Annotated in this window: 56 protein-coding genes and 7 pseudogenes (1 of these 63 only partly in view); 19 read left to right on the plus strand and 44 right to left on the minus strand. The window is 65.4% G+C overall.

What is annotated here, in order from left to right:
• The coding region (locus OWR21_RS11860; RefSeq protein ID WP_332395350.1) for an AI-2E family transporter at positions 1-992 on the plus strand (992 nt) is incomplete at its 5' end.
• A gap of 30 nt (positions 993-1,022) precedes the next feature.
• On the opposite strand, the gene OWR21_RS11865 is transcribed toward OWR21_RS11860, so the two are convergent.
• Positions 1,023-1,217: a hypothetical protein gene (locus tag OWR21_RS11865; protein WP_332395351.1), complete on the minus strand. Its 195-nt coding sequence runs from the start codon at positions 1,215-1,217 to the stop codon at positions 1,023-1,025.
• 110 nt (positions 1,218-1,327) lie between these two features.
• Here OWR21_RS11865 and OWR21_RS11870 point away from each other — a divergent pair, with 110 nt between their 5' ends.
• The 3 genes from OWR21_RS11870 to OWR21_RS11880 are packed head-to-tail and all read left to right on the plus strand — an operon-like array spanning position 1,328 to position 3,339.
• Positions 1,328-1,645 carry a hypothetical protein gene (locus OWR21_RS11870; protein WP_332395352.1) on the plus strand — a complete coding sequence of 106 codons (318 nt, stop codon included), beginning with the start codon at positions 1,328-1,330 and terminating at the stop codon, positions 1,643-1,645.
• Between the two features lie 7 nt (positions 1,646-1,652).
• Entirely contained in the window at positions 1,653-2,825 is a 1,173-nt protein-coding gene (locus OWR21_RS11875) for a glycosyltransferase family 4 protein (protein WP_316901439.1), read from the plus strand.
• A complete protein-coding gene (locus OWR21_RS11880) occupies positions 2,803-3,339 on the plus strand; it encodes a phosphatase PAP2 family protein (protein ID WP_316890431.1) in 537 nt (178 codons plus the stop codon). The genes OWR21_RS11875 and OWR21_RS11880 overlap by 23 nt, the downstream gene beginning before the upstream one ends.
• A 9-nt stretch (positions 3,340-3,348) precedes the next feature.
• On the opposite strand, the gene OWR21_RS11885 is transcribed toward OWR21_RS11880, so the two are convergent.
• The 4 genes from OWR21_RS11885 to OWR21_RS11900 are packed head-to-tail and all read right to left on the minus strand — an operon-like array spanning position 3,349 to position 6,879.
• Entirely contained in the window at positions 3,349-4,143 is a 795-nt protein-coding gene (locus OWR21_RS11885; protein WP_316890432.1) for a DUF2334 domain-containing protein, read from the minus strand.
• A gap of 20 nt (positions 4,144-4,163) precedes the next feature.
• The gene (locus OWR21_RS11890) at positions 4,164-4,301 is read right to left on the minus strand and encodes a hypothetical protein (RefSeq protein ID WP_332395353.1); all 138 of its coding nucleotides are present in this window, start codon (positions 4,299-4,301) and stop codon (positions 4,164-4,166) included.
• A 29-nt stretch (positions 4,302-4,330) separates the two neighbouring features.
• Entirely contained in the window at positions 4,331-5,377 is a 1,047-nt protein-coding gene (locus OWR21_RS11895; RefSeq protein WP_332395354.1) for a glycosyltransferase, read from the minus strand.
• Positions 5,378-5,382: 5 nt separating this feature from the next.
• Complete coding sequence (locus OWR21_RS11900) at positions 5,383-6,879, minus strand: RNA polymerase factor sigma-54 (protein ID WP_332395355.1); 1,497 nt, start codon at positions 6,877-6,879, stop codon at positions 5,383-5,385.
• Between the two features lie 504 nt (positions 6,880-7,383).
• Here OWR21_RS11900 and OWR21_RS11905 point away from each other — a divergent pair.
• The gene (locus OWR21_RS11905) at positions 7,384-7,602 is read left to right on the plus strand and encodes a hypothetical protein (RefSeq protein WP_332395356.1); all 219 of its coding nucleotides are present in this window, start codon (positions 7,384-7,386) and stop codon (positions 7,600-7,602) included.
• A 24-nt stretch (positions 7,603-7,626) separates the two neighbouring features.
• Positions 7,627-7,773 carry a hypothetical protein gene (locus tag OWR21_RS11910; protein ID WP_186829280.1) on the plus strand — a complete coding sequence of 49 codons (147 nt, stop codon included), beginning with the start codon at positions 7,627-7,629 and terminating at the stop codon, positions 7,771-7,773.
• Positions 7,774-7,821: 48 nt separating this feature from the next.
• On the opposite strand, the gene OWR21_RS11915 is transcribed toward OWR21_RS11910, so the two are convergent.
• Positions 7,822-8,925 (minus strand): sigma-54 interaction domain-containing protein, encoded by a 1,104-nt coding sequence (locus OWR21_RS11915; protein ID WP_332395357.1) that lies wholly within the window; start codon positions 8,923-8,925, stop codon positions 7,822-7,824.
• A 538-nt stretch (positions 8,926-9,463) separates the two neighbouring features.
• On the opposite strand from OWR21_RS11915, the pseudogene OWR21_RS11920 reads away from it, so the two are divergent.
• From OWR21_RS11920 to OWR21_RS11935, 4 genes and pseudogenes are all read left to right on the plus strand, one after another.
• A pseudogene (locus OWR21_RS11920) lies at positions 9,464-10,868 on the plus strand (sigma-54-dependent transcriptional regulator).
• Positions 10,869-10,958: 90 nt separating this feature from the next.
• The gene (locus tag OWR21_RS11925) at positions 10,959-11,126 is read left to right on the plus strand and encodes a DUF1328 domain-containing protein (protein ID WP_004632450.1); all 168 of its coding nucleotides are present in this window, start codon (positions 10,959-10,961) and stop codon (positions 11,124-11,126) included.
• Between the two features lie 69 nt (positions 11,127-11,195).
• Complete coding sequence (locus OWR21_RS11930; protein WP_332395358.1) at positions 11,196-11,501, plus strand: hypothetical protein; 306 nt, start codon at positions 11,196-11,198, stop codon at positions 11,499-11,501.
• A 98-nt stretch (positions 11,502-11,599) separates the two neighbouring features.
• Positions 11,600-12,631 (plus strand): YihY/virulence factor BrkB family protein, encoded by a 1,032-nt coding sequence (locus tag OWR21_RS11935; protein ID WP_442968630.1) that lies wholly within the window; start codon positions 11,600-11,602, stop codon positions 12,629-12,631.
• A gap of 10 nt (positions 12,632-12,641) precedes the next feature.
• Here the strand turns inward: OWR21_RS11935 and OWR21_RS11940 are convergent, their stop codons facing one another.
• Positions 12,642-12,968, minus strand: a complete 327-nt coding sequence (locus tag OWR21_RS11940) for a hypothetical protein (RefSeq protein WP_316890442.1) — start codon at positions 12,966-12,968, stop codon at positions 12,642-12,644.
• Positions 12,969-13,090: 122 nt separating this feature from the next.
• Positions 13,091-13,318, minus strand: coding sequence for a hypothetical protein (locus tag OWR21_RS11945; RefSeq protein WP_004632457.1), 228 nt, complete (start codon positions 13,316-13,318; stop codon positions 13,091-13,093).
• A gap of 369 nt (positions 13,319-13,687) precedes the next feature.
• Here OWR21_RS11945 and OWR21_RS11950 point away from each other — a divergent pair, with 369 nt between their 5' ends.
• Positions 13,688-15,283, plus strand: coding sequence for a peptide chain release factor 3 (locus OWR21_RS11950; RefSeq protein ID WP_316875747.1), 1,596 nt, complete (start codon positions 13,688-13,690; stop codon positions 15,281-15,283).
• 42 nt (positions 15,284-15,325) lie between these two features.
• Here the strand turns inward: OWR21_RS11950 and OWR21_RS11955 are convergent, their stop codons facing one another.
• From OWR21_RS11955 to mdcA, 11 genes and pseudogenes are all read right to left on the minus strand, one after another.
• Complete coding sequence (locus OWR21_RS11955) at positions 15,326-15,820, minus strand: hypothetical protein (protein ID WP_332395360.1); 495 nt, start codon at positions 15,818-15,820, stop codon at positions 15,326-15,328.
• Positions 15,821-15,899: 79 nt separating this feature from the next.
• Positions 15,900-16,835: a malonate decarboxylase subunit epsilon gene (gene mdcH / locus OWR21_RS11960; protein WP_332395361.1), complete on the minus strand. Its 936-nt coding sequence runs from the start codon at positions 16,833-16,835 to the stop codon at positions 15,900-15,902.
• Positions 16,832-17,467 carry a malonate decarboxylase holo-ACP synthase gene (locus OWR21_RS11965; RefSeq protein ID WP_332395362.1) on the minus strand — a complete coding sequence of 212 codons (636 nt, stop codon included), beginning with the start codon at positions 17,465-17,467 and terminating at the stop codon, positions 16,832-16,834. The genes mdcH and OWR21_RS11965 overlap by 4 nt, the downstream gene beginning before the upstream one ends.
• Complete coding sequence (gene madM, locus OWR21_RS11970; protein WP_009240185.1) at positions 17,464-18,228, minus strand: malonate transporter subunit MadM; 765 nt, start codon at positions 18,226-18,228, stop codon at positions 17,464-17,466. Before madM ends, OWR21_RS11965 begins: the two co-directional genes overlap by 4 nt.
• 11 nt (positions 18,229-18,239) lie before the next feature.
• A complete protein-coding gene (gene madL / locus OWR21_RS11975) occupies positions 18,240-18,647 on the minus strand; it encodes a malonate transporter subunit MadL (protein WP_009240184.1) in 408 nt (135 codons plus the stop codon).
• On the minus strand, positions 18,644-18,964 hold the full coding sequence (locus OWR21_RS11980) for a hypothetical protein (RefSeq protein ID WP_332395363.1): 321 nt from the start codon (positions 18,962-18,964) through the stop codon (positions 18,644-18,646). The genes madL and OWR21_RS11980 overlap by 4 nt, the downstream gene beginning before the upstream one ends.
• Before the next feature lie 30 nt (positions 18,965-18,994).
• Positions 18,995-19,823, minus strand: a pseudogene (gene mdcE, locus OWR21_RS11985) (biotin-independent malonate decarboxylase subunit gamma).
• Positions 19,820-20,665, minus strand: coding sequence for a biotin-independent malonate decarboxylase subunit beta (locus tag OWR21_RS11990; protein WP_316875756.1), 846 nt, complete (start codon positions 20,663-20,665; stop codon positions 19,820-19,822). Before OWR21_RS11990 ends, mdcE begins: the two are co-directional and overlap by 4 nt.
• Positions 20,666-20,674: 9 nt before the next feature.
• Complete coding sequence (locus OWR21_RS11995) at positions 20,675-20,977, minus strand: malonate decarboxylase subunit delta (RefSeq protein ID WP_332395364.1); 303 nt, start codon at positions 20,975-20,977, stop codon at positions 20,675-20,677.
• The gene (locus OWR21_RS12000; protein ID WP_332395365.1) at positions 20,964-21,893 is read right to left on the minus strand and encodes a triphosphoribosyl-dephospho-CoA synthase; all 930 of its coding nucleotides are present in this window, start codon (positions 21,891-21,893) and stop codon (positions 20,964-20,966) included. The genes OWR21_RS11995 and OWR21_RS12000 overlap by 14 nt, the downstream gene beginning before the upstream one ends.
• Entirely contained in the window at positions 21,893-23,581 is a 1,689-nt protein-coding gene (gene mdcA / locus OWR21_RS12005) for a malonate decarboxylase subunit alpha (RefSeq protein ID WP_332395366.1), read from the minus strand. Before mdcA ends, OWR21_RS12000 begins: the two co-directional genes overlap by 1 nt.
• A 164-nt stretch (positions 23,582-23,745) precedes the next feature.
• Here mdcA and OWR21_RS12010 point away from each other — a divergent pair, with 164 nt between their 5' ends.
• Positions 23,746-24,651 (plus strand): LysR substrate-binding domain-containing protein, encoded by a 906-nt coding sequence (locus OWR21_RS12010; RefSeq protein WP_102065627.1) that lies wholly within the window; start codon positions 23,746-23,748, stop codon positions 24,649-24,651.
• Between the two features lie 126 nt (positions 24,652-24,777).
• Here OWR21_RS12010 and OWR21_RS12015 read toward each other — a convergent pair whose 3' ends face one another.
• The 6 genes from OWR21_RS12015 to OWR21_RS12040 all read right to left on the minus strand — a co-directional run bounded on the left by OWR21_RS12015 (position 24,778) and on the right by OWR21_RS12040 (position 29,472).
• Positions 24,778-24,954: a hypothetical protein gene (locus OWR21_RS12015; protein ID WP_332395367.1), complete on the minus strand. Its 177-nt coding sequence runs from the start codon at positions 24,952-24,954 to the stop codon at positions 24,778-24,780.
• 357 nt (positions 24,955-25,311) lie between these two features.
• Positions 25,312-25,893, minus strand: coding sequence for a J domain-containing protein (locus OWR21_RS12020; RefSeq protein ID WP_332395368.1), 582 nt, complete (start codon positions 25,891-25,893; stop codon positions 25,312-25,314).
• 126 nt (positions 25,894-26,019) lie between these two features.
• Positions 26,020-27,495 (minus strand): YncE family protein, encoded by a 1,476-nt coding sequence (locus tag OWR21_RS12025; RefSeq protein WP_332395369.1) that lies wholly within the window; start codon positions 27,493-27,495, stop codon positions 26,020-26,022.
• The gene (locus OWR21_RS12030; RefSeq protein WP_332395370.1) at positions 27,495-27,950 is read right to left on the minus strand and encodes a DUF305 domain-containing protein; all 456 of its coding nucleotides are present in this window, start codon (positions 27,948-27,950) and stop codon (positions 27,495-27,497) included. Before OWR21_RS12030 ends, OWR21_RS12025 begins: the two co-directional genes overlap by 1 nt.
• 180 nt (positions 27,951-28,130) lie before the next feature.
• Positions 28,131-28,508, minus strand: coding sequence for a cytochrome c oxidase subunit II (locus OWR21_RS12035; protein WP_316890469.1), 378 nt, complete (start codon positions 28,506-28,508; stop codon positions 28,131-28,133).
• Between the two features lies 1 nt (position 28,509).
• Positions 28,510-29,472 (minus strand): metallophosphoesterase family protein, encoded by a 963-nt coding sequence (locus OWR21_RS12040; protein ID WP_332395371.1) that lies wholly within the window; start codon positions 29,470-29,472, stop codon positions 28,510-28,512.
• Positions 29,473-29,669: 197 nt separating this feature from the next.
• Here OWR21_RS12040 and OWR21_RS12045 point away from each other — a divergent pair, with 197 nt between their 5' ends.
• Both OWR21_RS12045 and OWR21_RS12050 read left to right on the plus strand, forming a co-directional pair.
• On the plus strand, positions 29,670-30,305 hold the full coding sequence (locus OWR21_RS12045) for an RNA polymerase sigma factor (protein WP_316890472.1): 636 nt from the start codon (positions 29,670-29,672) through the stop codon (positions 30,303-30,305).
• Complete coding sequence (locus OWR21_RS12050) at positions 30,295-31,116, plus strand: anti-sigma factor family protein (protein ID WP_316890474.1); 822 nt, start codon at positions 30,295-30,297, stop codon at positions 31,114-31,116. Before OWR21_RS12045 ends, OWR21_RS12050 begins: the two co-directional genes overlap by 11 nt.
• A 9-nt stretch (positions 31,117-31,125) precedes the next feature.
• Here the strand turns inward: OWR21_RS12050 and OWR21_RS12055 are convergent, their stop codons facing one another.
• The 4 genes and pseudogenes from OWR21_RS12055 to OWR21_RS12070 all read right to left on the minus strand — a co-directional run bounded on the left by OWR21_RS12055 (position 31,126) and on the right by OWR21_RS12070 (position 38,566).
• Positions 31,126-33,798, minus strand: a complete 2,673-nt coding sequence (locus tag OWR21_RS12055; protein ID WP_332395372.1) for a bifunctional diguanylate cyclase/phosphodiesterase — start codon at positions 33,796-33,798, stop codon at positions 31,126-31,128.
• A 256-nt stretch (positions 33,799-34,054) separates the two neighbouring features.
• Positions 34,055-36,178 (minus strand): annotated as a pseudogene (locus tag OWR21_RS12060) (3-hydroxyacyl-CoA dehydrogenase NAD-binding domain-containing protein).
• A 13-nt stretch (positions 36,179-36,191) separates the two neighbouring features.
• Positions 36,192-37,397 (minus strand): acetyl-CoA C-acetyltransferase, encoded by a 1,206-nt coding sequence (locus OWR21_RS12065; protein ID WP_316890478.1) that lies wholly within the window; start codon positions 37,395-37,397, stop codon positions 36,192-36,194.
• Positions 37,398-37,424: 27 nt separating this feature from the next.
• A pseudogene (locus OWR21_RS12070) lies at positions 37,425-38,566 on the minus strand (acyl-CoA dehydrogenase family protein).
• An 88-nt stretch (positions 38,567-38,654) separates the two neighbouring features.
• On the opposite strand from OWR21_RS12070, the pseudogene OWR21_RS12075 reads away from it, so the two are divergent.
• Positions 38,655-39,673, plus strand: a pseudogene (locus tag OWR21_RS12075) (GlxA family transcriptional regulator).
• A 4-nt stretch (positions 39,674-39,677) separates the two neighbouring features.
• Here the strand turns inward: OWR21_RS12075 and OWR21_RS12080 are convergent.
• From OWR21_RS12080 to OWR21_RS12125, 10 genes and pseudogenes are all read right to left on the minus strand, one after another.
• Positions 39,678-39,812 (minus strand): hypothetical protein, encoded by a 135-nt coding sequence (locus tag OWR21_RS12080; protein ID WP_004632518.1) that lies wholly within the window; start codon positions 39,810-39,812, stop codon positions 39,678-39,680.
• A gap of 47 nt (positions 39,813-39,859) precedes the next feature.
• Positions 39,860-40,252 (minus strand): tautomerase family protein, encoded by a 393-nt coding sequence (locus OWR21_RS12085; RefSeq protein WP_147218758.1) that lies wholly within the window; start codon positions 40,250-40,252, stop codon positions 39,860-39,862.
• A 54-nt stretch (positions 40,253-40,306) separates the two neighbouring features.
• A complete protein-coding gene (locus OWR21_RS12090) occupies positions 40,307-40,723 on the minus strand; it encodes a MarR family winged helix-turn-helix transcriptional regulator (protein ID WP_027679670.1) in 417 nt (138 codons plus the stop codon).
• A gap of 524 nt (positions 40,724-41,247) precedes the next feature.
• Complete coding sequence (locus OWR21_RS12095) at positions 41,248-43,506, minus strand: TonB-dependent siderophore receptor (RefSeq protein WP_332395373.1); 2,259 nt, start codon at positions 43,504-43,506, stop codon at positions 41,248-41,250.
• A gap of 118 nt (positions 43,507-43,624) precedes the next feature.
• Positions 43,625-45,247: a PepSY-associated TM helix domain-containing protein gene (locus tag OWR21_RS12100; protein WP_332395374.1), complete on the minus strand. Its 1,623-nt coding sequence runs from the start codon at positions 45,245-45,247 to the stop codon at positions 43,625-43,627.
• A 7-nt stretch (positions 45,248-45,254) separates the two neighbouring features.
• Positions 45,255-45,521, minus strand: a complete 267-nt coding sequence (locus OWR21_RS12105) for a hypothetical protein (RefSeq protein WP_332395375.1) — start codon at positions 45,519-45,521, stop codon at positions 45,255-45,257.
• Positions 45,518-45,805, minus strand: coding sequence for a hypothetical protein (locus OWR21_RS12110; RefSeq protein ID WP_147218533.1), 288 nt, complete (start codon positions 45,803-45,805; stop codon positions 45,518-45,520). The genes OWR21_RS12105 and OWR21_RS12110 overlap by 4 nt, the downstream gene beginning before the upstream one ends.
• Before the next feature lie 162 nt (positions 45,806-45,967).
• Positions 45,968-46,324 carry a hypothetical protein gene (locus tag OWR21_RS12115; protein WP_332395376.1) on the minus strand — a complete coding sequence of 119 codons (357 nt, stop codon included), beginning with the start codon at positions 46,322-46,324 and terminating at the stop codon, positions 45,968-45,970.
• Positions 46,325-46,583: 259 nt separating this feature from the next.
• A complete protein-coding gene (locus tag OWR21_RS12120) occupies positions 46,584-47,039 on the minus strand; it encodes a hypothetical protein (RefSeq protein ID WP_332395377.1) in 456 nt (151 codons plus the stop codon).
• A gap of 49 nt (positions 47,040-47,088) precedes the next feature.
• Positions 47,089-47,591 (minus strand): annotated as a pseudogene (locus OWR21_RS12125) (hypothetical protein).
• A 246-nt stretch (positions 47,592-47,837) separates the two neighbouring features.
• Between OWR21_RS12125 and OWR21_RS12130 the strand changes: the two are divergent.
• Both OWR21_RS12130 and OWR21_RS12135 read left to right on the plus strand, forming a co-directional pair.
• Entirely contained in the window at positions 47,838-48,263 is a 426-nt protein-coding gene (locus OWR21_RS12130; protein ID WP_332395378.1) for a MarR family winged helix-turn-helix transcriptional regulator, read from the plus strand.
• Between the two features lie 66 nt (positions 48,264-48,329).
• Complete coding sequence (locus tag OWR21_RS12135; protein WP_332395379.1) at positions 48,330-49,025, plus strand: SDR family oxidoreductase; 696 nt, start codon at positions 48,330-48,332, stop codon at positions 49,023-49,025.
• On the opposite strand, the gene OWR21_RS12140 is transcribed toward OWR21_RS12135, so the two are convergent.
• Positions 49,010-49,849 carry an AraC family transcriptional regulator gene (locus tag OWR21_RS12140; RefSeq protein ID WP_332395380.1) on the minus strand — a complete coding sequence of 280 codons (840 nt, stop codon included), beginning with the start codon at positions 49,847-49,849 and terminating at the stop codon, positions 49,010-49,012. The two genes, OWR21_RS12135 and OWR21_RS12140, sit on opposite strands and share 16 nt — an antisense overlap.
• A gap of 96 nt (positions 49,850-49,945) precedes the next feature.
• Between OWR21_RS12140 and OWR21_RS12145 the strand changes: the two genes are divergently transcribed.
• Positions 49,946-50,839: a DMT family transporter gene (locus OWR21_RS12145; RefSeq protein WP_332395381.1), complete on the plus strand. Its 894-nt coding sequence runs from the start codon at positions 49,946-49,948 to the stop codon at positions 50,837-50,839.
• Here OWR21_RS12145 and OWR21_RS12150 read toward each other — a convergent pair.
• A complete protein-coding gene (locus tag OWR21_RS12150; RefSeq protein WP_332395416.1) occupies positions 50,836-50,997 on the minus strand; it encodes a hypothetical protein in 162 nt (53 codons plus the stop codon). The two genes, OWR21_RS12145 and OWR21_RS12150, sit on opposite strands and share 4 nt — an antisense overlap.
• Here OWR21_RS12150 and OWR21_RS12155 point away from each other — a divergent pair.
• A complete protein-coding gene (locus OWR21_RS12155) occupies positions 50,950-51,990 on the plus strand; it encodes a LacI family DNA-binding transcriptional regulator (RefSeq protein ID WP_332395382.1) in 1,041 nt (346 codons plus the stop codon). The two genes, OWR21_RS12150 and OWR21_RS12155, sit on opposite strands and share 48 nt — an antisense overlap.
• Positions 51,991-52,004: 14 nt before the next feature.
• Here the strand turns inward: OWR21_RS12155 and OWR21_RS12160 are convergent, their stop codons facing one another.
• The 3 genes and pseudogenes from OWR21_RS12160 to OWR21_RS12170 form a co-directional block, all read right to left on the minus strand.
• The gene (locus OWR21_RS12160) at positions 52,005-52,931 is read right to left on the minus strand and encodes an NAD-dependent epimerase/dehydratase family protein (protein WP_332395383.1); all 927 of its coding nucleotides are present in this window, start codon (positions 52,929-52,931) and stop codon (positions 52,005-52,007) included.
• A 138-nt stretch (positions 52,932-53,069) separates the two neighbouring features.
• Complete coding sequence (locus tag OWR21_RS12165; RefSeq protein ID WP_147218522.1) at positions 53,070-54,272, minus strand: sugar ABC transporter permease; 1,203 nt, start codon at positions 54,270-54,272, stop codon at positions 53,070-53,072.
• 6 nt (positions 54,273-54,278) lie between these two features.
• A pseudogene (locus tag OWR21_RS12170) lies at positions 54,279-54,348 on the minus strand (xylose ABC transporter ATP-binding protein); it runs 1,477 nt beyond the window's last position.

Consider the following 54,348-nt stretch of genomic DNA (forward strand, 5'->3'; position numbering starts at 1 on the left):
GTGCGGTACTGGCGTTCGGGATGCAAGACGGCGTCTCGGCCATGGCGAACCGGTTGCCGGTCGCCGCGGAGCGCATGGCACAGGCCATCGACGGAATGCGCGGGCACATGGGCGGCGCGTTCGACAAGATGCGCGATGTGACCGTCGCGCTTGAGCACGCCGCCGAAGGCGTGCAGGGCAAGCCGGCGCCAGCGCCTGCCAAGCGTTCGCCTGCGGCCGCGGCGCCTGCCGAGGCAGCTTCCGCGCAGCCGGTGCTGCCGGTGCGCGAGTTTCTATGGACCGGCTCCGCCAATCTCTTCGCGCTTGCCGGGCAGCTCGTGGTGGTCTCGTTTCTCGTCTACTTCCTGCTTGCATCGGGTCAGGCGCTCAAGCGCAAATGGGTGCGCGCAGTGGGCAACACGCTGAGCGAGAAGAAGCGCGCGGTGCGCATGATGGCGGTCATCGGCACGCAGATCCAGTATTCCCTGCTGGTGCTGTTCGCGACCAACATCGTGCTGGGCATCCTCACCACGGTGGCCTTTGTGCTGCTCGGCATGGAGGACGCGGCGGTCTGGGGTCTGGCGACCGCCGTGCTGCATTTCGTGCCGTATCTGGGTTCGGTGGTCATTGCCGTGGCCAGTGGTATCGGGGCATACCTGCAGATGGGCGCGTGGTCGGATGCGCTTGTCGTGGCAGGGGTGACGCTGCTGCTTGCCACGCTGGTCGGCACGCTGCTCGTGACATGGCTGCAAAGCCGGGCGTCCAAGCTCGACCCGTGTGTGGTCTACATCGGCCTGCTGCTGTGGGGCTGGCTGTGGGGCCTGTGGGGCTTGCTGCTGGGCACGTCCATCACGGCGATGATCAAGGTGGTATGTGATCACGTCGAGCGCCTCCGCCCGCTCGGCACGCTGCTCGGCACCGCCGATGCGCCGGCCGGCGTGTCGCAGCGTCTGCTGGACCGACTGCGCGGCCGTCCCACGCGGCGGCGCGAACGTGCGCACCACCCCCGCTGACGACGCCTGGGTCACCTTGCGCAGCAAGCGTTACAAGCGCGTGTAACCCTTACGCAACGACAGCGCCACGGCGGGAGCAGAGGCATTGCTACCCCGCCTCGTTTGCGCCGCGTTGCGGTGCAGTGGTGGTGCAGGTCTTGTCGGCTGGATGGCGGAGACGGGTGCGGTGGGCACGTCGGTTGCGGTGCGCAAGGCAACCAGATCACGTTCGCAGGAGAGCGCCATGAACCGACTCCGCCCCGCCTTATGCGGCCCCCATCAGCGCGGCGAACGTCCCGCGGGCACGACCCGCCGCGTGCGCCCGGCGCGGGCCAAACTTCCAAAGCATCGACAAGATGCATGGCGACGCCGAGCACGACGAGCCCGCGTCGAGCGCGGCCGAGCGGCTGCCGCACGAGCGCGACCAGCATCTTGAAGAGCAGCATTCCGAACCGCGCAGCAGTGCCAAACAGGCCGCGCGCGACATCGAAAGCGGGCAGCTCGACACCGATCTGCACGACACCCCTGGGGTAGAGCGCGTCGTGCGCGACCGCCATCCGGCCAATCGCGATGATGGCGATCGCCAGGTCGCTCACCGCAGCGCAGACGACCTCGCGCACAAGCGGGGGCAGACGAGCGCCCCCTCGCACCGCCGCGACGAAAACAAAGGTTGATCGATCCATGCGCATTGCTTATGTGACCGAAACCTGGCCGCCGGAACTGAACGGCGTGTCGCTCACGGCTGCACGCACCGTGGCGTTCCTGCAGACGCGCGGGCACGACGTGATGCTGGTGCGCCCGCGCCAAAGCGCCATCGACGCCGGCAAGCCCGCATTGGCGGACGACACGTTGCGCGTGCCCGGCGTGCCGATTCCGTTGTATCCGGATTTGCGCATGGGCTTGCCCGCACGCCGACGGCTGCTTCGCGCGTGGGGCGTCTATCGGCCCGACCTCGTGCATGTCGCGACGGAGGGACCACTCGGCTGGTCTGCTATTCGGGCCGCGCGCCAACTCGGCCTGCCGGTCACGTCGGATTTCAGAACCCGCTTTGACGAATACGGCCGCCACTACGCGTGGGAGGGCGCCGTGACGTTGGTGCGCGCGTATCTGCGCGCGTTTCACAATCGCACCGACCGCACCTTCGTTCCCACGCGCGAACTGCAGCGGCAGTTGAGCGAACTCGATTTCGAACGCCTGACCGTCAGCACGCGCGGCGTCGATGCACACCGATTCACGCCGCAGGCCCGCAGCGAAGCGTTGCGCGCGCAATGGGGCGTCGCGGCAGATACACCGGTGGTCCTGACGGTCGGACGTCTGGCATTGGAAAAGAACCTGGGTGTCGCGCTCGATGCGTTCGCTGCCGTGCGGGAGCGCGTGCCAGATACGCGTCTCGTCATGGTGGGCGATGGCCCGCAGCGCAACGCACTGCGCAGGCGCTGCCCCGATGCCATCTTTGCCGGCACCCAGCATGGCGAAGCACTGGCGGCGCACTACGCATCTGCGGACCTGTTTCTCTTTCCCAGCTTGACGGAGACCTTCGGCAACGTGGTGGTCGAGGCCATGGCCAGCGGCTTGCCCGTGGTGGCGTTCGATACCGCCGCTGCCGGCATGCACGTGCGCAGCCGCGAGAACGGCTGGCTTGCGCCCGTCGGGGACGCTGCATCGTTCACGCAGGCGGCCGTCGCGCTCGCCACTGACGCCGGCCTGCGGCAGCGGCTGGGCCAGGCAGCGCGGCTGACGGCGCAGAGCCTGGATTGGCCGCGCGTGCTAGAACGCTTTGAAGCTGCGCTCATCGCCGTGCACGATGCCGCCACCAACGGGGAGGCGTACCATGGCGACGCACGTCTGGCCTGACTGGAAGCGCTGGCGCGAGCGTGATCGGCAGCTCGCCGTGGCGCTCAACCATGTAGCGGGCAATGCGTCCGCCATGCGCTTCTATCGCGGTGTGAGCCGCCTGGGCGACGGCATGCTGTGGTACGCATTGATGGCGGCGCTGCCCGTGGTCGGCGGTGACACCGGTTGGGAATGCGCCAAGCAGATGGGCCTTACGGGGCTGCTCTCGCTCATCATCTACATCGTGCTCAAGCGTGGTGTGTGCCGGCCGCGACCGTACCTTTCCTGCGAAGAGATCCACCTGTGCGGGCGCGTGCTCGACCAGTTCAGCTTTCCGTCGGGCCACACGCTGCATGCGGTGTCGTTCAGCATCGTGATGGCGGCGTACTACCCGCGCATGGCGCTGGCGCTGGTGCCATTCACGCTCATGGTCGCCCTCTCTCGCGTCGTGCTCGGCCTGCATTACCCGAGCGACGTGCTCGCAGGCGCCGGGCTTGGGATGCTGATCGGCGGATTGTCGGTGTGGCTGTTTTAACGCCCGCGCTCAGTACGACGTTTGCGCCTGCCCGGTGACGGTCGTCTCCGGGCCGCCCATCCAGGCCTGCGCCAACACCTGCGCAAAGCCATTCTTGGTGACGGGCGTGCGCGTCTCCAGGCATGTGGCGAGCAGTTCCTGCCAATGGCGGATGACATCGGGATGCGCCGCGTCAGCCGGATGCAGGCCCAGGCGCAGCAGCGGTGCCTCGGCGTGCCGCTGCGCCAGCCAGCGCAGGTAATACCGCGACACCAGCCGGCGCGCCGGCGAGCGAACGCTATACGTCAGGCAAGGTGCCTTGAGCGGGCGGCGCGGGTGCAGCAGATAAAAGCGCTGCAGCGTGGTCGTGTAGCGCAGCGGCAGCCCGTCGAGCGCTTCCCAGGTGGCCGGGTTCATCAGCCAGGCCGGAGCGACGAAGCCATGCAGCGGCCAGCCGTTTGCGGCAAACCACGCGGCACCGGCTTCGATGCGCGCACGCGCCGCCGCCAGCGGAATCGCAGAGAACTCGCCTTCACCGGCGGTATAGCGCGTGCGGATCAGCTGCTGGATCAGGCCGCCAGGGGGCTGGTCGTCCAGATGCGCATAGCCGTGCAGCACAAGTTCATCGCCTTCGGCCAGGCATTCGCTCATCACGCGGCAAAAGCGTTCGCTGTTGCGTGCGGTCGGGCCGCGATAGAAGTTCGGAATGACGAGCAGCGACTTGGGTACGCGCGCCACTTCATCCAATGCGGAGAGCAATACCTTGCACGCAGGCCAGGTGGCCGGCGTGACATCGTGCATGGCAAGGATGAGATAGCGCGACATGATGGACAGATCGGTCTGGACTACCGGCCGCGCGACGCACGCACGCGTTCGCGAGCCGGCGGGAGTGTTGTTTCCGCGGCGATGCCGGTTTGACGGCCGAGCAGAGCGAGATAGCGTTGCAGCAGTTGCGGCAGCACCGCCCGCCAGTCGTATTGCATGGCGTGGCGGCGCGCGGCGTGCGCGAGTGTCACCGGTCCCGTTGGCGCAGCGCCTGGAGCGCCTGCGCAAAATCGTCAGCGACGCAACGTGGCACGGCATACCCGACGTGCTCATCCACCAGCTCGCTCAAGCCGCCGGCTGCGCACGTGACGACGGGCACGCCACTGGCCATCGCTTCCAACGCGACGAGGCCGAACGTTTCCTGATCGCCTGCATGCACAAACACGTCTGCGCTTGCCATGGCGGCAGCCAGGTGCTGCGCGTCGCCTTCATAAGCGAGCGCGCGAACGTTCTTGCCACGCGGAGGCGTCGGGCCCGAGCCGATGGTGACGAGCACGCTGCCGTCGTCGAGCTTGTCCACCGCGTCGCACAGCACGTGCAGGTTTTTCTCCGGCGCATAGCGCCCGACGTAGAGCAGCACGCGGGCATCGCGCGGCAGGTCCAGCTGCTCGCGCCAGCGCAGCGAGCGCCGCGCTGGGTGGAACAGGCGCGTGTCGACGCCCAGCGGCTGCAGTTCAATGCGCTGCACGCCCAGGTCGGCCACCTTCTGCGCGATGTAGCGGCTCGGCACGAAGACCGTATCGAAGTGTGGATACAGCTTGCGAGCGTACGCCGCAGCTGCCAGCTCGGCAGGCGGCCCGCCCAGCCGGCGGAAAAACGCTGGCAGATCGGAGTGATAGAACGCCGCCACCGGCACGTTCAGCCGCGCGCCCGCCTGCACCGCCGCCCATGACAGCCGATAAGGGTCGCCCGCTTCGATCAGGTCCGGCGACAGCGCACACAGTGCACGGACCGCAGGCCCGGTCCGCAGCGGAACGCGGTAGCCGTGTGAGAGCGGCAGCGGCGCGCCCGGCACCACGGCGATCTCGTTGCTCGCGTCGTCGGCCGTGCCCGGCACGACCAGCGTGTGGCGCCAGTGCGTGGAGCGCAGAAAGTCGTGCTTGGCGCGCAGGTAGCGTTTGACGCCACCGCTTTCCGCCGCCCAGAACATCGTCACGTCCGCCAGATGCAACGAGGCGGCCGTGGCATCGCCGTCGTGGCGATGCGGGTAGTGATCGGTGGGCAGCTTACGCACGGCGGTCAGACCTGGCGCCGCATTTCGGCGGGTGCAATGCGCATCAGCCCGCGGTACTTGGCGACGGTGCGTCGCGCAACGATCACGCCCTGCTCGGCCAGCATCTTGGCGAGCGAGACATCCGAGAGCGGTGCGTCCGCATCTTCGGCTTCGATCATCTCCTTGAGCAGCGCCCGCACGGAAGCCGCCGAGCATGCACCACCCGTGTCGGTCGCCAGCTGGCGCGAGAAGAAATACTTGAACTCGAAGATGCCCCGCGGGGTGGCCATGTACTTGTTGCCTGTGGCGCGGGAGATGGTCGATTCATGCAGGCCCAGTTCTTCGGCCACGTCGCGCAGCACCAGCGGCTTCATGGCCACCTCGCCGTATTCGAGGAAGTGCTTCTGGTGCGCGACGATCGCCTCGGCCACGCGCTGGATGGTGGCAAAGCGCTGCTGTGCGTTGCGGATCAGCCACCGCGCCTCTTGCAGCTGATGCGCCAGCGGCGTGCGATGGTGGCCGCGCGTCTGCGCAAACAGTTCCGCGTAGACCTTGTTGATGCGCGCGCATGGCGCCACCGCCGGGTTCGTCAGCGCAATCCACTTGCCCTTGATCTTGGTGACGATCACGTCCGGCACGATGTAGCCGGCATGCGCCTGCGAGAAGCGCAGCCCCGGGCGCGGGTCCAGCATGCGGATCAGCGCGCAGGCATCGCGCAGCTCGTCTTCCGTACAGCCCAGCGCACGACGCATCTGCGTGAATTCGCGCTTGGCCAGACGCGGCAGGTGACTGCGTACGATGTCCTGTGCGATTTCCTGGATGCGTTCTTCGGCTTCGGTGTCAGCGGGGCGCGCTTCGATCTGCAGGCGCAGGCATTCGGCAAGGTCGCGCGCAGCCACGCCCGGCGGATCCAGGCTCTGTACGAGCGCCAGCGCAATCTGCATTTCTTCGGTCGGCGGCGGTTCCACCGGCGCCAGCGGGATCAGTTCGGAAAGCAGCTGGCGCAGGTAGCCGTCGTCGTCCAGCGCTTCGATCACTGTCTGTGCGACCAGGCAGTCGCGCTCAGACAGGCGATAGCTGCGCAGCTCCTGATGCAGATGCTCGCGCAGGCTCGGCGTGGAGTGCACCCATTCGCCGATGTCGCTGTCTTCACCGTCGCCGCGGTGGGCGCCGCCGTGGCTGTAGTAGGTGCTGAAGTCGGTGGGAAAGTCTTCCGATGCGGCCAGCGTCGCGTCGGTCTCGATGGCGCTGGTGGTGGTTTCCAGCGGGGCATCGTCGACAGGCGTGTGGTCGGCCGCGGCGCCGTCCAGATCGGCAGAAGTGGCCATGTCGCCGGTACGCGCGACATCAGGCTGCGCACCTGCTTCTTGCTCGACTTCTTCCAGGAACGGATTGCTTGCGAGCGCTTGCATTTCCTGCGCAAATTCGGTTGCAGACAACTGCAGCAGCTTGACGGACTGCTGCAGCCGCGGCGTTAGCGCGAGATGCTGCTTCGCACGCATTTCCAGAGCGGCCTTGACCATTCGCCTTGCCTCCTTTGGTGAGTGGGCGTCGACATTTCCGTCGACCGGTCACCGCATCGATGCAAAGGGTATGCCATGTCAGCAAAGCCAGTCGCCGCAAGGCTTTACGGGCGGCTGGCACGCCGTTTCTACATGGTCATGTCGTTTTTATATGCCCATTGTTGCCGGCACATGACAGCGCTGCCGGCGGTTGCGGACGGCGTCGGCATACGTGGATGGGTGGCACCGCAGGTACATGCGTTGCTGCGGGAGGAGGCGGGAGACGCGCCGCAGTGCGCTTCCATCGCCTTCTTATCGAGCATCACATTCCAGGAGAAACCACATGCGAACACGTTTCCTGAGCGCTGCGCTTGTCAGCGCGATCTTTAGCCTCGGTATGGGTGCCGCCGTGGCCCAGACGACGACCGCGCCGGTCGACAACCAGGAGTCGAGCAACCCGACCAAGGCGCCGGGCAAGGCACCGATCCGCCGTCGTCGACGGCCGATCGCACGGCCAATACACCGATGGCCGGCAGCGAGGCGACGCCCGCCGCGGGTGGCGGCGGCGACACCAGCAAGCCGATGCACAAGAAGCATCGCCATCACAAGAAGTCGGGGTCCACCGTGCCGGGTGGTACCAACAGCGCCGGCGACATGTCGCATTCGGGCGTGCAGCACGGCGGCAACGACGCCGCGACGACGACCGGGAATTCCTACCCCGGCAGCTCGAAGCAAGGTCAGTAACGTCGAAAACGAAAAGGGCCCGCCATGTCGATGACTCTCGCCACCGCCGTCCGCACGGGCCCGCGCGCCCGCGCGGAGACTGAACCCGCACCGCGCCGTCCGGCGCCCGAACCGCAGGAACGCCGCCGCCACGAGCATCCGGGCGAGCGTGCGCACGCGCATCCGCGCTAAAACGTCAGCGCGGATGCTGCGGGATTCACAGAGTAGGACGCGCCGCTGTCAGGCTGCCATGGCGGCGGCCGCGGTGCTTTGGTAAAGGTCGAGGCGGTTGTACAGCGTTTTCAGGCTCACGCCGAGCGTCTTCGCGGCTTGGCGCTTGTCGCCATGAAAATGCTCCAGCGTGGCCAGGATCATTGCGCGCTGTGCGTCGGCCAGCGTCACGCCCACGGTCAGGCTCAGCACGCCTTCCTTGACGGTCGGACGGGCGGGGCCGCGGGCCGGTGCCAGGGGCGCAGCCAGTTCGACCGTTTTCTCGCCGAGGATGTACCCGCGTTGCACGGCGTTGCGCAACTCGCGCACATTGCCGGGCCACGGCTGGCTGCGCAGCGCCGCCAGGGACTGGCGCGAAAACACCTTGTCGGTCTGGTGGGCCGCGTTGAACTGCGCAAGGAAGTGCAGGGCCAGCTCTTCGATGTCGTCGCCACGATCGCGCAGCGGCGGAACCTGCAGCGGCACCACAGCCAGGCGATACATCAGATCTTCGCGGAAGGCGCCTTCCTTCACCGCTTCCAGCAGGTTGCGGTTCGTGGCCGCGATGATGCGCGCGCGCGTCTGGATGGGCTCGGTACCGCCCACGCGCATGAACACGCCGGTCTCCAGCACACGCAGCAGCTTGACCTGCATCTCGACCGGCATTTCCGTGATTTCATCGAGAAAGATCGTGCCGCCGCAGGCGTGTTCGAAGTAGCCGATATGGCGCTGGGCGGCCCCGGTAAAGCTGCCCTTTTCGTGGCCGAACAGTTCGGATTCGATCAGGTTGGGCGAAATGGCGCCGCAGTTCACGGCGATGAAGGCCTGGTCTGCGCGCGGGCTCATGTCATGCACGGTGCGCGCAATCAGCTCCTTGCCGGTACCCGATTCGCCCATGATCAACACGGTGGCCAGCGTGCCTGACACCTTGCCGATCTGGTCGTACAGCGCCCGCATCACGGGCGAGCGGCCGTAGAGGTGGCCGAAATCCGGCTCGGCAATCGATTGGGCGGGGGATGTTTCTGCGTCCGACGGCACGTGGTCGGTGTCGTCAAAGTCGGCCAGGGCAGGGGGATAGCTCAGGCGCCCAACGGTCACTGCACGTTCGTCGGCGAAGGCTTCGCTCAAGGACATGGCTCCCTCGTGGTTGGTTGCGACGGGGACGTCCTGGCGAGTGGCTGCATCGTCAGCGATGCAGTCTTCCGAAGGCAGGGTACGTCGTCATCCCGTCACATTGTGTTGAAAAGTTGAGCCATTATCAGGGCCGCCCAAGCGCGTTGTATGTCGGTCGTGCGCTGACGTTTCTTCCATCCTGTCGGCCAAACGCTGACAAGAATCGGGCCTGAGATGCAGATGCAGCGCGGGTTTCACATTGCCAAGCGGCGTAACGTGTCCATTTCGTCCCGCAGGTGGCGAAGCGCTGACCTTCTCAACTATGCTGACTGCTGCGTAGTACGGGCAGGTTCGCCCGGTGTGATGTATCCGATCCATTTCTTGCATGCGCGCGTGTAAAAATTACCGGCGCCCTTCTCGTCGAGATGGGTTTGGCGCGCCCTGGCGGAGGTTGTATTGGATGGAATACTTTTTGCACCTGCCGCCGGTTCTGCCGCCAAGCGCACCGTTGCGCCATGCATGATTGCCGGCACATGCCGGCTCATCCAACCAAATCGAGATGCCACATATCCTGATTGTCGAAGACGATGCCAACGCACGCGCTGCTCTAGGTGAGCTGGTGGGTGCCGAAGGCTTCACCACCGCGCTGGCCGGGTCGCTGCGCGATGCGCGCATTCAGATGTCGCGTCACAGCCCCGATGCCGTGCTCATCGATCTTGTCCTGCCCGACGGCAACGGCATGGATCTGATGGAAGACATCGCGCCGCACTCCGGCACCGAGATCATCGTCATGACCGGCCACGCCAGCGTGGAAACCGCCGTCGAGGCGCTGCGCATGGGCGCGGCCGACTACCTGGTCAAGCCTGTCAATTTCCAGCGGTTGAAGTCCGTGCTGGCACGCATTCCGCGCCCGGGCGATCTGAAAGCCGAGATCGGCAATCTGCGGGGCGAGCTGCGGCGCTTGGGCCTCTTCGGCCAGATGCTCGGCAACTCCGCGGTGATGCAGACGTTGTATGACCAGGTCAGCCGCGTGGCGCCCACCGAGGCGACCGTGCTGCTGATCGGCGAATCGGGCACAGGCAAGGAACTGGCCGCACAGACCATCCACGACCTCAGCCTGCGTCGCAAGCAACCTTTCCTGCCGGTCAACTGCGGCGCCATTTCGCCCAACCTGATCGAGTCGGAAATGTTCGGCCACGAGCGCGGCAGCTTCACGGGCGCCGATCGCCAGCACAAGGGCTACTTCGAACGCGCCAACGGCGGCACGCTGTTCCTCGATGAAATTACCGAGATGCCGATCGAGCTGCAGGTGAAACTGCTGCGCGTGCTGGAAACCGGCGTGTTCATGCGCGTGGGCACCAACCGCGAGATCGACTCCGACGTGCGCGTGATTGCCGCCACCAACCGCGACCCCGAAGAGGCCGTGGCAGACGGCAAGCTGCGCGCCGACCTGTATCACCGCCTGAACGTGTTTCCGCTGCAATTGCCGCTGCGCGAGCGCGGCAAGGATGTCGAGCTGCTGGCCCAGCATTTCCTCGATCAGCTCAACGCGCAAAGCAATACCAAGAAGGCATTCCTGCCTTCGGCCATGGAGAGCGCTGCGCGGCTATCACTGGCCGGGCAATGTGCGCGAATTGCGCAACTACGTGCAGCGCGCGTACATCCTGTCGGACGACGCCGGCATCGATACGGCGAACGTACCGCTGCAAGTGTCGAGCACGCAGGTTTCGTCCGGTTCCACGTTGACGATTTCGGTCGGAACGTCACTGGCGAGCGCCGACAAGAAGCTCATTCTTGCCACGCTCGAGCAATGCGGGGGTGTGAAGAAGCGTGCGGCCGAGCTGCTCGGTATCAGCCTGAAGACGCTTTACAACCGGCTTGAGGAATACGGCAACAGCGGCGGCGAGGACGGCGGCGAGGGCAACAGCGCCGGTTCCGGCCGCGCGCATGCCACCGAGGCATAACCCGACTTCCTCGTGCGGTACGCGGCTTGCTGATCCCGGGGGGTATCCGCCCCATGGCGGCAAGCTCACTCAACTGCACAGGAGGTCACCATGCTGCGTTATGCAGTCGTCTTTTTCATCATCGCCCTGATTGCGGCCGTGCTCGGGTTTGGCGGCATCGCTGCCGGCGCAGCGAGCATCGCCAAGATCCTGTTCATGATTTTCGTGGTGCTGTTTGTGGTCAGCCTCATCTGGGGCCTGGTCGCGGGCAGAGGATGACGCCGGGATGAAGGGCACAGCTTTCAACCCGGCCCTCGCGATGCCATGCAACTCCAGGAGCGTTGACTGATGGAACCGTCTCAAACCAATCCTTTTCCCAAATCCGATGCCAACGGCAACCTCATCCGCGGCGACGTCGCACAAGCCGCCGAACGTGTGAAGGCGACCACGGCACAGGCCATCGACCGCACCGCCGAGGCTGCCGCCACTGCGCTCGACGAGGCCGCTGCCAAGCGCGAGCAACTGCGCGCTTCACAGCAGCGGCTCATGAGCGATGCGGCCGAATGCATGCGGTCGCATCCGCTTGCGACGATCGGCCTGGCGTTCGGCGCAGGGTTTCTCATCAGCCGCCTGCTGGGGAGCAGCAACGACTGAGGGCCCAGACCCTCGCGATTTACTGCCAGCCACGGCCGCGCTTGCGCGCGTGCCGTGTGCTGACTAGGCTCAAGGTCAAGGTTGAGGCCGGCACCGCGCTGGCCTCGTCGCTTTGCAAGGAATCTCCATGCGCCTGGCTGCCTACTTCGACCGGGCCCTGCTCAAGCTGTTCCGCCCAGGTGTTGATCGGGGCTGTGCAGCAGTGGTCTGCGCATCGCGCCGCGAGCAAGGGCGCGGCGTTGTCGTTCTACACGCTGTTCTCGATGGCGCCGGTGCTGGTGCTCGTCATCTCCATTGCTGGCTTGTTCTTTGGCGAACAGGCCGCACGCGGCGAAATCTTCGGGCAGATCGAAGGGCTGGTCGGCACGCAGGGCGCTTCTGCGGTGGAAGCCGTGCTTGCGGCAACGCGGCGCTCCGGCAACGGCCTGTTCGCGGCGGTCACCGCCGTCGTCCTGTTATTGGTGGGCGCCACCACGGCCTTCTCCGAACTCAAGGACAGCCTCGACGAACTCTGGGAGGTGCCGCCGCGCCAGCAGCCCGGGCTGTGGGGCTTGCTGCGCTCGCGGTTGCTGTCGTTCAGCCTGATCCTCGTGCTGGCGTTTCTGCTGCTGGTGTCGCTCACCATCAACGCGGCGCTGGCGGTCGTGGAGCGTTTCTGGGGCGCCTTGTGGTCGGGCTCCACTTCGGGCATTGCGCTGCTGGTGGCCGAGGCGCTGTCGTCGGCGTTTTCGTTTGCGGTCGTGGCGCTGCTGTTTGGCACCATCTTCAAGATGCTGCCCGAAACGCGCGTGGCCTGGCGCGACGTTGCCCTGGGCGCCATCGTGACGGCGCTGCTCTTCACGCTGGGCAAACACCTCATCGGCCTGTATCTGGGCAACAGCGCCGTCGCGTCGTCCTACGGGGCAGCGGGTTCGGTCGTGGCGCTGATGCTGTGGATTTACTACTCGGCGCAGATCTTCTTTGGCGCGCTGGTCACCCGGCAATATGCGCTGCGATTCGGCAGCCGCCAGCACGAAGCGTCAGGTGCCGGGGCTGCCGCGCAAGCGGCGTTGCTGAACCCGGCGATCGCGGCCACGCTCTCCAATGGGGTTGCCGGGGGCCACGCAAGCGCAGCCCGCAACAGCCGCTAAGACACCCGCATCAATCGCGTGTCAGTTGCTCCAGCAGCATCCCCGCCACAAATGCCAGACCGATGGTAATAACCGGGTGCTGACGTACGGAGCCGCTCGCCTGCTCCGAGACATTGGCATGCAGGTTTTTCAACTGTTCGGTGCGCTTGTCGAATTGCGTGAGCGCCGTGGAGAGGACGCTCGCCAGCCGATCGATGCCCTCGGCCGTGGCATCTTTCACGCGCTGCGCGGTGTGGTCGATCTGCGGATGCAGCGTGGTGACGGTCGCGCCGTTGGCGCCGTTCGTACCGTTGGTGCCATTGCTGGTGGTGGGCGGCTTGGGGGACAGTTCGGTCATATCGGCCTCCTGAGCTGGGTCGTGTCAGTCAGTCACAAGCAACCGTCATGCCCCGATCGTTGCGCGCCGCCAATAGAAAAGGGCCACGACTGTGGCCCTCGACACGGTGAGGAACTGCGCGGCTAGCCGACCGTCACCACGGTCTTGCGCACGGCCCAGATTTCAGCTTGCAGGGCCAATGCGGCGAGTGCCTGCAGGCTGTCCTGCGGCAGGGCCTTGATCCGCTTGCGGCGATTGGCGGCACGCTGCTGACGCGCCGCGCGCACGCTTTGTTCATCGAGTTGCCACGCCTTGCGGGTGGTCTCGATGATGCGTTGCACTGCCGGATCGACAGGGATTCGACTACGCACGATGTTGGACTCCTTGCTTCTTTGCTTCTTTCAACGTCGCGGCGTACCCAAAGGCGGGTTTCGCGACGGACTCCACGATACGGGAGCTTCATGACAACTTCGATAACACCGCCTCCGAAAGGGTTGTCAGTGCATTCCCACAACGGGTTTCTCCTCCGTCCGGGGGACGGTTCCTAGGGAGTTTCCCGCGCTTGCGGCCCGGATCAGTTGATCCTAAGCAAGGGCGCCGATCGCGTACAATCTCGGCTGCCCCGGATTGACAACGCCGTTCGGGCAGTCCATCGGCCGCCGGGACGACCCGCCAGCCAGCGCACTGGCCACGTGCGCAACCATCCGCATTTTTCACTCCTTCCCTTTCGGTTTTTGCCCGTGAGTACGCTGCAGCAGGAGATCCGGCGCCGCCGGACGTTCGCCATCATTGCCCACCCGGATGCGGGTAAAACCACGTTGACCGAGAAACTGCTGTGGTTCGGCGGCGCCATCCAGATGGCCGGCGCCGTGCGCGCACGTAAAGCCAACCGCCACGCCACCTCCGACTGGATGGAGATGGAAAAGCAGCGCGGCATCTCGGTCACGTCGTCGGTGATGCAGTTTCCGTACCGGAACGAAGGCGGCGACTACATCGTCAACCTGCTCGACACCCCGGGCCACGAAGACTTCTCGGAAGACACGTACCGCACGCTCACGGCCGTCGACTCCGCCGTGATGGTGATCGACTCCGTCAACGGCGTGGAAGCGCAGACCATCAAGCTGCTCAACGTCTGCCGCCTGCGCAGCACGCCCATCCTCACGTTCATCAACAAGCTCGACCGCGAAGGCCGTGCGCCCATCGAGCTGCTCGATGAAATCGAAAGCGTGCTGCAGATCCAGTGCGCGCCGATGACGTGGCCGATCGGCATGGGCAAGTCGTTCAAGGGCGTGTATCACCTCGTTAACGACACGGTGCAGCTGTTCGACCCGAACGCCGACAGCGAGAAGGGCGCCACGGCCGGCCTGATTCAAGGTCTGGACAACCCGGAGCTGGATCGCGTGTTGGGCTCGCAGGCGGAAGAACTGCGCATCGACATCGAACTCGTGCGCGGCGCATCGCACACGTTCGACAAAGAGGCGTTCCTGGCCGGCAAGCAATGCCCGGTGTACTTCGGTTCGGCGGTGAACAACTTCGGCGTGCAGTCGCTGCTCGATGCGCTGGTCGACCAGTCCCCCGAGCCGCTGCCACGCCCCACCGAAACGCGCGAAGTCAAGCCGATGGAAGAGAAGTTCACCGGCTTCGTCTTCAAGATCCAGGCGAACATGGACCCGAAGCACCGTGACCGCATCGCGTTTGTGCGCGTGTGCTCGGGCCGCTTCGAGCGCGGCATGAAGCTGCTGCAGGTGTCGACGGGCAAGACGGTCGCCATCAACAACGCCATCACCTTCATGGCGCAGGACCGCAACACCACGGAAGAGGCCTTCGCCGGCGACATCATCGGCGTGCCCAACCACGGCACGATCCGGCTGGGCGATGCCTTCACGGAAGGCGAGGCGCTGAAGTTCACGGGTATCCCGTCGTTTGCGCCGGAGTTCTTCCGTCGCGCGCGCCTGAACAACCCGCTGCGCCTGAAGCAGCTGCAGAAGGGTTTGCAGCAACTGGCCGAAGAGGGCGCCACGCAGATGTTCCGCCCGCTGGCATCGAATGACCTGGTGCTGGGCGCTGTCGGTATCCTGCAGTTCGACGTGGTTGCGCACCGCCTGGAGCACGAGTACGGCGTCGATGCCATCTTCGAACCGCACGAATGCTCCACCGCCCGCTGGCTGCGCGGCAAGCAGGAAGATATCGACAAGCTGATCGACAAGGCCGGCCACAACGTGGCGCTGGATGGTGCCGGCGACTACGTGTACCTGGCGCCGAGCCAGGTGAACCTGCGCCTGACGCAGGAGCGCTTTCCGGACATCCAGTTCATGGAAACGCGGGAAATCGTCTAAGCGGCGATGGGCGAAAAGAAACGGGGCCATGTGCCCCGTTTTTTATTGACCTGTGCGGCGTGACACCGGGCAAACCGCTTCAAGCTGGCGGGCACCGGTGTCGGCGTTTCGCGGTGAGAGCCGCAGAAGCCGCAGAAGCTGCGAGTCTGCGCCGGCCACTTTGACCGTGATCGGCTTGCCTGTATGGAACAACGCGTAGAAGCGCGCCCGCGACTTCACATCAGCCACGGCATACGATTCCATGTCGGACACTTCAAGGCGCGCCGGAATCGTTAAGCGTAGAGGGCCGGAAGCGAATTGGATGCGGAGGGCCGTTCCGTTTTGCCCCGGTTGCGCACTCGTGGATACCGCAACGTGGAGCCGCCCGTCCTCGCAGTTGGCGTAAAAGCTCAAGCCATCGGTTTCATAGCCGCCATACGTCAATGACTGTGCGACGTAGTACCAGCTTGCGAGTTCTTCTTCGGCGGTTTCCGTGGTGGCCGCCAACGCGGAGGTGGCGAACAAGGCGGCGATGGCAGCAATGGACAGGACGCGCAATTCGGGGCCTCTCACGAGCGATGAAATCCGGCGCGCAACGATGCCGGAATGCCGCTGAAAAGTCCATGGGGCAGACAATTCAAGGGCCGTCCTCGCGGCGTCGCCGCTGTATCCGCACCCGCACCGCATCCAGCCCGGCGCCCGCATCCAACACAGCCTCTGCGGCAAACACACCTTGCGCCAGACGCGCCAGAGCGCCGCCACCCGGCACCTCCACCGCCATGCTTGCGCCGCGTTCCAGCGCATGCCGCAGCGTGTCGTGCCACAACACCGGCCGCGCCATGTTCCAGGCGAGATCTTCGACGATGAGATTGGCGCGAAACAGCGCACGCGCGCGGCTGCTGCTGACGTAGGTGATCTGTGGCGCCTGGGCGGTGGCCTTTGCCGCGGCGGCCGCAAGCTCGGCGGCTTGCGTGTCCAGCAACGGGCAGTGCGACGGCACTGCCATGCACAACCGCGTCGTCTTCGATGCGCCGTGCGCCAGCGCACGCTCGGCGACGCGCGCGAGCGCTGCGTCGTTGCCGGCCACGACGATTTGCCGTTCCGCATTCACGTTGGCGACATAGGCCGGCGTGGCGGTGGTGTTGACTTGCGCAACGATGCCGCCGACCTCCGGTTCGGCGAGGCCGATGATGGCGACCATGCCGTAACCGCTTGGGTAAGCGTCTTCCATGAGCTGAGCCCGCAGGCGCACCAGGCGCAGCGCATCGCTGAACTCCAGCACACCGGCGACAACCGCCGCAGGCCACGCGCCAATGGACAGGCCCGCCACCATGTCCGGTCCTGCGTCCTGTCGAGCCAGCGTGCGAGCGACGGCCACGCCGGCAATCAAGAGACAAAGCTGTACGGCCACCGTCGACCGCAACGCCTCTGCGGTATCGAGCGTGAGCGGATCGACGCCGAGTACGTCGCCGGCTTCGGTCAACGTCTGCGCAACAGCCGGGTCATCAGGCAGCGCATGCAGCATGCCCGCGCGCTGGCTGCCCTGGCCGGGAAACATGAACAGGATGCTCATGCTGCGTCGCTCCATGGGTCTGCGACGAGCCGGGGGCCGTGGTCGGTCTTGAGCATCGTTTGATGCGGCGACGCCAGCCAGTCGCGTAACGCGAAGCCGCCGTAGCCGGTGTCGATCTGCAAATCGACGCGGCATTCGGTATCGCTTAACAGTTGGACGAGCTGATCGCGTTGCGCAGTCGACGGGGCATGCGGCATGCGCACAACGAGGTCGAGATCGCTCTCCGCATGCAGCACAGGCAGCCCGCTGGCGAGCGCAAAGCCGGCGCCGCCCGTCGGCCCCCACGCCCAGCCGAGTGCGTTGAGTTCTCGCGCCAGCGCGCGCAAGGTGCGCAGCGCCGCGAATGGCGCGTCGTGTGCGATGGAGGCCGCTTGGGCTGCCAGCGCCTCGGGCGAGACGACACGCGAGATGCTGTTGGCAGCTGCCGTCGCTGCGCAGCGTTCATGCCGGGCGACGCCGCGCAGGCCGACCGGCACGGAACCATCGGTGCCGCGCGGTGCGCGTCGCACCACAACAGGCGCGCCTTGCCGGCATGCCGCAATGGCCCAGTCAGGCAAGGGCGCGCCATCCGTCGCCACGGGCGTCTCAGACACCCACAGCAGGTCGTGTGCGCGCAGCAGCGTAGATGTCATCGCAGCAGCGCCTGCGTGGCCAGGAACAAGATCGACGGTCCGAGCAGGCAACCGAGGCCCGTATGGAACGTCGCCACGAGCGAGCCGTACGGCACTAGGCGTCGGTCCGTGGCGGCAAGCCCCGCCGACACGCCGCTAACCGTACCCGCCAATCCGCCGAACACCATGGCCGCGCGCGGGTTGTTCAGGCCGAGCGCCTTGGCCGCGAACGGCGTGCCGACCATCACCAGGATCGCCTTGACGAGGCCCGTCGCAATCGACAGCGCCATCACATCGGAGGTGGCACCGAGCGCCGCACCGGTGACCGGCCCGACGATGTACGTCACGGCACCCGCGCCGATGGTGGTGACGCTCACCGGATCGGTGTACCCGAAGGCGTAGGCAACGCAGGCGCCGACGATGAATGGCAGCACCGTTCCCAGCAGCAGCGAGATGGCGCCGATCATGCCGGCCTTGCGTGCCTCGGTCACCTGCACTTCAAAGGCCGTGGCCACGATGGCGAAATCGCGCAGCATGGCTCCGCCCATCAGGCCGATCCCGCCGAACAGTTTCAGGTCGGCCAGGCCACGCTCGCCGCCGGTCTGCATGCCGCCCCAATAAGCGAGCACCAGCCCGATCATGATGGCGATGGCCGAGCCGTGCACGCGTCCGAACGTCAGCTTCTTGGACACCCACATCGACAGGCCCATGACGATGCCGACCAGCGCGAACGCCGCGACCAGCCCGTTGTGCTGCAGAACTTTCTCTAGCATTGACAGCATGGTGCGGCTCCTTAAGCGCGGGCTTGTTCGGTTTCAGGCAGCGGTGGCAGAGGTTGCCGGTTTTCTGCCTTGCCTGTGCGGTTGATGACCGCGATGCAGGCACCGCATACGATCACCGCGCCGATGGCACCGAGCAGCGCAACGGGGCCACCGCGCAGTGCCGTGACGACGTTCTGCGTGGCTGCCATGGCCACCACTACGGGGATGTACATCGCGCCCCAGAACGAGACGCCCGCCTCGGTGGCGGCGGGCATCAGACCGCGCTTGTGCAGGTAGAGCCGCGCGAAGATGAGCAGCAGCATGGCGATGCCCACGCCGCCGACATTGGCCTTCACGCCGATGGCCTGGCCGAGCAGGTCGCCCAGGAAGAGGCCGGCGATATGACAGAGCGCCAGCAGGGTTGTACCGTAGATGATCACGTCTTTGTCTCCTGAAGGAACGGCGATGGGTCGCCTGTTGTGGTGTTTTGGTGATCGAGGGGTGAAGACTTTGTTTTGCTTTGCTGGTGCATCCTTTGTTTCATCCCCTGCCGGGGCTGACTTACTTTCTTTGTCTTGCCAAAGAAAGTAAGCAAAGAAAGCGCGCCCGAGATGGCGAAAGACTCCTTGAATTTATGTCGCAGGGAGGGAGAGGAGGCAAACTCGCTTCGCTCAAACAGCCTCCTCTCTTTTTCCTCCCTGCAACAGAAATTCAAGGCGCCATCTAGGGCAGGTACGGCCAAACCGTCGAGGCGCATGTGTTGGCGCCGCGATATGTCTACTGTTCGTTATGCGCCTTCTGGCTGGGCGTTCCATTGCTCGCGCAGGCGTTTGCGGACTTCTGACGATGCGTTGCGCAGCGGTGCGCCCAGGCGGCTTTCCAGGCCGCGCGATGGGTCGGCTGCGATGTCGGCCAGTGCTGCGGCGAGTGCGGTCTGCACGGTGTCGACGTCGCCGGCGTCCGGTGCGTCGGCGGATTTGACCTTCAGCAGTCTCCACAGCAAGCCAAGCGATGCGAAGCTGGCGATGTCGTACGCCATGGGCGGAATCTCTTGTGCGAGGCGTTCCAGGTCGGCGACGGAGCGCAGCGTTACGCGCGCGGCTGCGGCCTTGCCCATCGCGTGCACCATCACGTCGGCGTCGTCCAGTGCGAGCAGGCGATTGGCCTGGTAGCCGTGCGCGAGCAATGCGCCCGACATGGCGCGGCCGACGATGAGGCCGATGACGGGGTGGCCGGCCAGGCGTGCGGCAGCGTAGGCGTCCGCCGCTGCAGCCAGGGCGAGGTGGATGCCGTAGGCTTCCTCGCGACGGCCGTAGGCCTGGCTTGCCACATCGATGATGGCGACGATGGCGCGCTTCTTTTCCTGCGCGGCGTCTGCAGTCATGACATCGCGCACGGCGCGCGCGAGCTGCCAGCCTTCGACGAGGCCGACTTCACCGTTGCGTGCGCGAGGAAGCGGTTCTCGGCATCGGGCACGACGGCGACGTAGCGCGCGGGCTGGCCGCGAGCGCGGCATCGACGACTTGCAGTGTGCTGCCGTAACCCGGCACCGCTGTGCCGACGGCAAGCGCGCGCATCCAGGTCGCGCCGCGCGTGGAAAGTTCGTTCTGGCTCATGCGACGTCCTTTGCGTAGTGCGTGCGCACATCTTCTGCCGTGGCTTGGCGTGATGTGTCCACAGCGGCAAGTTGTGCGAGGTAGTGGTCGATCTGCTCGCTGCGCTGGCGCGCGGGTGCGCCGGCACGCAGCCACTCGATCACCTGCGCGCGGATCGTGACGGAATCGTCTTCGATGCAAACGTCGGCCAGGCCGGTGGCGGCGCGCTGCTCTCCGCCGGTCAGGCTCCAGATGAACGGGCGATCGCGCGAGTCGTATTCCTCGATGCCGGCTTCCTGCTCGATGACCTGCGGGCCGTTCAGGCCGAGTCGCGCTTCGCGCGTCATCAGCAGGTAGCTGCACAGGCCCGCGGCGATGCTCATGCCGCCAAAGCAGCCGACCACGCCTGCGGTGATGCCGATCACCGGCCCGTACTCGCGCAGCGCACGGATGCCTGCATGGATCTCCGCAATGGCGGCAAGGCCCAGGTTGGCTTCCTGAAGCCGCACGCCGCCGGTTTCGAAGACGATCACGGCACGTGTGGGAATGCCGTTGCGGTTGTCTTCCACCGCCAACTCCAGCGCGCCGGCAATCTTGGCGCCAGACACTTCGCCCATGCTGCCGCCCTGGAAGGCGCCCTCAATGGCGAGCACCACCGCGGGCTGCCCGCCCAGCGTGCCGCGCGCCACGACGACGCCATCATCGGCCTGCGTGACGATGCCCTGACGCGGCAGCCACGGCGAGGTCAATTGTTCGAACGGGTCCAGCAGCTCTCGGAAGGTGCCGGGGTCGAGCAGGGCAATGGCGCGTCGGCGCGCATCACGTTCGATAAAGCTGTCGCGTTCAATCGGGTTGCGTGACATGGATTCTCCTTATGACCCGAGCGCGTTAAGCGATTCAAGCACCTGCTCAAGCCGCAACCGCACCACGGCCGGTGTCGCGCCGAAGTCGTTGATGGTGATCTTGGCCGCTGGCCACGCGTGCGAGCCGAACACACGCGCAAGCTGCGCCTGCCACGTCGCGCTCATGCCATTGACGGACGTGGTGATGGCCACGTCGATCTGGCCGGCGTTGCCCGGCGTCAACACTTCAAGGTCGCCAGAGCCGACCACGCCGGCGTATGCACGGCGCGCTGCGGGTGCGCCGCCGGTGAACTGAAAATCAAGATGCTCCATGTTCGGTTTCCTGATGAGCGGATTCGGTGTCGGACACTGCGTGCGTGCTTGTCGGCAGGCGGTCGAGGAACAGGGCGGCGGCCAACAGATCGGCTGCGCCACCGGGTGACACGTGCAGCGCCAGCATGTCCTGTTCGAGCGCGCGGAAAGCGCGGCGGCCTTGCGCTGTCGCCAAGCCGCCTTCAGCACGCACGGCGGCCGCGCCCGCTTGCACAACGCGCAGGGCTTGCGCCCCGCCGCGTGCGAGCACGCACGTGTCGTCCAGCGCGGCCATGACGGCGAGCAATGCATCCACGCGGGCGTGGTCTTCACGGATGCCGGCCGCACGCGCTTTGCGCAGCGCAGGCAGCGCCACCTTGATCACGTGCGGGAAGCCGGCGCAGGCCTGGCCCTTGGCCCCGCCGACGCCGTAGTCGTTGCAGGCGCGCTCGCCTTTGTGGCCAGTCGAGACGGGCGCAAAGCGGTCGGGAATGTTTGCCAGGCGCGCGGCGCGGCCCGCAACAGCGGCTGCGCTCAATGCATGCGGCGCCTGGCTCGCCGCCGTGACCAGCAGACCAAGCGCCCAGATGGCGCCGCGGTGCGTGTTGACGCCGCCGGTGGCCTCCAGCATGGCCGCTTCCCCTTCGCGCCCCAGGCGGCCGATGCGCTCGCGCAGGGCGAGTTGCGCACCGGCTTGCGTTTCGATCTGCGCGCCGGCCAGCGCCATGGCTTCAAACGCCGGGCGAAGCGTCTGCGCGGAATGCACCATCAGGGTCCAGTCCAGATCGTGATGCGCGCCGTTGCCGCGCACATCCACCAGACCGGGTTTGGGCGACAGCGTCACCTCGTCGATCAGGGCAGATTCGACCAATGCGGCCAATCGCTTCGCACGCGCTTTCGGGCTGGCGGGCAGGGGCCGTTGCAATGTCTTTTCCATTACCAGCTCCGGAAGCGCGCAGGCGGGTCGTACAGGCCGCCGGACCATTCGACCAGGTCGGCGATGCTCTTGGCGGCGAGCAGCTCGCGGCTGGCGTCGCTGCGGCGCACGTCGAGGTCTTCGGGCAGCGCGATCAGGCCGTCGCGGCGCATCTGTTCGGTCTTGGATGGGTCATGCCGCAGGCCGATCGACGTGACGCCGGCCACCGCGGCAATCATGGCGCGCCTCTCTTCCAGCGAACGTGCCTTGTAGAGATACGCGATGCCGTCTTCGGTCAGCAGGTGGGTGACGTCGTCGCCGTAGATCATGATGGGCGCGAGCGGCATGCCGCTTTGCTTGGCGACGGCCACTGCATCCAGCGTGTCGACAAAGGTCGGCTTGCCGCCTTCCTGGAACGTTTCGACCATCTGCACGACGAGCTTCTTGCCGCGCTCGAGCATCGTCACCGGTTCGGTCATGTCGAGCCACGCGGGCGTGGCGTGACGGCGGCCACGCGGGTCGTGGCCCATGTTGGGCGCGCCGCCAAAGCCGGCCAGCCGCCCGCGCGTGACGGTGGACGAATGCCCGTCGCCATCCACCTGCAGCGTCGCGCCAATGAAGAGGTCCACCGCATATTGGCCGGCGAGCTGGCACAGCATGCGGTTCGAGCGCAGCGAGCCATCGCGCCCGGTGAAGAACACATCGGGGCGCGCGGCCACGTAGCGCTCCATGCCCAGTTCGGTGCCGAAGCAATGCACGCTTTCCACCCAGCCGGATTCGATGGCGGGAATCAGCGTCGGATGCGGATTCAGCGTCCAGTTGCGGCAGATCTTGCCCTTGAGGCCCAGGCGCTCGCCGTACGTTGGCAGGATCAGCTCGATGGCGGCCGTGTTGAAGCCGATGCCGTGGTTGAGCGACTGCACGTTGTGCCGCTGGTAGATGCCGCGAATGGCCATCATCGCCATCAGCACGTGCACGGGCTGGATGAGGCGCGGGTCGCGCGTGAAGAGCGGCTCGATGTAGAACGGCTTGTCGGCCTGCACGATGAAGTCGACCCACGAGCCGGGAATGTCGACGCGCGGCAGGTCGGCCGGGTCATCGACGATCTCGTTGACCTGCACGATGACGATGCCGTCGGAAAACGCCGTGGGCTCGACCAGCGCGGGCGTGTCTTCCGTGCTGGGGCCGGTGTAGATGTTGCCGTCGCGGTCGGCCTTGAAACCGGCCACCAGCGACACATTCGGAATCAGGTCCACCACCAGCCGCGCATACAGCTCGATGTAGGTGTGGATGGCGCCGACTTCCAGCAGCCCGTCGGCCAGCAACTGGCTGATGCGCAGGCTCTGCGGCCCCGCAAACGAAAAGTCGAGTTTGTGCGCGATGCCGGCTTCGAAAATGTCGAGGTGTTCGGCGCGGCTCACGCTCGGCATGATCATGTGCAGATCGTGCAAGCGCTCGGGGTTCACCTTGGCCAGCGAGCGCGAGAGGAAATCCGCCTGCTTCTGGTTGTTGCCTTCCAGCACGACGCGGTCGCCCGGGGCGAGCAGCGTTTCGAGCGCGGCGACGATATCGCCGGTGGGAATGACCTTGCCGTTGGCAATGCGGCGCGCTGCAGTCAGGCGGCGTTCTTTTTCGTCGCGCCGCCGGCGCCATTGCGGCGGGATGGGTGCGTTGATCCCGTTTGCCGATTGGTTGGGCATCGGTTGCATTGGGTGGCGTCTCCAGCCTTGATTGATTTGATGCCCTGTACCGTAGGCTGTAAAAAGGTGCACTTCAATCAACCTAGGCGCGGTTTCATTAACTTGAAGTTAATGAAACAATGGCCGATTCTGATAGCAGCGCGCCCGTTGAACGCGCCCGGAGGGGCCCTGCCATGGCAATCGATGAAGACATCACCCTGAAGAAGCTGGAGGTCTTCCAGTCGTTCATGACGCTGGGCAACATGGCCCGCGTGTCGGAGGCGCTGGGGCAAAGCACGGTGAGCGTGCACCGCGCGCTGCATTCGCTGGAAGAGGGTTTGCGCTGCCCGCTGTTCAAACGCGATGGGCGCAAGCTGATTCCGCTGTCGACCGCCTACGTGTTTGCCGAACACGTGGAGCGCATCCTGGCCGAGTGCGAAGCCGGTGTGCGCCGCACGCGCGAAGCTGCGGGCTTTTCGTCAACGACGCTGAAGATCGGTGGGCTCTATTCGATGACGGTCGGCACGTTGCCGCGCATCTTTGCGGGCCTGAAAACGCGCCGCTCCGCACTCGACATCGAACTCACCCTCGGCTCGAACCGCAGCCTGCTCGCCAAGCTGGAAGACGGGCAACTCGACGCCATCGTCATCGCGCTGGGCGAGCCGCTGCGCAATCCCGATCTGCTGACCGTGCCGATGTTCGACGATGAGATTCTGTTTGCCGCACCGCTCGCCTCGCCGTACGCAGCATCGGCCGAGATCGACCTGCAAACCGTGCGCAGCGAAAAGTTCGTCGCACTCGGCGATGACTTTGCGACGTACCACGACTTCATGGCCGCCTTCGACAAGGCCGGCTTTGCCCCGCAGATCGCGCTGCGCGTGGGCGATATCTTCTCGCTCATGAACCTCGTGAGCGGCGGCATCGGCTACGCACTGCTGCCGCGCCGCGTGGCGGATTTCAGCCCGAAGGTGCAATTGATCCCGCTGGCCGCGCGCTATGCGATCAGCCAGCACATCGTGCTGGTGATGCAGCGCAATCGGGAGCGGGATCCGAATCTGTTGGCGTTGTCGGCGGAGTGTCGGTTGTTGGGGGCGAGATAGCGCGGGTACTCCAGCGCGAGCAGCGCGCCACGCAGCGTAATGGGTGGGCGAGCCCAGGCAAGCCCGGGCACCGATGCTGCAACATCGGCACGCGCAGGGCTTGATGCGCCTGGGCCGCCCATGAAGTCAGTGTTGCTCGGGGTGTTCTGGCGTACTAGCCGCGGTGGTGGCGCGCGCGTTGCCGGCAGCGTTGCGGTTGAACACCGCGTGCAGGAATCCACGCGCAGACTGCGCGCCTTTCTGATATTCGCTGTAGGCGTCGCCAGCCGTTGAACTGGTGGGGTGGGGGATCGAGCGGGTCACGGCATTCCTCTTCATGTGATGAACGGAACCGCGCCCAACCCTTGGGAGGGGTGGGCGAGCACAGGCAAGGTGGAAAACCGATACATACCAATCGGCACGGCCGAAGCCGTTCAAGCCTGGCTCGCCCCAGGAGGGAGACGAAGCCAAGCCATAGCAAATGAGGACAAGAACCTATGCTCGGTTCCTGCCCGGTATGTACAAGGTTTCCACACCTCGATCGTTTTCTCTATGGCACGGAAAACGATGGCGCAGAGTGTACCGATGGCTGCTTCGTCTGAGCAGGGGCGAAACTATAAATCAGAATTGGCGTACGGCCGGATGTGTCCCCGCAGCTCGGCGCTGTTGAAAGTCCGGCAACTATTGCCGCAGACCAAACAAGCCCTGCCAGAACGACTCGAACGCGCTGGAGGCTCGCTGGGGCGAAGTCGCTTCATCGGATTTGATCGTCGTCGCATTGTCGGGCGAATCTGTAGTGGCTGCGCTCTCCCGCCGTGCTTCCTGCAAGGCCCACACGCTGTCGGCAATGCGCGCGGCGAGTTCTGCATCGCAATCCTTGCCGAGCAGCACGCCGAACAGGACGTCGCGATTGTGGCCGTCGTCGGCAAAGCGCATCGCGATGGCGACCATCTTTTCGTAATGCGCTTGCGCAAGGCGTTCGCGCTCGCGTTGCGCTTCCTGCTCCTGTGCTTCCTGCGCGTCACGCTCGGCCTGCCAGCGCTGCATTTCCTGCGCGAAGACCTCGTCGTAGACGCGCCGCTGCTCAGTGTCGGAGAGGATGGCGTAGGCCTCGCGGATCTCCTGGAACGCCGCATAGGCCTCGGCTTCGCGGCCGGGGTTGCGATCGGGGTGCCACTTCATCGCGGCGCGGCGGTAAGCGAGCTTGATTTCGTCCAGGGTCGCGTCTGGCTGCACGCCGAGGGTCGCGTAGATGGTGGTCATGTGCGGTGTGGCGGCTGCCGGGGGGAAGGTCATCCTAGCATGGGCATGTTGCCCAGCTGGGCACACCGGTGCATCAGCAAAATTGGCGCCCGGCGCGGCCAAAACACCGCGTCGGGCGCATCGCGCTTACCTCGCCTGAACCTGCACCGCTGTCCCCAGGTTGCCCGATACCACCGGCGCAATCACGAGGTATCGGCGTGCGTTACCGGCGTCAGCGTTGGCAGGCGTAACGATCTGCCGAATCTGCCCGATCGAGTTGACGATGGCGCCGCCGGCCGGGTTGGTCATGAAGTTCGCCAGGTTCTCCAGCGGGCCGCTGCCGTCTGCATGCTGTGACAAGGCAAGCGCATAGGGCTGCTTCGGCTGCAGTCCGGTCACCGAGGCCTGGAGAACTTGAACGAGCCCTTGGTCGAACAGCGCCACGCTGGTCGGCGCTGCCAATGCGCCGGACTTGTCTGCGCCAGCCGGCAAGAGCGTGAGATGACTGACCTGCCCCGCTACGCCGAGCGGCTGCAGATTCTGCGTGCCGTCGCCCTCAGGCACCGCATTCGGCACGTACGTCAGCGCCTGCGGTGCCTGGCCGATCGGAATGGTCGACACGACCTTGTTCGTCAGTGTGTCGATGACGGCGAGCGCGTCGTCATTCTCCAGACCGACGTAGATGCGTGTGCCGTCCCCTGATGGCCATAGACCGTGCGGAAGTTTGCCGACCGGAATCGTTGCGACCTGTTCGAAGTTGTCGGCGCGGAACACCTTGACCTGATTCGTGCCGCCAATCGTCACGTAGGCGAACGTGCCTTTCGCGTTGTGCGCAAAGTTGACGTGATTGGTGATGGGCCCGGTGTCGAATGAGGTGATCGCGCTGAACGGCGGCTCGGCGCTGAACACCTGCGCCTTGCCGATGTCCTTCAATGTGAACCACACCTGCTTGCCGTCGGGCGTGGCGGCAATGTTGGGGCAGAACGGCGATTCCTGCTTGATGCGTCCCACGATCTTGTGATCCGCCGTCGAGATCACCACCGTTTCCGGATTGAACGACGAGCACACGTAGCCGTACTTGCCGTCCGGCGAAAAGATCTGCATGCCGGGGCCCGCCGGTACGGTCACGCGCGTCTTCTCCGCATAGGTCTTGGCGTCGAGCACGGAGATGTAGTTCTCACCGCGCACGGTCACCCACACCTCGCTGCCATCCGGCGTGTAGAACGCTTCGTGAGGTGAGCGGCCAACATACGTCGTGTGTCTGACCGCGTTGGTCCGCGTATCGATGAACGTGACCGAGTTGGAGCCGATGGAGACCACCGCCAGGGTCCGGTGATCGGGCGAGAAGCCCATGCCATGCACCAGCACCTGTCCGCGATAGAGCGGGCTGAAGTTGGCCGGTGCCGGATCGCCCAGTTTGATCACCCCGAGGAGCGTGTTGCTGGCGGGGTCCGTGACCGACACCGTGTTGGAAAATTGCTCCGCCGCATAGACGCGATCCTTGTGGCTGATGGGAATGTCAGGCGAGGCGAGCGATGCGGGAGCTTGGCCGGCGCATGCGATCGGGGCGCACGTCAGGGCCGCCGCGCCAAGTGCGGTGGCAACAAACAGTCGGTGTTTCATCAATCTTCCTGTGGGTGAGTGGTGTGGCCGTGATGCGCCGCGTGGAGTGAGGGCGCAGTCGTGGTCGGGGCGGGTGCAGACGGAGGCAGCGGCTGACCAAGCGCCAGGCGCATCGCGGCAATCTCCTGCTGTTGCGCGATGACGATTTCCTGCGCGATGCGGCGCAGCTGTTCGTTCCGGCCGTAGCGCAGGTAGGCCACGGCCATGTCGATGGCGCCCTGATGATGCGGCGCCATCATCGCCACGAAATCCTGGTCGATGTTGCCGGAGGGCCTGGGGGCCATCCCGTCCATCATCCTCGTCATGGCGACATCGTTTTCAGCAAGGAACGCCTGCTCGACATCGGCTTGGGGCGGCGGTTGCTGCGCAAGCGCAGCGTGCGCACCGATGCCTGACAAGAGCGTGAGAACAGCGAACAGCAACGCGCGCGGGCGATGCTTCAAACGTGACGACATGGGTTCTCCAGGATGCGCGCCGACGGCGTGATAGCGGAGTAAACAAGGCAGGGCGGCGGTTTATTCCCACGCGTCGCAAAGATTTATTTTTCGCTGCACACACAAGCCACGCACGCGTCCCCCAAATGAAAACGCCCCGAACAGGTCGGGGCGTTTCGCTTCGCATTTTGTTGTTGCGCTTCAGGTGACGGTCAACGTTCCATTCATCGTCTCGTGGCCCGAGCCACAGAAGATGTCGCACAGGAAATCGAACGTGCCCGTCTTGTCGGGTGTGAGCGCCAGCCGCACGGTCTGCCCCGGCACCACGTCGGCGCGTACGTTGAAATCCGGAATCGAAAAACCCATCAGGATGTCCTGCCCGGTCAGTTCGAACACGACCGGCACGCCACGCTTGAGCGTGATCTTGTCGGGCGTGAAGGTGAACTTGCGCGCGTGCACGCGGATGACCGTCGGGCCCTCGCCGTGCGCAACGCAGGCAAGCGCTGCGCCTGCGGCGAGCACGGTGAACTGGCGCAGCGCCAAGCGGCGCTTGGGGTTGTGTGCGATGAACGTGCGCATGTCAGGTGGCCTCCGGCGTCTTGTTGATGGTGTTGGCTTCGCTGTTCGCATGGATCGGCTGCTCGGCCAGCGCCCAGGTGGCGGCATCGTGCTTGCCGTGCTCGGTGATGCTGCGCCAGCCGAGGCCGCGATACGGCGCGGCGGCATCCCACGGGATCGGGTTCCGTTTGGCCTGCGAGCCCGGGGCGGGCGGTGCAGGCAGCGGGAACATCAGCGAGCGCGCCGAGTGGTGCGCAATGTGCCCAGTCATGTGGTGGTGTTCCTGGTGGATGTGGCCGTAGAACACCGTCACGTTCGGGTGCGGCATCAGCAAGTCGATGACCTGCTGGCCGTCGCGCGTGGCCCAGTCCCATTGTGGGTACAGATCGAACAGCGGCCGGTGCGTGAACACGACGATGGGCGTGTGCGCCGGCACGGAGCGCACATCGGCCGCCAGCCACGCGATCTGTGCCTCGCCCACGCGCGCGGACGGGTCTGACACGTTGTCGACGGCGATGAAGTGCACGCCCTTGTGATCGAACGAGTAATGCGTGCGGCCGAAGAGTTCGATATAGGCCTCGCCGTTGTCGAGCGAAGCGTCGTGCTCGCCCGGCATGTAATGCACCACCGGCACCTTGATCTGCGCGGCAATGTCGCGAAACTCGGCCAGCCGCTTGCGGCGTTCGGCAGGGTCGTCGCTGATGTGGCTGAGGTCGCCCGTGAAGATGACGAAGTCCGGCGCGGGCGACAGCGCGTTCACCGCCGCAATCGCCTTGGGTAGCGTGCCCTGCGAATCGGGGTTGGGCGCGCCCTTGAAGCCCCAATGCGTGTCGGATAGCTGCACGAAGTAGAAATCGTCTGGCTTGGCGCCGGCGGCGCGCGTGGTGGCCGCCATCGCCTGCCAGCCGGGCAGGCCCCATGCGTACACCAGACCGCCGACCGCGGCCAGTTGCAGGAACTGGCGTCGTCCGGGTTGCTTGCTCATGGGTGTCCCCTGCAATAGATGGCTGAGTTGGGTATCGACCCGGCACGATGGAAATGGAAGAAGCGCCGGTCCTGCCTGTCATACCGACCGGGGTGCCCGCGTATTCCACGAGATTCGCGTTTCCACAAAATTTCTTCGGCGCGGGAATAAACTGGATTGCACCCCGGTATACGAAGGTCAACTGCCTCCAGGCCGCCATGCCCGACCTGCCAGACCCCACGCTCGATCTGCCCACCGACGCGCAGCGCTTTGCGCAGGCGGTGTTGCCGCATGTCGATGCCGCCTACAACCTGGCGCGCTGGCTCTCGGGCGACGCGCAAGACGCCGACGACATCGTCCAGGAAGCGTGCCTGCGCGCATTCCGGCTGTTCGGCGGGTTTCGCGGCGGGGATGGACGCCCGTGGCTGCTCGCCATCGTGCGCAACACGTGGTTCTCGGAGTGCGCGCGCCGAAAGCAGGCCCCGGCCCAGCCGTGGGACGACGATGCAGCAGCAGGACAGGCGCACGACGACAGCGCCAGCTACGGCATCGACCCCGCCGCGCTGCTCGCCCGCATCGACGATGTGCGCCGCGTGCATGCCGCGTTGGCGCAATTGCCGGTGCCGTATCGCGAGGTGCTCGTGTTGCGCGAGCTGGAAGACCTTCCGTACCGCGACATTGCCGCCGTGGTCGACGCGCCCATCGGCACGGTCATGTCGCGGCTGGCGCGTGCGCGGCAGCAGCTCGCACGCCTGTTGACGGAAGACAACGCACCCCCGCGCACGAACGTGACGCCCATCCGCGCAACGGGCGGTATGGGAAACAGCACCAAGGAGTCCCGCCATGAACTGTGACGACATCCGCGCGCTGCTGGCTGCCCGCGCCGATGGCGAACTCGGTGCGGCCGACAGCCTGCGCATGGAAGCGCACCTGACCACGTGTGCCGCTTGCACCGACATCGCTGCGCGCCACGATGGCGTGGTGCGTGTGCTGCGCCAGGGGCTGCGTGCGCCGGCGGTGTACATGAAGGCGCCGGCGGGTTTGAGCGCGCGCGTCTTGCATGCCGTGCAGGCCGAGGCCGGCGTGCGGGCCGAACCGGCTGCCACGCGCACGCCGCGCCCGGCGGCATCGCCATGGCAGCACTTGGCCAATTGGTTGATCACGCCATCCCGCGGGCTCGGCTTGGGGCTGGGAGCCGGCGCGCTGGCGGCGGTGGCGCTCGGCGTGGGCGTGCTGGTTGGGCGGCCCGACACGGCTGCACTCACCGCGCACGACATCACCGCCAGCCATGTGCGGGCGTTGCTGGGCGCGCGGGAGACGGACGTGTTGTCGAGCGACCGGCACACGGTCAAGCCGTGGTTCAACGGCCGCATCGACTATGCGCCGCCTGTTGCTGACCTTGCCGCACACGGTTTCCCGCTCATCGGCGGCCGGTTGGACTACATCGACGGACGTCCGGTGGCGGTGCTGGTCTACCGCTCAGCGCAGCATCCCGTCGACTTGTACGTGCGGCCCGAGGCGGGCGGCGATACCGAGCCCGCGCTGCGCACCGAGCGCGGCTACCAGCTGATGTTCTGGCGCAGCGCCGGCATGGGCTACTGGGCCATCACCGATGCGTCTGCCGACGTGGTGCAGGCGTTTGCCCGGGCCGTGCGCGGCGGATGAAAAAAGCGGTCAGGTTTCCGCAAGCTGCTGTCTTTTGAGCACAAAGGCTTCAAAAGCGGCCGCGGGCACCGGCGGGCAGAAAAGGTGGCCCTGGCCGTAATCACAGCCCGCTGCCACCAGGATCGCCTTCTGCTCCTCGGTCTCGATGCCCTCGGCAATGACCTTGATGCGCAGTGCGTGCGCCATGCTGACGATGGCGCTGCACAGTGCGATGTCTTTCGGGTCATGCGCGAGGCTGCGCACGAATGACTGGTCGATCTTGATGTAGTCGATGTCGAAGCGTTTGAGGTACGACAGCGACGAATACCCCGTACCGAAATCGTCGAGCGCGATGTCGATGCCCGCGCGCCGGAATTCGTGCAGGTGTTCCATCACCTCTGCACTGTCGGCCATCAGTGAGCCCTCGGTAATTTCAACGACGAGGCTGTGCGGCGCAAGCCCCCGGCGCTCCACCACCTTCGGCCACGATTCGGTGCCCGACTGGTGCGCGCGGAACTCCAGCGGCGATTTGTTCACCGACACCTGCAGCGTGTTGTCGAGCGTGGCGTGCCAGTGTGCGAGCCGGTCCAGCGCCTGGTTCAGCACCCATTTGCCGATCTCGACGATCAGCCCGCTGTCTTCGGCCACCGGAATGAAATCCGCCGGATCGATCTCGCCCCGCACGGGATGCGTCCAGCGGATCAGCGCCTCCGCCTTGCGGACCTTCCCCGTGACCAGATCGACGATGGGTTGGTAGTGCACCGCAAGCTGGCCGTGCGCGAGGGCCACCCGCAAGTCGCTGGTCACGCGCAGGCGTTCCTGTTCGGCACGCTGCAAGGCCGGGGTGAAGACGGCCCACTGGTTGCGCCCGGCGCTCTTGGCCGCAAACATGGCCTGGTCTGCGCACACGAGCAACGATTCAGCGGTGTCGGCATCGCGCGGATACAGCGCTACCCCGATGCTGGCCGACACTTCCACGCTTTCTTCGCCCAGCTGCAACGGCGCGGCAATGCGCGTGAGCAAGCTGCGGATGATGGGTGTGGCCGCTGCGGCATCGGGCAGGTCCGGCAGGATGATGGTGAACTCGTCGCCAGCCAGCCGCGCGACCGTATCGGTGCCGCGCACGATGGCCGAGATGCGCCGGGCGATCTCCTTGAGGAGGATGTCGCCCTGGTCATGGCCGAGCGAGTCGTTCACTTCCTTGAAACGGTCCAGATCGATGAACAGCAACGCCAGTAGTGTCGACGTCTGGCGCGCCCGCGCAATCTCCTGGCGCAGGCGGTTGTAGAACATGTGCCGGTTGGGCAGATCGGTGAGCGCGTCGAAGTTGGCCTGCCGCCAGATGACCTCTTCGGCGCGCTTCTTCTCCGTCATGTCGTGGATGAGCGCAACGCGGCGTGGCTCGCCCAGCGTGCTGTCTGCAAACGTGTCGATGGTGAGCAGCGCGGGGAACTCGCTGCCGTCCTTGCGGCGGATCAGGTACTCGCCGCTCCACGTGCCTCTGGTGGACACGCCCTCGCGCATGGCGTCGATGACGGCGCGCTCGTTGCATTCGGAGCGGATCGCGTCGCTGGACTGGCCCTTGAACTCCTGCGCCGAATAGCCCGTGGTGACGGTAAAGGCCGGGTTCACGTCGATCACGCGCCCGTCGAGCGTCATCACCATCATTGCTTCGCTGCTCGATGCATAGACCATGGACGCCAGGCGCATGTCTTCCATGTGCCGCTTGCGCTCGGCTCCCTGGTGGCGCAGCGTGAAATACAGCAGCGCGAGAAGCAGGGTGGAGCCTGCCGCCTCGACCAGCGCGGTGCGCCGATAGCCGTCGTAAGGCGCCAGCACCGAGACGACCGACTCGCCCACCAGGAAGTACAGCCCGATCTCCGGCACATGGTGATAGCCGATGATGCGCTCCACTCCGTCGGTGCCCGACACCACGCGGTAGCTGCCGGTGTCCTGCGCACCGGGCTTGTTGAACTGCCGGCGGCGCGGCGGCTTTTCGATACCTGCAGTCGGGTTCGGCACGCGGGCCAGGATCTGACCGGACTCGCGGATGATGGTGGCAGCCCCGTCCTTGCCGATGGCGAGCGTATTGGCAAAGCTCGCGAACTGTTCCGGGCTGACCGACACCACCACGACGCCAGCAAACTGGCCCGCCCTGAGGATGGGGCGCGTGAACTGGATTGACCACTTTTTCGAGACCTTGCCCTGCACCGGGTCGCTGATGAACAGCACGTCGCGTCCGCCGGATTCCTTGTGCACGCGAAAGTGCTCGCGCTGGCTCAGGTCGAGGCGTTCTGTCGTGGGGCCGATGCTGGAGTAGACGAGCATCCCGTTCTCGTCGATCACAGCCACCTGGAAGGTCAGGTCGCGCACGGCTTCCTGCCGCTCGTGGATCACGTGGTCGAACACGTCGCGACCGGATAGCCAGCTCGCGCGCAGATCGAGCAGGAATTCGGACACGCGCCGCACGCTGCCGAGCGAGTACTCGCCAAATGCCCGTGCTTCGACCTGCGTGCGCGCCTGCGCATCACGGATCAGCCGGTCGCGTTCTTGTGTGAGTTGATGGAACGTGAACGTCCAGATGAACAGCAGGACCACCGCCGCCCCGATGTTCAGCGGCGACAGCAACCTCTGCCGCCATCCTTGCCGCGGCGTTGTCTCGGTCGTGCTATCAGAAGAAGCCTTCGATTGCTCTGCGGGCATCCCCACTCCAGCGTTTACGTGTCCAGTTGCCTAGGGCACGCGCGCAGCGTGCCTCGGTGTCGGCAATTCATGTGCCTCTCACTCTATATCGGAGCGGGCCCCATGTGTCTTAACCCGACCGTGGTAGCAGGGCAGCAGGAGCGCAATCGTTTGCTGGGGGCAGGTAAAACCCGGACTTACACTTGATTGCTGTTTGTGCGGCGCAACGCGTGCAGAGAGGCGCCGCGCGGCCGGAGGCACGCGGGCGCCGACGGGGTCAGCGTTCGTAAAACACGGCCTGTTTGTCTGCCATGTCACGCAACAGGGCAGGGGGCGCAAAGCGACGGCCGTGTTCTGCCGCGAGCCGGTCGCACAGCTCGACAAAGGCGCTCACCCCCATGCGATGGATATGCGACACAGGCCCCCACGGAATGCCGGGAACCCCAACCCAGCAGCGCGCCCACATCGGCATCGCGCGGATCGGTCACCACGCGCTCATCCAGGCATCGCGCCGTTTCCACGGCCTGCACGGTGATGAGGCGGTCGACCAGCGTCTCACGTCGGGCTGCGTGGCGGCTTGGGGGTATTCGGTCGCCAGCCCGGGCCACAGCATCTTCTTGCCGCCTTCCGGATAGTCGTAGAAGCCGCGGCCCGCCTTGCGGCCGATGCGGCCCAGCGCCACCATGCGCTCGGCCACAGCTTCGCCCGGGCGCTCGATGTAGGCAACGCCCAAGTCGGCGCGGGTCTGCTGGTTGACCTTGTGGATCAGTTCGCTCGAAACCTCGTCGATCAACGCAAGCGGCCCCACCGGCATGCCGGCCAGCAGCCCGGCGTTTTCGATCAGCGCAGGCGCCACGCCTTCGGCGAGCATCGCCAGGCCTTCGAGCACGTAGGTTGAAAACACGCGGCTCGTATAAAAGCCGCGGCTGTCATTGACGACGATGGGCGTCATGCCGATCGCCTTGACGTAATCGAGCGCCTGCGCAAGCGTCGCCCGCGTGGTCTGCCGGGCGACGATCACCTCCACCAGCGGCATCTTGTCGACCGGCGAAAAGAAATGCAGCCCGATGAAGTTGCCTGGGCGCTGGCTTGCTTCTGCCAGACCGGTAATCGGCAGCGTCGATGTGTTGGACGCGAAGATGGCATCGGGCGACAGCACCGCCTCGGCCTGGCGTGTCACGTCGGCCTTGATGTCGCGTTGCTCGAACACCGCTTCAACAACGAGCCCCGCGCCGTCCAGGTCGGCGTAGGACGTCGTGGGTTGGATACGCGCGAGCAGCGCTTCGGCCTGGTCGGCATGCAGGCGGCCGCGCTGTACCTGTTTCTCGACGAGCTTGCGTGAATAGTCTTTACCGCGTTCGGCGGCTTCTTGCGTGGTGTCGAGCAGCACGACGGGCAACCCTGCCTTGGCGGTGACGTAGGCGATGCCGGCGCCCATCATGCCGGCGCCCAGCACACCGATCTTGGCGTAGCGCCGCGCGGGCACATCGGCGGGGCGTGCGGCCAGTTTGTTGGCGGCGTTCAGGCTGAAGAAGAGGGTCCGGATCATCGCCCGTGCCTCCGGCGACAGCACCGCCTGCACGAAGTAGCGCGCCTCGGTCTTGAGGCCCGTATCGAGATCGGTGATGAGCCCTTCATATACGCACGACAGGATGCTCGCCGCGGCCGGATAGTTGCCGTAGGTTTTCTGGCGCAGCATGGCGTTGGCTGCCGTGAATAGCTGCTGCACGGCGGGGCTGGCGATGCCGCCGCCGGGCACCTTGTAGCCCTTGATGTCCCACGGTTGCTGCGCGCGGGTCTGGCCTTCACCCAGCAGCCACGTGCGCGCAGCATCGGCTTCTTCGCCTGCATTGACGACCGCATCGAGAATGCCGAGCTTGAGCGCGTCTGCCGCCTTGATGCGCTTGCCTTCAAGCAGCATCGGCAGCGCCTTCTGCACACCAATCAAGCGCGGCAGACGCTGCGTGCCGCCGCCGCCCGGCAAAAGGCCGAGCGTGACTTCGGGCAGGCCGAAGCGCGCGCGGGCGTTGTCGGCGGCCACGCGGTAGTGGCAGGCCAGCGCAATCTCCAGCCCGCCGCCCAGCGTCGAGCCCGGCAGCGCGGTGGCCACCGGCTTGCCGCAGGTTTCCAACTTGCGCAGCATGCGGTGCAGTTCGCACGTGCGTTCAAACAACGTGGCTGCATCGTCGCTGGCCTGCAGCCATTCAAGGTCGCCGCCGGCAATGAAGTCCGCCTTGGCGGAGGTGACGAGAATGCCTTTGACGCTGGCATCGGCGCATACGCGGTCGATGGCGGCAAAGAAGGCGGCGCAGGTTTCGCCGTTGAGCACGTTCTGTGCACGGCCCGGCTGGTCCCACGTGAGCGTGGCGATGCCGTCGGTGTCGATGGTGATGTCGATCATGTCAGCACGCTCCTTAAACGCGTTCGATGATGGTGGCGGTGCCCATGCCGGCACCGACGCACAACGTGGCCAGCCCCGTGTTCGCGCCACGCCGTTCCAGTTCGTCGAGCAGCGTGCCGAGAATCATGGCGCCCGTGGCGCCGAGCGGATGGCCCATCGCAATGGCGCCGCCGTTGACGTTGATGCGGTCATGCGGCACGGCCAGCACCTCCATGAAGCGCAGCACGACGGAGGCGAAGGCTTCGTTCAGTTCGTACAGGTCGATGTCGGCCGCCGACATGCCGGCGCGCTTGAGTGCCTTCTCGGCCGCGTACGAAGGGCCGGTCAACATGATCGACGGCTCCGAGCCGATGCTCGCAAAGCTGCGGATGCGCGCACGCGGTTTGAGGCCCGCGCGCTTGCCGGCCTCGCGGCTGCCGATCAATACGGCTGCGGCGCCATCGACGATGCCCGAGCTGTTGCCCGCGTGATGCACGTGTTCGATGCGTTCCAGTTCGGGATAGCGCTGGCGGATCACAGCGTCAAAGCCGTATTGCTCGCCCAATTCCGCAAACGACGGTTTGAGCTGCGCGAGTGTGTCGACGGTCGTCTGCGGGCGAATCATCTCGTCGCGGTCGAGGATGGTCAGGCCGTTCTGGTCGCGCACCGGCACGATCGAACCCGTGAACCACCCGGCCGTGCTGGCTGCGTGAGCACGGCGGTGGCTCTCGGCGGCATAGGCGTCGACGTCATGACGGCTGTAGCCCCACTTGGTGGCGATGGTGTCGGCCGACACGCCTTGCGGCACGAAGTACAGCGGGATGGCGGCGGCCGGATCCACCGGCCACGCGCCACCGCTGGCACCCATCGGCACGCGCGACATGCTCTCCACGCCGCCGCCGATGGCGAAGTCGCTCTGCCCGGCCATCACCTGCGCAGCGGCCATGTTGCAGGCCTCCAGGCCCGAGGCGCAGAAGCGGTTGATCTGCACGCCGGCCGTCGTCTCGGCATAGCCGGCGGACAGGACTGCCACGCGGCCGATGCACGCGCCTTGTTCGCCCACGGGTTCCACACAGCCGAGCACGACGTCGTCCACCAGTGCCGTGTCGAGCTGATTGCGGTCTCGGATGGCGCGCAGTGCGGTTGCGGCCAGGCGCAGCGGCGTGACACCGTGCAGGCTGCCGTCCTTCTTGCCCTTGCCGCGCGGGGTGCGAACGGCGTCGTAGATATAGGCTTCCATAGCGTTGCGTCCTGAAGGTCGTGCTCGTTAAAGGGTGCGGGCGATCAGCTCTTTCATGATCTCGTTCGTGCCGCCGTAGATCTGCTGCACGCGCGAGTCTGCCCAAGCGCGGGCGATGGGGTATTCCCACATGTAGCCGTAGCCGCCGTGCAGTTGCACGCAGCGGTCCATCACCTTGAATTGCAGGTCGGTGGTCCAGTACTTGGCCATCGATGCGGTGGCGGCATCGAGCTTGCCGGCCAGCTTGAGCGCGATGCACTGGTCGACGAACACACGGCCGATCTGCACTTCGGTTTTCAGTTCTGCCAGCGCGTGGCGCGCGGTCTGAAAATCGAGGATGGATTTGCCGAAGGCCTGGCGCTCGCGCACGTAGCGCAGCGTCCATTCGAGCGCGCCCTCGGCCGAAGCGATGGCGCCGATGGCGATCTGCAGGCGCTCCCACGGCAGTTCCTGCATCAGGTACGCAAAACCGCGATGCTCTTCGCCGAGCAGGTTGGCGGCCGGCACGCGCACGTTGTCGAAGAACAGCTCGGCGGTGTCCTGCGCCTTCATGCCGACCTTCTTCAGCCGCTTGCCCTTGCTGAAGCCGTCCATGCTGGTGTCGACGACAAAGAGGCTCGTGCCCTTGGCGCCGCCTTCGGGCGTGCTGCGCGCCACGACGATCACCACGTCCGCGTGCCAGCCGTTGGTGATGAAGATCTTTGATCCGTTGAGCACGTAATGGCTGCCGTCGCTGCTGCGCGTGGCGGTGGTGCGCACGCCTTGCAGGTCGGAGCCCGCGCCGGGTTCGGTCATGGCAATCGCGCCGATCATCTCGGCGCTCGCCAGCTTGGGCAGGTAGTGCTGCTTCAGCGCCTCGCTGCCGTAGTGCAGCAGATACGGCGCGACGATTTCCGAATGCAAGCCGAAGCCCAGGCCCGTGGCGCCCGTGCGGGCAATCTCCTCGATCAGCACCGTGCTGTAGCGGATGTCGGCCCCGCGCCGCCATAGGCCTCGGGCATGCTGGCGCAGTGGTAACCGGCGGCGGCCGCTTTTTCCCAGATGGCGCGGTCGACGTAGCCCTGGTCTTCCCAGCGCTCGTGGTGGGGCAGGACTTCGGCGTCGATGAAGCGGCGGACGGATTCACGGAAGGTGTCGTGTTCAGCATCGAACAGCGTGCGGGCAATCATGGCGGCTCCGGAATGGGCGGCGGATGGGTTGCCGTATTTCAACAAGGCCGCGACAATTCCGGTTGATCCGGATCGCCACTTTCTTGATATGAAGCGCCAGCCGAAAGCTGCCTCCAAACGCGCCGGTTTGCACACGCGGGCGCGTATCGCCATCCTCCTGCCGCCGCGCCTGTTTGCCGGTTATGTGTTTCTCACGCAGGAGATGCTGCTGATTGCCGGCACCATGCAGGCGCGCAGCGTGGATGTGATGGGCAGCCGGCTCTTCGATATCGATGTGTTGTCAGCCGATGGGGCGGCCGTCCGAAGCTTTGGCGATATGCCTGTGCCCGCCACCGCCGCGCTGACCGAAGCGCCTTACGACGTCGTGATCGTGCCCGCACAGTTCGCCCCGGAGGCGACATTGGATGCGGAAGAAGCGCGCCTCGCCGAGTGGCTGCGCAGGCGCTATGACGCTGGCGCCTTGGTCGTTGGCATGAACGCGGCGCCGCTGTTCGCCAAGGCTGGATTGCTGGATGGTTGTAGAGCGACGGGGCTGGCGAGCGAGCGCGCCTGGTTTGCACGGCATTTTCCCAACGTGCATTACACGCCCGACCGGCCGCTTGCGGTGGATGGCCGCATCATTACCGTCAGCGGCATCAACCCTGCCGTGGACGCCTGCGCGTACGTCATCGATCACTGCCGCGGGGCCGGCGCATCGCGGCGGATGCTGCGCACGGCGCTCACGCAATCCCTGCCGTCATACGAACACATGGCCGTATGGACGGCTCAGTTCAAGCGCCACGGCGATGCGGCCATGCTCGCCATCCAGGACATCGTCGAACGGGAACTGGCAGCGCCCCAACGCTGGCGGAGCTGGCGGCCCAGGCAGCGATGAGCGAGCGCAGCTTGACGCGCCGCTTTGCCGCCGCCACCGGCAGCAACCTGCGGCGCTACGTGGCGACGCTGCGGCTGGAGCTGGCCGCGTTTCTGCTGCGAACGGGCCGCCAGCCGCTCGACCATATTGCCGATGAATGCGGCTACGGCAGCGTCAGCGCACTGAGTCGCGCGTTTTCTGCCGGCCGCGGTTGCAGTCCGCTGCAATACCGGGCGCAGCATCGCCCCCGCTGAAGTTTCACGGACGCAGCAGATCGAAGCCGGCCAGCAACACCACACCCGAGAGCGCGGTCAGCGGCAGCGAATGTTGGCCAAAGTACAGTAACGCGGCGGCCAGCCAACTGGCCGCGAAGAAAGCGCTCATGCGGTTCATGATGTCACCTGATCGTTGTTGGGTGGGGAGCGGTGCGGCCGGCACATTTACGCGTGCTGGTAGCGGTATTCCTGCGTCTTGCCGCCGTAGCCGTAAGCTGCGGCGCGAACGTCCTGCACATAGATATAGCTCTCTTCGTGCAGATTGCCGAGCAGCTCGGCAAAGGCCGTGAACGCCGCGGCGATGTACTGCGCCTTCTCGGCCTTGGTATTCGTTTCGTCCGTCACCTTGATGTCGAAATAGACGCTGTTCTTGCCTTGTGCGGCCAGCGTCTGCCCGCCGACGATCCAGTCTTCGGGGTCGACATAGTCGATGGCAATAGCGGTTACCTTCGGGTCTTTGCCGAGGATGCGGGAGGTGAGTTCGAGCAAGGTGCCGGCGATCTTCTGCGTCATTTCTGCAGAACGTTTGGCGCTGACTTTGACGTTGAGGATGGGCATGATGGTTTCTCCTGTTAGTTAGCAATGCAACTACATGGCCAAAAAAATGGACGCTCATGTCAGGGTAGAGCGCACACCTCGGATCTTCGTCACCGTATCGGTGAATTCGGTACTGCCCAGCACGCGCTTCAACCTTGCGGTGACGGCGCCGCTGGCCTCGTTCAACGCCGCACCGATCTTGACGGCTTCCGGCGTCGGGAAAATGGCGGTCTCGCGGCCGTCGGCTTCCGTCTTGCGACGTTCGATCAGGCCCTTGCTTTCCAGCCCATCCAGCGCGCGCGTTGCCGTGGGGCGCGTGACGGACATGGCTTCCGACAACTCGCTTTGCAGCATGCCCGGGCGGTCGACGATCGCACGGAGCATGAAGCCTTGCGGCGGCGTGAGATCGAACGGCGCAAAGGCGTCTGCCCAGACGCGGTCGAGCTTGCGGGCCAGGGCGGTGGTGTTGAAGTAGAGGCAGTGGTCGAACATGGTGAGGTGGATGGTAGGGGAGGATGGTTAGATATGCAACTTGTGTTTTTGTTGGTGGTCCACCCCTTTCGTTCCCTGCCGGGACCGACTTACTTTTCTTTGTCTTGCCAAAGAAAAGTAAGCAAAAGAAAGGCGCGCCCGAGATGGCGACCTCCTTGGATTTGTGTCGCGGGGAGGGGAAGGAGCCAAATTCGCTGCGCTCGACAAGGCTCCTTCCTTTTCCTCCCCGCAACAAAAATCCAAGGCGCCATCTAGGGCTCAACGTCAAAGAAAAAGGCCAACCCGTCGCGCGGTTGGCCTTTGTCGTTTGGGCTTGTGCCCAGACGGTTTGGCTGTTGTCCTTTGACTTTCCTGCCCTAGATGGCGCCTTCAATTTTCGTAAGCGGGCGGAAAAAAGGCGGGGAACTGTTTGAGCGCAGCGAGTTTGCCTCCCCTCCCTCCCTGCGACATAAATTCAAGGGGAAGTCGCCATCTCGGGCGCGCATTTTTGCTTACTTTCTTTGGGCAAGACCAAAGAAAGTGAGTCAGCCCCGCAGGGGATGAAACAAGGGGCGCACCAACAACACCAGAACAAAAACAAAAACAAAAACAAAAAAATCAAAAATAAACCGTAGCACTAGCCCTAACCGTCCGAGGCGCCCCCTGCACCAGAATGAACCCCAACTTGGCAACCAGTACTTCTCATTCGTCAGGTTGTCGACGTTGAACCGCAACGTCACCGGCTTGCCGCCCACCTTGGTCGAATACCGCGCCCCCACATCAAACGTGTGATACCCCGGCACGATGTTGCTGTTGTCCGCTTCAAGCGCCGAGTTGCCGACGTACTGGCCACCCGCCGACAGCACGAGCCCAGGCACCGGCGGCACGGCATATTCCACATAGGCCGTCGCCTTGAAGCGCGGTGAGCCGTAGGCGCGTTTGCCCAGGACGGAGGCATCAGACTCCGTGTTCTCGGAATTCATGAACAGCACCCCGCCCAGCAGCGTCCAGTCCCGCGCGAGCTTGCCACGCGCGCTCAATTCGAGCCCGCGATAACGCGTCATGCCGTCTTGCGTATAGACGTTGTCCGGCCGCAGATACGCCAGCCCGCGCTGCACCTGGAACAGCGCCGCGCCGAATGTCCAGTCGTGGAGTTCCGCCTTGGCGCCGACCTCGATCTGCTTGCTCTTGAGCGGCCCGAATACCGTGCCGGCGTTAAGTGCGGTGATTGGTGCGGTGGCGCCGGCTTCAAGCGATTCCACATAGCTCGTGTACAGCGTCACCGGCTGCACGGGTTTGAACATGAGCGCCAGCGTGGGCGTGATCGGCTCGCGGGTGTATTTGGCCGAGGTGCTGCCGTCGGCGTTGTAGCCGGTCTGGTTGAAGCGCGTGTAGCGCAACCCGCCCAGCACCGACCAGTGCTCGTTGAACTTGGCCGTATCGCTCGCAAAGACGGACGTCTGGTCGATCCGGGATGTGCGAGCCAGACCGTCGGACGCGGGCACCCGCATCGGTGTCGCCCCGGACGACACGAACGCCGACGTGTCGTACAGGTTGCCGGTGCCGAGCAGCGTGGAAGCAAAGCCGCCCGTGGCTTGCGTGAGGCTCTGCCACGAGGTGCCGAAGACGAGTTCATGCTCGATCGGGCCCGTGCGCACCTTGCCGTTGGCCATGACCTGCGCCTGGCTGTACTGGTAGCGCTGGTACGAGCTGTACTGCAGCTCGCTGAAGTTGCCCGCGTTGTCCGTCAGCTGGATCGCGCTGTCGGCATTGCCTCGGTTCTGCTGCGTGTAGCGATAGGCGGCGCGCACGTTCCAGTCTGGCGTGGCGGCCCAGTTCAGTTCGGTGCCGACGGATTTGATTTCGGTCTCGTAATACGACCCGCGCGACGACACGCGTTGGCTGCCGTCAATCGCGCGCGGCGTGCGCACGAACTCCGTGACCGGCACGCCAAAATCCTGGCCGGGGATGATGCCGTAGTAGGCGCCCTGCACGTTGCGCTGCATGTACAGGCCGTCGAACGACCACTGCAGATCGGGCGTGATGCGCGCATCAAGTGCGAGCGATGCGGAGTCGCGTTTGATATGGCCGCCGTCGACAAAGGTGTCGCCTTCTTCATGCACTACACCCAGGCGCGCGCCCAGGGCCTTGGTCGGGCCGAACCGTCCGCCGACATCGAGCGATTCCTTCAGCGTGCCGCCGCTGGTAAAGCCGAACGTCGCGCTGCCGCCAAAGGTGTTGGTCGGGCGTTTGGTCACGAAATTGGCGATGCCGCCCGGCGTGCCAAAGCCATACATGAAACCCGACAGGCCCTTGAGCAGTTCCACGCGTTCGAAGTGTTCGAGCGGCACATCGCTGCCCCAGTTGGGGACGGCCAGACCGTCGACCTTGTAACCCTCCAGCAGGTCGAGCTGCAGGCCGCGGATCGTGATGTTCGACGCCTCGCCGATGTAGCCGTCGTTGTTGGCGGTGACCGCCGGATCGCCCTTGAAAACCTCGCCGATGGTCTGTGCCTGACGGTTCTGGATCAGCTCCTGCGTGGCAACGTTGATGGTGAACGGCGTATCGAGCACGGCCTTGTCGCCCAGTGCGCCGGTGCTGGCCTGCTTTGCACCATAGGCGGCCGATTTGCCGGCGGTGACTTGCGTGGCGGGCAGGTCGACCTGCGTGGTGCTCTGCTGCGCGTAGGCTGATGCACCTGCGCCCATGGCGGCAAAAGCCACTGCGAGCCTGCGTACCAGCGGCGTCGGGCGAAGGCGGTTGATGGAACGGCGTGAAGCGGGTGGTAAAGCAGCGGCTCGCATGATCAGCTCCCCTGAATCAATGTTGTGTGCAGGCGTGCGCAGTCGCGTGCATGCCGACGGGCGGCATGCGCGAGTCCTGTGCGGGTGGTTGTGGTTTCTTGGTGCGGAGCGTGTGGAGCTACGGCTCTCTGGCGACGCTCGGATGCAGGTCGTTGCCGACGCGCGATTCGCGCACCGGCATGGCCCAGACGGAATCGGGCGCACCGCGGCGCGCCCGGCGCAGCGTCGCACGCGCAAGGCCGACAAAGCCGCACGCGAGCGCCAGTGCGCCCAGGTCGAAGCCGGCCACCATCCAGTCGCCACGCGCCATCGTGCGCAGCAGGTGGTCGCCAGTCACGACGGCGTTGGTGACGGGGGCAAGCACAGCCGCGATGGCGGCAGCGCTCAGCAGTTCGACGGCGCCGCGCGCTGGTGGCCGCAGCATCGCCCAGGCCATCGCCGCGAAGAACACGGTGTAGTACGTCACGCCCGCCGAGCGCTCCGGCCACAGCAGCGCCGCTGGGAACGTCGCCATCACGCCGACGCAGCATCCGACGCACACGCCCACCGTGGCGCGGGCCAGCAGTTGATGCAGACGCGGTTGTTCTGCCTTGCGCTGCTTGCGGCGCGATTCGATCCACAGCAGGTTGCCCGAGTAGAAGACGAAGGCCCCTGCCAGGCCCATCACCAGATAGGCGAGACGCAAGGCGATGTCGCCGTAAGTACCGAAGTGCAAGCCGTAGACGAGGCTGTAGAGGGCGTGATTGGTGTCGCGCGCATCGGGCGTCTGGTTGCCGACGAGCTTGCCGCTGTTGGGTTGGTCGGCCGCTGCGTGAATTGCCACCGAGCCGTAGTCGCCGACCGCGCGTGTGCTGCTGCCGCGTAATTCCGCCACGGCATTCGCATCGCCAATCTGCTGGTAGTGGATCGACTTGACGGTGAAATTCGGGCCGGCTGCCTCGCGTGCACGGGCCAGCAGCTGCTCGGCCGGCAGCATGGGCGCGGCGCGCTTGGCGGCCACCACCGTGCCCGCCGCCGTGGTCACACGCGGCACCGCGTCGAACAGCTTGCCGTTGAGCGCCACGGTGTTGAACACGGTCATCAGCACGATGCTCAGACACAGCACCGGCGCGGTGATCGCAAAGATCAGGTGGAAGGGCAGGCTGAACAGTCCGAGCACGTTGTGCATGTCCATCCAGAAGCGCTTGAGGTTGCGCCCCGGGCGCACGGCCAGCAGATCCTTCTTCAGGCGCGGCAGGTGCAGCAGCACGCCCGAAATGAGCGCCACGCCGTAGAGCACCGAGATGACGCCCATGAAGTACATGCCCGGCTCTTCCAGCCCCAGCGAGTAGTGCAGCCGGTTCAGGAAATTGGCCAGCTCGCCCTTCGAGGGTTCGATCGACAGGTCTTTCGGCGAGGTCTTGCCGGCCGCCAGCCCACTGCCGGTCGTCATCTGCCAATCGCCCTTGCTGTTCTGCCAATACGCCGAGAATTCCGGTTCGCCCTCGTTCGGGAAGATGACGTACGCGCTGGCCGCAGCGGCCGGATGCGTGCGCACCAGCGTGTTCACGAAGCGGTCGATATCGGCAGGGCTGGTGGCAACCGCCGCACGCTCGGCGCGCAGGGGGTTCTGCCACGCATGCAGCTCTTCATGGAATACCGTGAGCGCACCGGCAAAGAACGCGATGAATAGCGCCCAGCCCGCCATCAGGCCCACCCAGGTATGCAGCGTCTGATACAGACGTAAGGTCGTCGATTTCATGGCGAGGTCAGGTCACCATCAAGCGCGGCAGCCACAGCACGCCGAATGACACGGCATTGGCGGCCATGAGCACGCCCCACGCACGGGCACTGGTCGGAAACAACACGCTCACGCTGATGATCACCGCCCACAGCGGCAGGCAGGCGAGCAACGCCGCGATGACGCCGCTCTCCCAGCCGCCCGGCAGCCACAGGATCGCCAGCGAGCACAGCGCAATCGACAGCGGCAGCCCCAGCACGGCACCGGCCAGCCACTTCGTGCCCATGCCGTTCATGACTGCGCCTCGCTGCATGCACGCCGTTGTTGCATCCACGCGCCCAACATGGGCCACAGCGACAAGGCCCCCGTGACCACCAGCGCCACGGCGATGACCGCCCCCGCCCGGCCCAGCACGTCGCTCCACAACACCACGGCAATGACCGCCAATGCGGCAGCAACGCTACACAGCACGCGCCCGCGCAGGCGCGAGGCGGGCGCAAGCAGCAGCACTTGGTTGGGCGCGGCTGCATACAGGCAGCCGGCGGCCAGCAGCCCGAGGAGGAGGGCAATACCGTGCATGACAGCCTTCAATTCAATTAAGAACGCAAATGATAATGATTCGTATTAAATTGCACAAGCAGACGCATTTGCGCGTTGCAGTTGGGGGAATTGATGGACTGGGGGAGGGTGCGTCGGCCCTGCCGCCCGCGCGAGTTGGCGAGCGGCACAGGTGGGACAGGGTTACTGCTGCAGGACTTTGTACTCGATCTTCTTAAGCACGCCGTCTGCATCGTCGAAGTAGAACGAGGCGATCTTCTTGGAACCAATCGGAATCCCGACAAACACAACGCCGATCGCCGCGTTTCGCGCGTAACGATAGTTCCAGATGTCGAGACCGCCGGCGGCAGCCTTGTCGCTCGGTGCGCCGAGCTCGAGCGCTACGTCCTCGCGCTTGGCCACGCCAGGGACGAATTGCTTTTGCAACGATTCCTGCGTGGCGTCGGCAATCTTGTCAACGCCCGTTCCACTGCCCACGCTGACCGCGCAGCCGGACAGGGCAAGAGAAAGCGCAATACCGGATACGAGAATGCGAAACATGAAAGTCCTTTTATTGATTGGAGTTGGGAAAGCCGCTTCGATGCCACAGCGCGATTGCCTGCTGCGCTGCCCCCGCACCGATGCGCGCCCGCATCGTAGAGAGAGCGCGCAGAATGCGCATCCCCCAGAACGGCTCGTTCTCCAACAATCTGGGGTGAAACTTTCTAATGTCTCGTCTGACCGATGCTTAATTCGGCGCCGGTGAGCGTCTGCGCGAATGCCGCGCGCCCGGCTGCCAAGTCCTGCAGGACGATGCGCGCTACTGCAGGTTGCCCCAGCGCGGCACGGCGGGCTCGGCGTTGGCCCATTGCCATGTGCTGCCGTTCTGACACGCATAGATCGTGTAACCGGCGCCGGGCGCGTTCTTGGGTGCGAGCGCATCCTGAACGGTCAGGACGGCCTCGCGGCAGGTGGCTAGCGGTGTCGTGAACGTGCGCACGAGCACAACCTGGCCGTGCGCCTTGGTGAAGCCCATCATGCGTTCGAGCGACCAGTTGAGTGAAGGCGTGCTGTCGCTCAACCGTCCGACGGCCATGGCTAGCGCATCCTGCTCGCTGGCGGCCCATTTGCGCGTCGCATATTTGATCGATGCATCGGTCGCGGCGTTGACCGACACCGCCACGCCATAGGCCACCGCCGGGTTGCCCGTGACAGTGCCGGTGGCCACGCCCGCTGCGGCGCCGGTCAACGGCCCGACCGAGGAGCAGCCGGCCATCAAGCCAGCCATCAGGCCGCACACGCTGTAACAACCCAGCGCGCGCGGCTCATTGCAGCGATCCCCATCGCGCCGTGGCCGGTCTGCCGTCGCCCACTTCCATTGCTTGCCGTCATGGCAGATCGAGGCGACGAAGAAGTCGACCTTTGCCGCGCCGTCTTCCATTCCGTCGACGGTAAAAAGGATTTCCTTGCAGTTGATGAGCGGCCCGTTGATCGAACGCGTGACCACCACACGGCCGTGTTCGTCGGGCTCCAAGGGAATGCGGTGCTTGACCTGCCAGTTGCCGACGGCGTTGTCGGCCAGCGCCCCGGCGATCTGCGCGATGTGGTCTTGGGTTTCGGTGTGGACCACGCGTTGGCTGTGCTGCAACGCGGCCCGTGCGCCGGCTTGTACGCCCAAGCCGATGCCGGTGGCCACGGCCGCGTTGTCGGTCACCTTGGCGGCGAGGGCCGCACCGCCGATACCGGCCGCGGCGGTCGTGCCTTCCGACATCAGCGAACTGCAGCCGCTGAGTGCCAACGTGCTCAGGGCGAGCGCGCTGCCCAGCATCCGGGCAGATGCGAACCGTGGTGTGCGCATGTGTGGACTTCCAAATCTGCAACAGAGCGAATTCTAAAGGACGCTGCGGCCCGCAAACGGCGATGCGGCGCGGTTTCTCACAATTGTTTTGAGTTGTGCCGCGCGCACCATCCAGCCTCCTGTCAGCGAGGCACACAGTCTTTTTGCTGGCTTGAATCGATATCGTCCGACATGGAATCGCTTGACATGTGCATATGCACTGATAAACTGCAGCGCATGTCGCAGTTACCTGAAACCCCCAAGTGCACCGCGCTCGCCGTCCGTCAGGCGGCGCGTTATGTCACGCAGCTTTACGACCGCCATCTGGGCGAGGTCGGACTGACGTCGTCGCAGTTTTCGGTGCTCGTCGCAATTGCCACGGCCGCCGCTGAACCGACGATGGCGTCGGTGGCCGAAGCCTTGGTGATGGATCGAACCACCCTCGTGCGCGCCCTGCAACCGATGCAGCGCGATGGTTTGCTCGTCCAGAAGGCCGCATCCACAGGACGTGCGACGGCGTTGCATCTGACGCCACGGGGGCTGGCGCTGCTCAAAGCCGCCGAGACGCATTGGCGGGCGGCCCAGCAGGAGATTGACGACAAATTCGGGGCTGAACGGGCCAGCGCGCTTCGCGAAGCCCTGTTTGCCCTCACCACGACTTGAACCCGCGCCGGGCAACGGCGCATTTTTTTGCAGTAAAACTGTGCATATGCACATATGGAGATCGACATGGATATCAAAGGCAAGACCATTCTTGTGACGGGCGCCAATCGTGGCTTGGGACGGCAGTTCACGCAGGCGCTGGCCGCCGGTGCGGCCAAGGTCTATGCGGGTGCCCGCGACCCGCAGTCCGTCACGCAGCCGGGCGTAGAGGCCGTGCGCCTCGATGTGACCGACGCGGAGTCGATCACCGCCGCAGCAGCAGCGCTGACGGACGTTGATGTGGTCATCAATAACGCAGGCATCATGCAGCCGGCATCCTTGCTTGCCTCCGGCGACATCGGCGCGATCCACAGGATCTTCGACGTGAACGTGTGGGGCCTGCTGGCTGTCACGCAGGCGTTTGCGCCGGTGCTCAAGCGCAATGGCGGCGGCGTCGTTGTGAACGTGCTGTCGGTGCTGAGCTGGGTGGCGCTGCCGGGTAGCGGGGCCTACAGCGCATCGAAAGCCGCGGCCTGGGCGCTCACCAATGGCTTGCGGCACGAGCTGCGTAGCCAGGGGACGCGCGTGGTGGGCGTGCACCCGGCCTACATCGATACCGACATGACGGCCGGCGTGGCTGCACCGAAGTCGACGCCTGAGCAGGTCGTTGCTGAAGTGCTGCGCGCACTGGCGGACGGCCGCGACGAGGTGCTCGTCGATGAGGTTGGCCGCAACGTGAAGCAATCGCTTTCGAGCGATGCGCCCGCTTACCTTGCGGCCTGATCGGTGATGTGCAGGGCGGGGCGTTCGGTCTCGCCGCACATCTGCCGTCGATAGCGCTCCGGCGAAAAACCCACCTGCTTGCGGAACATCGCAATGAACGCCGAGGGTGCTCCGTAGCCGAGCGCGAGCGCAATGTCCTGCACCGATCGATCTTCCTTGAGCCAGACCAGCGCCCGCAGCAGGCGCACGCGGTTGCGCCATTGCACGAAGCTCATGCCGAGTTCGGTCTGGAAGCGGCGCGCAAGGGTGCGCTCGGTGCTGTGCACGCGCTCGGCCCATTGCTGCAGCGTGGTGGTGTCGGCCGGGTCCAGGCGGATGGCCTGCAGGATGGGCTCCAGCTGGCGGTCGGTGCTGTCGGGCAGGTAGCTGTCGGCGTGGCCGGCGCGCACCAGCGTTTCGACCAGCAACTCGAACTGGCGCAAGTCCCATTCGTCGGCCATGGCGGTGACGCGGCGCGTGGCGAAGTCTTCGAACAGCGCACGCACCAGCGGCGTTTGCGGAATCAGGCAGGCCATGGGCGGTAGCCGCTGCGCAAGCGGCTCGGCCATGTACACCGAGAGGAAATCCGTCGCCTGCCGGATCGATGCCGAATGCGGCTGGTTGGCTGGCACCCAGATCACGTATTCCGCAGGCGCCGTCAGCCGGCGGCCATCGACCACCACCTCCATCAGCCCGAGGCTGATGCGGTTGATCTGACCCCACGGGTGCGTGTGCGGCTCGATATCGGTTTCGGGCGCGAAATGGTCGTAGCGAAAGTAGAACGGAGCGCCCTTGGGCACCCGTAGATCGGCTTCGCGGTAGGCGGTGTACGGGGTGTCGGCCACGGTTGTCGCTTTCGCGGGGTGAGGTTGTCTGGTTTGAAGTATATGTTTTGAACCGGACATTACTACACCGGTCTTCCAGTGCTCGAGGAGGCCGCTGTGCCTGTGCTGTATCCCTTGCTGGCGGTGCTGATCTGGGCCGCCAACACAATCGTGTCGAAAGCCGCGGCCGGCGTTGTGGACCCTGCGGCCATTTCGTTCTACCGGTGGTTGCTGGCGGCTGTCGTGCTTACGCCGTTCTGCGCGCGGCCGCTGTGGCGCCAACGTCGGGCTGTGCTGGCGCAGTGGCGTCCCTTTGCGGTGCTCGCACTGCTCGGCATGGTGATGTACCAATGCCTGGCGTATTACGCCGCGCACAGCACGAGCGCGACCAACATGGGCGTGATCGGCGCGCTGGTCCCGATGCTGGGCCTGATCCTGAACGTGGGGGTATTTCGCCAGCCTGTCGGCGCGCAGGCGGTGACGGGCGTGGTGGTGTCGCTCCTGGGCGTGCTGTATCTGCTGGGGCGCGGCGAGCCGGCCAACCTGTTCGATGGCGGCATCAACCACGGCGACGTGCTCGTGCTTGCCGGCGCCACGGCATATGCGCTCTACAACATCCTCTATCGCCGTTGGGCGTTCCCGTTCGGGCAGTGGCTCAACCTGTACGTGCAGGTGCTGATGGCCGTCGTGATGCTCGTGCCGCTGGCCATGACGGCGCATACCCTGGCCGTGCCGGCCAAGGGCATCGGGCTGGTGGTCTATGCGGGCATCGCCTCGTCGATCGCCGCGTCGTATCTGTGGATGCAAGGGCTCAAGCGCATCGGCAGCGAGCGTACGGCCGTGTTGATGAACCTGATGCCGGTCTTCACGGCCGGCATGGCTGCCGTGATGCTGGGTGAAACGGTGCACGGCTATCACTGGATCGGCGGCGGTCTCGTTCTGCTCGGCGTGAGCCTGGCGCAAGGCATCGTCCGGCTGCCGATTGGCCGTTCGGGACTGAGTGCCCGTTAGTTTTTCGGCCGCGCCGCGTGGGGGTTGGCGGTAAAATCGAACACATTGACGGGCGCGTGATGGCGCCGTTCCGTGTTCCAGAACCACTCTCGCCAGACCATCGTCAGACCATGAAGCGCAACGCCGGAGCCGTCACTGTCGATGATGTTGCCGCGCATGCGGGCGTGTCCATCAAGACCGTCTCGCGCGTGCTGAATCACGAGCCCAACATCAGCGAGAAGACGCGTGCGAAGGTGGTCGAGGCGATGCAGGCGCTCGACTACCGGCCCAATCCAGCTGCGCGGCGACTCGCCAGCAAGCGCGCCGACATCATCGCGCTCGTCTACGACAACCCCTCCGACAACTACATCGTCAACATCCAGCACGGCGCGCTCGAAGCCTGCCAGGCGCTCGATTACAGCCTGCTGCTCACGCCGTGCAACTACCGCGATCCGAACCTCGCCGACCAGATCATCCAGAGTGCGCGCCAGCGTGCCCTGGCCGGCATCATCCTGACGCCGCCGGTGTCGGACGTGCCGTCGCTGATCACGGCGCTGGATGAAGCCGGCATCGACTACGTGCGCCTGGCCCCTGCCGATCGCGAGCACAAGGGGTTGTCCGTCAACACCGAAGACCGCGCCGCCGCGCGCGACATGACGCTGCACCTGATCGGGCTCGGCCATCGCCGCATCGGCTTCGTGGTGTGCGATCCCGCCCACGGGGCGGCGTATCAGCGGGTATTCGGCTATCGCGATGCGATGGCGCAGGCCGGTATCGAAGTCGACGAACGGCTGGTCGAGCAGGGCGAGCACTCGTTCGAATCGGGCGTAGCCTGCGCTGAGCGGCTGCTGTCCTGCGAGCCGCGCCCGACCGCCATCTTTGCCGGCAACGACGACATGGCCGCCGGCGTGCTCCGGGTGGCCCAGGCACGGGGCATCAAGGTGCCCGAGGAACTTTCCATTTGCGGCTACGACGACACGCCGCTCTCACGCCAGCTCTGGCCGGCCCTCACCACGGTGCGCCAGCCGATCCAGGCGATGGCGCATGCGGCTGTCGAGCAGCTCATCGCGATTCACCGCCCGCACCTGCCGGGGCTGAAGCCGCATTCGGTGCACGAGAATCTGCAGTATGAGCTGGTGATTCGGGAATCGACTTGTGCGCCGGCGCGTTGAGCCCGTGCGTTAACTTAGACAGGCTGCCGGATCAACCCATACAAATCATCCTGCGGCTCATACCCCAGCAACTCGCGCCCAGTCTCCAGACCCCAATCCATTCCCTGGTTGTTCGACACGCCGTTCACGACGATGGCCGGCGCCGGCCAGCGTGCCGGGTCGGCCGTGACGGAGCAGAGGAACAGCCTGCGCAGATCCCCATTCGAGAGCCACATGTTGCGGAACCAGCGCAGTGCGACGCGGCTGGCTTCGTCGGGCAACTCGGTTGGCACGGGCGTGCCGGCGGTGCCGGAATAGTTGATGTCGTTGGGGTCGTTCTCGTCAGGCAGCGCCCAGCCGATGCGCAGCGACACGATCGACAGCTTGCCGCCATTGGCCTTCGAGACGGCGCCCACAGCGTTGCACAGACGTTCGCCCATTGCCTTGGAGGTTCCATAGGCGAGCGAGTAGACGTCTTCGGTGCCGTTATTCCAGCGCGTGCCCGGCGCGGGGGGCAGCTCGGCGGTGAGTTTGCCGGGGCCGATGGTGCCGGCCAGGGGTTGGTCCTTGTACGCGCCCATCGCGTGGTTGGACGACGCAAACACGAAGCGGCGCACACCGTGCGTGGCCGCGGCCTGCAGCACGTTGAGCGTCATGCCGTAAGAGGCCAGCGCCTGTTCCCACGTTGCGTCTGGCGTGGAGTGGATGGCGGCCAGGTGGATGACCGCATCGACGTTGCCGAGCAGCTCAGTCCATGCGCCATCGGCTTGCGTGAGGTCGGCCTTGACCCATTGGAAACGTTGGGCCGCTTGCGGGGAGAACTCGACGTTCTGTTCAACCCAGTCGACGCCGATGATGGACGTGCACCACGGGGCGGAGGCCAGTGCCTCGACGACCTTGCGGCCCAGGTTGCCGGCGACGCCGGTCACAAGAACGCGAGCAGGGGTTTGGTAGTCAGCCACGATGTCGGATTCTGTTCGGGATGAGAAAAAGGAAGGGGCGACCGGCGGCTGGCGCTGCTACACCGTCGCGCGCCGCCGTATCGTTCCAGATCGGGAAGGGCCCCGGGCGGGCCCTGAGTGATGAGGGCTCTGCTATCGTCAGCCGCGATTGGAGCCCGACAGCACGTCGATCAGCACCGCGACCACCAGCACCACGCCCTTGACGATCATCTGCCACGAGGCGTCGACGTTCATCTGCTGCATGCCGTTGTCGAGGCTGGCCATGACAAGCGCGCCGATCAGTGCGCCGTAGACGGTGCCCGAACCGCCTCGCATCGACGTGCCGCCGATGAAGCAGGCCGAGATGGCATCCAGTTCGCCGCCCACACCTGCCGAGGGCGAACCCGCCGCGGAACGCGCGGTGGTGATGATGCCCGCGAAGGCGCACATCAGGCCCATCAGCACGAACACGAAGAGCTTGACGCGGCCGACGTTCACGCCGGATAGGCGCGTGGCTTCCATGTTGCCGCCCACTGCATAGACGTGACGGCCGAAGACGGTTTGCGTTGCGACGTACGAGAAGATGGCCAGAAGCACCAGCAGAATCAGCACCGGCAGCGGCACGCCGCTGGCGTCGTTGAGCACCGCGACAAAACCAAACGATGCGGCGGCGATCGCCAGCAGCTTCAGCGCGTCAGCCCACATCGGCGTGAGCGAGAGCGACAGGCGGGCACGCTCGCGGCGGCGCAGCACGGTCAGCACAACGGAACCGGCAACGATGACGGCGGCGAGCGACCACGACAGCCATGCCGGCACGAAGCTCTGCGCAAGGTTGCCGAGATCGTCGGGCACCGGGGCGATCGTCACGCTGTCGGTGCTCCACTGCAGCAGGCCGCGGAACGCCAGCATGCCGCCCAGGCCGACGATGAACGACGGCACCCGCAGCTTGGTCGTGATGAAGCCGTTGACCACGCCGATGGCCGCGCCCGCCACAAGCACCGTGCCCACGGCCAGCCAGGTGTTCCACCCGAGGTTGACGGTCAGGATGGCGACTAGGCCGCCCAGCAGGCCAAGCAGCGAGCCGACCGAAAGATCGATCTCCCCCGCGATGATGACGAACACCATGCCGCAGGCCAGCATGCCCGTGACCGACATCTGCAGGAACAGGTTGGAGATGCTGTTGGGCTTGAGGAACGTGCCGCTGGTCTGGAAGTAGAAGAAGACCCAGATGAGCGCCACGGCCAGCAGCAGCGCCAGCACCTTGTAGCGCACGAACAGTTGCTGGATGGCACGGCCGTCCAGGCGCGGGCCGCCGTTGCCGCCGCTTTGGCGGGCGAGTTGGGATTGCAGGATATTGGACATGGCAATTCAAGCCGCTTGGCGGCCGGGTTCAGCGTTGATTGCAGCAGCCAGGATGCGCTCCTGGGTCAGGCCTTGA

Source organism: Ralstonia sp. 1B3 (assembly GCF_036631435.1).

What these genes read in the sequence shown, in the direction of transcription:
- OWR21_RS11870 (WP_332395352.1), top strand. Translation starts at nt 1,328, where the DNA reads ATGCATGGCGACGCCGAGCACGACGAGCCCGCGTCGAGCGCGGCCGAG.
- OWR21_RS12085 (WP_147218758.1), bottom strand. Translation starts at nt 40,252, where the DNA reads ATGCCCATCCTCAACGTCAAAGTCAGCGCCAAACGTTCTGCAGAAATG.
- OWR21_RS12105 (WP_332395375.1), bottom strand. Translation starts at nt 45,521, where the DNA reads ATGAACGGCATGGGCACGAAGTGGCTGGCCGGTGCCGTGCTGGGGCTG.
- OWR21_RS11940 (WP_316890442.1), bottom strand. Translation starts at nt 12,968, where the DNA reads ATGACCGAACTGTCCCCCAAGCCGCCCACCACCAGCAATGGCACCAAC.
- OWR21_RS11995 (WP_332395364.1), bottom strand. Translation starts at nt 20,977, where the DNA reads ATGGAGCATCTTGATTTTCAGTTCACCGGCGGCGCACCCGCAGCGCGC.
- OWR21_RS12115 (WP_332395376.1), bottom strand. Translation starts at nt 46,324, where the DNA reads ATGTTTCGCATTCTCGTATCCGGTATTGCGCTTTCTCTTGCCCTGTCC.
- OWR21_RS11875 (WP_316901439.1), top strand. Translation starts at nt 1,653, where the DNA reads ATGCGCATTGCTTATGTGACCGAAACCTGGCCGCCGGAACTGAACGGC.
- OWR21_RS12165 (WP_147218522.1), bottom strand. Translation starts at nt 54,272, where the DNA reads ATGTCCAATATCCTGCAATCCCAACTCGCCCGCCAAAGCGGCGGCAAC.
- OWR21_RS12035 (WP_316890469.1), bottom strand. Translation starts at nt 28,508, where the DNA reads ATGCGCACGTTCATCGCACACAACCCCAAGCGCCGCTTGGCGCTGCGC.
- OWR21_RS11930 (WP_332395358.1), top strand. Translation starts at nt 11,196, where the DNA reads ATGGAACCGTCTCAAACCAATCCTTTTCCCAAATCCGATGCCAACGGC.
- mdcH (WP_332395361.1), bottom strand. Translation starts at nt 16,835, where the DNA reads ATGAGCATCCTGTTCATGTTTCCCGGCCAGGGCAGCCAGCGCGCGGGC.
- madM (WP_009240185.1), bottom strand. Translation starts at nt 18,228, where the DNA reads ATGCTGTCAATGCTAGAGAAAGTTCTGCAGCACAACGGGCTGGTCGCG.
- OWR21_RS11910 (WP_186829280.1), top strand. Translation starts at nt 7,627, where the DNA reads ATGTCGATGACTCTCGCCACCGCCGTCCGCACGGGCCCGCGCGCCCGC.
- OWR21_RS12020 (WP_332395368.1), bottom strand. Translation starts at nt 25,893, where the DNA reads ATGACCACCATCTACGCGACCCTCGGCGTGCAGCCAGACGCGACCCTG.
- OWR21_RS12110 (WP_147218533.1), bottom strand. Translation starts at nt 45,805, where the DNA reads ATGCACGGTATTGCCCTCCTCCTCGGGCTGCTGGCCGCCGGCTGCCTG.
- OWR21_RS12045 (WP_316890472.1), top strand. Translation starts at nt 29,670, where the DNA reads ATGCCCGACCTGCCAGACCCCACGCTCGATCTGCCCACCGACGCGCAG.
- OWR21_RS11915 (WP_332395357.1), bottom strand. Translation starts at nt 8,925, where the DNA reads ATGTCCTTGAGCGAAGCCTTCGCCGACGAACGTGCAGTGACCGTTGGG.
- OWR21_RS12030 (WP_332395370.1), bottom strand. Translation starts at nt 27,950, where the DNA reads ATGTCGTCACGTTTGAAGCATCGCCCGCGCGCGTTGCTGTTCGCTGTT.
- OWR21_RS12130 (WP_332395378.1), top strand. Translation starts at nt 47,838, where the DNA reads ATGTCGCAGTTACCTGAAACCCCCAAGTGCACCGCGCTCGCCGTCCGT.
- OWR21_RS11865 (WP_332395351.1), bottom strand. Translation starts at nt 1,217, where the DNA reads ATGGCGCTCTCCTGCGAACGTGATCTGGTTGCCTTGCGCACCGCAACC.
- OWR21_RS11890 (WP_332395353.1), bottom strand. Translation starts at nt 4,301, where the DNA reads ATGCAATACGACTGGCGGGCGGTGCTGCCGCAACTGCTGCAACGCTAT.
- OWR21_RS12000 (WP_332395365.1), bottom strand. Translation starts at nt 21,893, where the DNA reads ATGGAAAAGACATTGCAACGGCCCCTGCCCGCCAGCCCGAAAGCGCGT.
- OWR21_RS12040 (WP_332395371.1), bottom strand. Translation starts at nt 29,472, where the DNA reads ATGAGCAAGCAACCCGGACGACGCCAGTTCCTGCAACTGGCCGCGGTC.
- OWR21_RS12135 (WP_332395379.1), top strand. Translation starts at nt 48,330, where the DNA reads ATGGATATCAAAGGCAAGACCATTCTTGTGACGGGCGCCAATCGTGGC.
- OWR21_RS11900 (WP_332395355.1), bottom strand. Translation starts at nt 6,879, where the DNA reads ATGGTCAAGGCCGCTCTGGAAATGCGTGCGAAGCAGCATCTCGCGCTA.
- OWR21_RS12150 (WP_332395416.1), bottom strand. Translation starts at nt 50,997, where the DNA reads ATGCGCGGCAACATCATCGACAGTGACGGCTCCGGCGTTGCGCTTCAT.
- OWR21_RS12050 (WP_316890474.1), top strand. Translation starts at nt 30,295, where the DNA reads ATGAACTGTGACGACATCCGCGCGCTGCTGGCTGCCCGCGCCGATGGC.
- OWR21_RS12100 (WP_332395374.1), bottom strand. Translation starts at nt 45,247, where the DNA reads ATGAAATCGACGACCTTACGTCTGTATCAGACGCTGCATACCTGGGTG.
- OWR21_RS11925 (WP_004632450.1), top strand. Translation starts at nt 10,959, where the DNA reads ATGCTGCGTTATGCAGTCGTCTTTTTCATCATCGCCCTGATTGCGGCC.
- OWR21_RS11905 (WP_332395356.1), top strand. Translation starts at nt 7,384, where the DNA reads ATGGCCGGCAGCGAGGCGACGCCCGCCGCGGGTGGCGGCGGCGACACC.
- OWR21_RS12080 (WP_004632518.1), bottom strand. Translation starts at nt 39,812, where the DNA reads ATGAACCGCATGAGCGCTTTCTTCGCGGCCAGTTGGCTGGCCGCCGCG.
- OWR21_RS11885 (WP_316890432.1), bottom strand. Translation starts at nt 4,143, where the DNA reads ATGTCGCGCTATCTCATCCTTGCCATGCACGATGTCACGCCGGCCACC.
- OWR21_RS12120 (WP_332395377.1), bottom strand. Translation starts at nt 47,039, where the DNA reads ATGGCCGGCTGCTCCTCGGTCGGGCCGTTGACCGGCGCCGCAGCGGGC.
- OWR21_RS12025 (WP_332395369.1), bottom strand. Translation starts at nt 27,495, where the DNA reads ATGAAACACCGACTGTTTGTTGCCACCGCACTTGGCGCGGCGGCCCTG.
- OWR21_RS11980 (WP_332395363.1), bottom strand. Translation starts at nt 18,964, where the DNA reads ATGCGCCTCGACGGTTTGGCCGTACCTGCCCTAGATGGCGCCTTGAAT.
- OWR21_RS12095 (WP_332395373.1), bottom strand. Translation starts at nt 43,506, where the DNA reads ATGCGAGCCGCTGCTTTACCACCCGCTTCACGCCGTTCCATCAACCGC.
- OWR21_RS12090 (WP_027679670.1), bottom strand. Translation starts at nt 40,723, where the DNA reads ATGTTCGACCACTGCCTCTACTTCAACACCACCGCCCTGGCCCGCAAG.
- OWR21_RS11965 (WP_332395362.1), bottom strand. Translation starts at nt 17,467, where the DNA reads ATGACATCTACGCTGCTGCGCGCACACGACCTGCTGTGGGTGTCTGAG.
- OWR21_RS11990 (WP_316875756.1), bottom strand. Translation starts at nt 20,665, where the DNA reads ATGTCACGCAACCCGATTGAACGCGACAGCTTTATCGAACGTGATGCG.
- OWR21_RS12065 (WP_316890478.1), bottom strand. Translation starts at nt 37,397, where the DNA reads ATGGAAGCCTATATCTACGACGCCGTTCGCACCCCGCGCGGCAAGGGC.
- OWR21_RS11880 (WP_316890431.1), top strand. Translation starts at nt 2,803, where the DNA reads ATGGCGACGCACGTCTGGCCTGACTGGAAGCGCTGGCGCGAGCGTGAT.
- mdcA (WP_332395366.1), bottom strand. Translation starts at nt 23,581, where the DNA reads ATGCAACCGATGCCCAACCAATCGGCAAACGGGATCAACGCACCCATC.
- OWR21_RS12055 (WP_332395372.1), bottom strand. Translation starts at nt 33,798, where the DNA reads ATGCCCGCAGAGCAATCGAAGGCTTCTTCTGATAGCACGACCGAGACA.
- OWR21_RS12010 (WP_102065627.1), top strand. Translation starts at nt 23,746, where the DNA reads ATGGCAATCGATGAAGACATCACCCTGAAGAAGCTGGAGGTCTTCCAG.
- OWR21_RS12155 (WP_332395382.1), top strand. Translation starts at nt 50,950, where the DNA reads ATGAAGCGCAACGCCGGAGCCGTCACTGTCGATGATGTTGCCGCGCAT.